Here is a 57671-nt window from a genome sequence, read left to right on the forward strand (position 1 = left end):
GGGGCAGTGTGCCCCTTTTATTATACAAAAAATTGGTGTTGATAGATTTCTCTATCAACACCAAATATCATAGAACCGCCTTTTGTCGCACGTTTCAAAGCGCAAAAAGGGTCTGAGACTTCTGTCCCAGACCCTTCCTACGTTTACTCGGTAAGTTTAACTGATACCCATAATGCCGACGCCACCGACGCCCATGCCAACGATAGCAAAGCAGATCCCGATAATAATGACCCACTTGTGAGTGGTTTCGGTTTTAGCTTTGTGGGCCTGGCTCATCAGAAAGATGCCAACGGCAAGTAGAAAAATACCATTAATGATGTATTGATAGTAGCTCATGACTAATTCCTCCTAAGTCGTTCGTTGTTGTGGTTAGTTGGATGTTCGCGAGGGTTAGGGTGATGTAGCAATTATTCTCGCTCGGCGTCTTCGGCTAATTCCAGCCAAATGGTGAGCGGTGAAGGGATGTAGTCTGGCCAAGCCTCCATCTTTTTGGCGCAGCGGGAGAGTAATGTGCTCTGCCCATCTACAGCTAAGTCTTCGAAAACACTTAACGCCTGCGCGTTGTCCTCAAGGTCGGCCATCAACGTGGGAACGTTGTGCCGCCATTCTTCGACCAAGTCCTGGTAGATGACGATGCGCCGGGCCTGGCTGATTGTGTATTCGACACCCTCATCGTGAAGGTGCTTAACAAATCGATCGTACTCATTGAAGACGGCCAGCTGGGCCCGTTGCCAATCTGTTTTTTCAAATTCTTTTTCTTTCATCTTCGTCGACCTCTTTGTTTCGTTAGAATAACAGCTTAGTGCTTGGATAAATCTTGAACGTTATCGATTAAGAAATCGTATCATTTATTAGTATATCATTTTCATCGTCAATAGTAAGCGGATTCTTGACAGAAAAACGGGTGGTTAGGGCCCGGCAACTTAAAACGAGGCTAGGAATTTTCTCCTAACCTCGTTTTAAAATTCATGACATTATTTTTCCCAACCACACAATTTGTAATGATGTTGCTTGGCCCACTTAAGCGAGACGCGTTTTAATTTTTTGGCATGATTCAGGCCCCGACAGTGCTTGTCGTAGTGGTACTTCTTTCCGTGATTCGGTGCAATCCAGATTTTCTGCGTTTTGGCTTCTGCAGTGGTGGTTGGTGCGGCCAGTGGTTGGGCGGCGCCACCCAATGTAAAGGTGATGGCCAGTAACATGGCGGCTTTGCGTAGTGTTTTCATAAGGCTCCTCCTAGGAATAAGTCAGCTTTTTACGTCATCGGGTTTTGGACGACTGGCGCTTAGCTAGCTTGACTATAGCCAGTGCTGTAGTCAATTTTGTAGCCAGATTCAACGTTAAAAATGTAGACGTTGAAATGGATGGCATTGGAGCCAACAGACTGGGCCCGCATCTGAACGCCTCGGGCGACTAGTTCTTGCCCCTTGAAAATGGGAGTCACGGCGTAGCGGACGTAATTGTGACGACTCTGCTTGAGGTAGGTGGCGACATCCATTTCATTGTGCAACATGGCGGGATTGTTGAGCGACCGGGTCCCAGTCATTAGGTTCTTCAGATTATTGTTTTGACCCGTAAACTGATAGCCGATTAGATGACTTCGATTGTAAAGCCAGCCATGACTCGTACGTTTGTTATGCCAACCAGTTGGATCGACCGTCAGGGGCTCGCGCTTAGCAGTGGGCATGAGGGATTGGTTCAAGAGGGCTTCGGCTCCGGTAACGCGGTTCAGATTATCCAATTGGTGGTACGTTTGCCAAGCGCCCGACTTGGTGGCTAGTTGTTTTTTACTGAAACCAGGATCATTTTGATTGATTGTAATTTCTTGTTCTCCCTGGTAGGTGCGGTCAGCCAATTTTTGCTTAGTGGTTGTTTTCTTTTTGGTTGGCGTCTTTGATGGCTTTTGGGTAGTTTTCCTGGTGGCTTGCCGGTGATCTAACTTTACTTGGACAGCGTCTAAACGCTTCTTTTCTGCCGAGTTGGCTTTTTCCAGTTTGACGGCCTGCTTTTCGGGCGTGTGGTTATAAACGGTCTTGGTCTTGGCGGCATCACTCGAACTTGAGCAGCCACCCAACCCGAGCAGCAAAAGACTAAGAGCAATCCATAGAAACTGTTTTTTCTTCATTAGCGTAGCGCCTTTCTATAACCGCCTGCCTGAGCCGCCGCTTCCGACTTGAAGTAGACGGCGTTGGCACTGTTCATATGGTAACCAGCTTGATCAGGAGTATGGTAGATTTTCGAATTTTTGTTGCCAACGATGGTCCCAGCCTTGTCAGTTTCCAAGTCACCCTTAGGTTTGGATCGACTAGTCTGTGTGGCATGACTGGTGGCGGTGTTGCTGGCCGCAGCCTTGGATGCTGCTCGGCGACTAGCCTGAGCAACACTGCTAGCTTTGTCAGCTTTGGCAGTAGAGGCGGCGGATGCCGCTTCTTTAGAAGAACTATCGGCTTCATTCAGGGCTAAAATGGCAGTGGCCTGTTTACTAGAAGAGGCTGCCAACTTGCGTGATTCTGCTTTGGCCTTGGCTAAACGGTGTGTGCCGATGGCAATGGTCTTCGTTTTGGGCGCAGGTTTAGCCGTGGCCAAACTCCCCAGTGCTCCAAAGACTAGCAGACAAGCAAAAATGCTTCCCAGAATTTTACGTTTACGAGGCCCCTTGAAGGCCCAATAGGTTGCGGCACCCCATAGAAGCAGCCAAAATACGGTAAAGATAACAATCACTCCCCTTATTGTGTACGCCCCGACAATCCCCGGTTTAGTGTGACTTAGTTAAAAGTAGTGAAGGGGCTTCTCTAAGCTTATGGGTTTTAGCCGTAGATTTCAACGAAAAAAAGAATAATTTCTTAAAGATTGGGAGACTGAACAAAAAAAGCCGATACTTTTGCGTACCGGTCTTCAATACCAATAAAATTGGGGCAACTACCGGTTCATGGGGAGCCATTTTTGCCGCTGGCTCGGACCATCTTAGTTTTAGAGCAGCAAAGAAGGGTTGAGAAAAATTCTCAACCCTTCTTCTACTAATTTTATTTCGTTGAAACGTGAGCCACTAATTATTTTTGCTGATCATCATGTTTGAGTAGCGTCACGATTTCTTTTAAGTATTTTTCTTCATTGGTTGGTTCTGGTTCCGTCGGTTCGTCATCCGCCTTGGCAGGGGCAACCTTGTTTAAAACCTTGACTAGGATGAAGACGACGAAAGCGATGATCAGAAAGTTAATGATGGCATTGATAAATGCGCCATATTTAAAATGGGCATCCCCAACGGTGAAGACCAGGTTGGAGAAGTCAATACTACCAACGAATAGGCCAATGAGGGGATTAATCAGGTTATTGACCAAGGAATTAACGATAGCTGTGAATGCAGCCCCAACGATAACCCCAACAGCTAGATCCATGACATTGCCGCGAGCAATGAACTCTTTGAACTCCTTTAACAAAATAAACGTCCTCCCATATGAAATTTTCTTTAACTTCCATTCTTAACGATTCCGGGTGAAATTGCAACAGAAATGCTGGGGCTAGTTTTTCAAGTTATCCAGCGAATTGGGCGGAAATTGCGTAGCAGCTATGTTATAATGTAAGTGGTTTCACAAACGATAACGGATAGCTGAAAGTTGGTTTCAGAGGTCGCATAAAAGTCTTGGCAGCGTGGACTTTTTGCTTGCAATCCTCGCCGAAATCAACTATTATCAATTATTGATACATTTTAATGGGTTTGGGCAACCGAAGAGGCCTTAAAATGTTTTGAGAACCGAGTAGATTGTCATTTAGGAGGTGATTACCATGCTGAGTCGAACCAAGGAGTTTTTACGGCAACATAACTATCGTTACGAAAAGTCGTATATTCGGCCACTGATGGCGCCAGAGAGCGTCTACGTCTTTAAATTCGGTCAAGATTCGCTCAATAACCGGGTAATCATTCGTTATGGTCACACCTGGACCGGGCGTCAGCGAATCAACGAGATTGATTTGCGACTGCACAAGCAAAAGCATCCACGGGTGTTTCAAAATGAAGCGGATATGTTAGACTATTTAGAAGTCAACTTGGCGAAGCGTGAACAACACAATGCCAAACATCCCAACGATGCCGAGAAAGTCTAAGGCTGTTCCATCAATTATTTAATGTTTAGCGGTGAGCTGGTGACAATGTTTGGTTGTTACCAGCTCTTTTTTTAATATTTTTTAAAATTATAGGAGGAAATCTATCCATGCAATGGACCGAAGTCAGCGTTTTGACGACTAACGAGGCCGTTGAAGCGGTCAGCAATATCTTACAGGAAGCCGGGGCTAGTGGCGTTAAAATCGACGACGCTCTAGACTTTGCTAACCTCAAGCCAGGCAAATACGGCGAAATTGTCGACTTAACGACGATTCCGCACAGAACGACCGGTGCTGAGATTACGGCGTACTATCCAGAGACAGTGTTCGTTCCAGAAATTTTGCCAACTATTCGGCAACGCGTTCAGGAACTCGCTAAGTTTGGATTGGACGCAACACCAGGAAAAGTCACGAGTCAGGCTGTTGATGATGAAAGCTGGGCGACAGCTTGGCAAAAATACTACCATCCAGTCCGGGTGACCCGGTACCTGACGGTCAGTTCCAGCTGGGAAAACTATCAACCAGTTCAGGACGGCGAACACGTTATTCGTTTGGACCCAGGGATGGCGTTTGGGACGGGGGCCCATCCAACGACGCGGCTATCCATGACAGCGTTAGAGATGGTCGTCCGTGGTGGTGAATCCATGTACGACGTTGGAACCGGTTCTGGTGTCCTGAGTATTGCCGCCAAATACATGGGTGTCGACAAGATTACGGCCTTTGATTTAGATGATGTTGCCGTGCGTTCAGCTAAGACTAATTTAGACTTGAATCCGGTGGCTAAGGACATTATTGCGAAGCCCAACGACCTTTTAAAGGGGATTCATCAGCCAGTTGATTTGGTGGTGGCCAATATTTTGGCGGAAATCATTTTGCCATTGATTCCACAAGCCTGGGAAAACCTCAATGAAGGGGGCTACTTCCTGACATCTGGTATCATTGCTGACAAACTGGATGAAGTGGTAGCTGCCCAGGTCAAGCAAGGGTTTATTATTGATAATGTATTACAAATGAAGGATTGGCGTGGCGTCATTGCCCACAAACCGACGGAGGATGAATAGGCATGCAACGGTATTTTCTTGAAGATGCCCATCAAGATCAGGATGTTTTAACATTACCAACGGATATTGCGCATCACTGGGTCACCGTGCTGCGAGCACAGACGGGCGCCGTCGCGGAGTTTGTTGACCAGACGGCTCACTTGTTCCATGGTGAGTTGCAGACGCTGACAGAAGACAAAGCGACAGTCAAATTGACGGCTGTGGCGACACCACCAGTGGAGTTGCCCGTGACGGTCACGATTGCCTGTGGCTTACCCAAGCAGGAGAAAGCTGAGTGGATCACGCAGAAAGCCACTGAACTAGGCGTTGATCACATTATTTTCTTCGGTGGTGACTGGTCGGTGGCTAAGTGGCAACCCAACAAAGTGGCCAAAAAGTTAGCTCGCTTAACCAAAATCGCGCATGGTGCGGCTGAACAGTCACACCGGTTGCGGCGACCGATGCTGAGCTACGCGTCTGACCTGCGGGCGGTATTTCAAGCAGCACCGACAGACGTCCGGTTATTGGCCTACGAAGAATCGGCCAAACAGGGTGAACAAAGTGCGCTGAATCAGCAGTTACAGGCGTTAAAACCGAAGCAAAGTCTCCTAGCTATCTTTGGCCCCGAGGGCGGTATCAGTCCGGCTGAGGTCCAACTAGCACAGGAAAATCAGGCAATATTGGCGGGGTTAGGTCCCCGGATATTACGAACCGAGACGGCACCGTTATATTTGTTGTCAGCGGTTTCGGTGGTTATGGAACTACAGTAACCAAGACAACCAGGTGAAATCTCCCCTGAAACATGCTAAAATAGTTGCAATTATTAAGAGAGATGGGTGAGTTGGATGGCGTTTTTGGAACGCATTGGGTGGCGGTATTGGGTCGTTGCCTTAATTATGGGATTGGGGTTACCAGCATTAGCGATGGGAATTGGTTTGAGTCCCGTCTGGCGATTTGGGGGTCTGCTGGTCATCATCAATGGCTGTTTAGCCATCGTGCTGGGGCGCGGTATCTATCGGCGCACACAACCGGGCTGGTGGTTATTGATTTGGCCCGTAATCTATTTGTTGGGAGCCGTTTGGTTTCTACCAAAGTACACACGGTATTTTGCGATTGTTTATCTTTGTCTGTCCTATCTCGCATACGGACTGACGCAAAACAAGATTGAAAAGGAATCATAATTTAAAAAACTAAGGGTGGTGGCGTCCAATGACCAAAGAACGCGTCTGGACGGCTGATGAAGTAATTGCCAGAGTCAATGAATATATGAATGCAGAACACGTTGAAATGGTGGTGCAAGCCTGTCATTTTGCGACGATTGCCCACAAGGATCAACACCGCCAGTCTGGCGAGCCTTATATTATGCATCCAATTCAGGTTGCGGGTATTCTGGCAGACTTGAATATGGACCCAGAAACGGTTTCCGCAGGTTTTCTCCACGATATTGTTGAGGATACGGGGGCCACTCTGAGTGATGTTCGAGAACTTTTTGGCGACGACGTGGCTTTGATCGTTGATGGTGTCACAAAGCTTGGTAAGATCAAGTATAAGTCGAACAGGGAACAACTGGCTGAAAACCACCGGAAATTGTTGCTCGCAATGTCCAAGGACATTCGGGTCATGATCGTGAAGCTGGCTGACCGGCTGCACAACATGCGGACCCTGGAGCATTTACGTCCTGACAAGCAACGGCGAATTGCCAATGAAACTTTGGAAATTTACGCACCATTGGCTGATCGGTTAGGGATTAGCACCATCAAGTGGGAACTGGAAGATATTTCGCTGCGGTACCTAAATCCACAGCAATACTACCGCATTGTCCACCTGATGAATTCTCGGCGTGATCAACGAGAAGAATACATTGCGGCGGCCATCAAGGTCATTCAGGAGTCGATCAGTGACTTGAAGATCACGCCTGATATTTACGGTCGACCTAAGCATATTTACTCCGTTTATCGGAAAATGAAGGATCAACACAAACAATTCAGTCAAATTTACGATCTCCTGGCTATCCGGGTAATCGTCGATACCATTAAGGATTGTTATGCTGTGTTGGGCGCCATTCACTCACAGTGGAAGCCAATGCCCGGTCGGTTCAAGGACTACATCGCGATGCCTAAGGCCAACATGTACCAATCCTTGCATACCACGGTTATTGGTCCAGAAGGTAAGCCACTTGAAGTTCAGATTCGGACCAAGGAAATGCACGCGGTCGCTGAATACGGGGTCGCTGCGCACTGGGCTTACAAGGAAGGTGTCAAGGACAAGGTTCAAGAGACCAATTCTGGTGACAAGCTGAACCTGTTCAAACACATTATTGAGTTGCAGGAAGATACCGATGACGCGTCTGATTTCATGGACAGTGTTAAAGGTGAACTCTTTGGTGACCACGTTTACGCGTTCACGCCAAAGGGCGATGTCTTGGAACTGCCCAAGGGTGCTGGGCCACTTGATATGGCTTATGCAATTCACACCGAGGTTGGTCACCATACTACTGGGGCGACTATCAACGGAAAAATTGTGCCGTTGAACTACGAAATTAAGAACGGGGACATCGTGGATATTCGGACGTCCTCCAGTTCAGCGGGACCAAGTCGTGACTGGATGAAACTGGTTTCCACGCGGCGCGCACGCAATAAAATTAAGCAATTCTTCCGGCAGACTGACCGGGAGCAGAACATTGTGGCTGGTCAAGAAACCATTGAGCGTACGATTCGTGAGCTGGGTTATGATCCGAAGCAGTTAATGACCAAAGAAAACATGGATAAGGTCACAGCTAAGCTTCATTATCAACACGGGGATGATCTGCTGGCCGCCGTAGGTTTTGGTGATATTCAACCACGGGGGGTCGCTAACCGGTTGACTGATGGTATCCGCCAAGCCGAAGAGGTTAAGCGGCGGCGTCAGGAAGAAAAGGAATTACTGGAAGAACACCAGACGATCAAAAATGATGCTGATACGGATAAAAAAGTTCGTAAGGACAAGGATAAAGACTCCGATGGTGTGGTTATTGAGGGTGTTGATAACTTGCTCATTCGGCTGAGTCATTGTTGTTCACCGGTCCCTGGGGATGATATTGTTGGTTATATTACCAAAGGCCGGGGAGTTTCCGTTCACCGGACGGATTGCCCGAACGTGAAGAACGCCGAGGACAATGGTGAACGAATCGTGGCAGTTCGCTGGGGGAATATGGCTGGCGATAAGACCAATTACAATGCCGATATCGAAGTTCAGGGCTATAACCGTAATGGGTTGTTGAATGATGTCTTACGAACGATCAACAACAATACCAAGTATCTCACCTCCATCAATGGGAAGGTTGACCACAATAAGATGGCCACGATTTCTGTGAGTCTGGGTACGCGGAGCACCTTGGAATTGCAACGGATTTTGGATAACATTAAGAACATTGCGGACGTTTACGTCGTTAAGCGGGCGTTCCACTAGAAGGGCGGTTGACGATGCGAATTCTATTACAACGGGTCAGTGAGGCTCAGGTTGCCATTGACGGTGACGTTCATGGTGCCATTCAACAAGGCTTTTTATTGTTAGTCGGGGCCGAAGACAGTGATACAAGTGAACAAGTAGATTATTTGGTGCATAAGATCAGTAAACTGCGAGTCTTTGAAGATGAAGCAGGGAAGATGAATCTAAGCATTTCAGATGTGGGTGGGAGTGTGCTCTCCGTCTCCCAGTTCACCTTGTATGCGAATACTAAGAAGGGCAACCGACCGAGCTTCGTTGCGGCGGGTGACCCTAAGCACGCCAACCAAATGTATGAAGAATTCAATCAAAAATTGTCAGCAACCGGTTTGACCGTTGAGACGGGAGTCTTTGGTGCGGATATGCAGGTGTCTCTAATCAACGATGGCCCGGTCACGATTTGGTTCGATACTGATCAGCCTTAGGTTTTAGTTGTCAATTTAACGGATAAACCCAAAGGGGCGAGACGTTGGTCTCACCCCTTTTTGTAGGCTACAACTCGCCAGTGACGGCCCGAGACGGTGTCTGCTGTGGGGACGTTTCAGCCAAAGGGCGGGCTTCTCGCTCGGTTTGAAGCCACGAACATGTGTCTTCAAAGCCGCCCATGACCTAAGCTAGCTAAAAAACGCTAGCTAACGTCATTTTCACAGCTAGCACCATTTCTGGCCGCCACTGGCTTAGATTGTCCCCACCTGCGAGAAGCGTAACGGGCAACAGAATTGATTTTTGTATTTATAAGTATAATGTCGTGCATAACACGTCAACGGCGTCAGTGGTATTTAATAATTTTCATAATCCAAGGAGGAACTTAGCTTGCGGTATCAACAAATATTTTGGGACTTTGATGGCACGTTGGTCGATACGTATCCGGGGATGGTGGCGGCCTTTCATCAGGCCTTGGTTGCCTGTCGGGTCAATGATTTTGAAATTGACGACGATGATGTCTATCGAACTATGCGGCAACATAGTTTGGGGACAGCTCTGCAACGCTTCTCTGCGGAGTACCAGTTGGATCAGGATCGATTGGCCAAAATTTATCAGCGTAAAGTAGCGCCAATGCTTTCGTCTGCACAACCGTTTAAGGGGGCAGCCACTATTTTAGCGAGTATCGTTGCGGCTGGTGGGCGTAATTTTTTGCTAACTCACCGGGATGCCCAGGCTTTAAACCGATTGGATGAGTTAAACCTAAAACAATATTTTACGGGTTTTGTAACGGCTTCTGATAATTATCCTCGTAAGCCAGATCCAACGAGTCTACAAGCGCTGTGTCGGCAATTTGATGCCGATCCACAGTTAGCATTAATGGTGGGTGACCGCACGTTAGATGTCACAGCGGGCCACCGGGCTGGCATGGCCGGCGCGTTATTTGATCTAGACCATTTAATTGTGGCAGATAGCCAACCGGAGTTTCGGACAGCGGAATTGGCCGAACTACAGGCTTGGTTATTGGCATAGAAAAAATCCTCACAAACAGCTATTAAAAGCGGTTTGTGAGGATTTTTTGATAGTTTATAAAGAGTATCCACAAGTTTTGATACTGGTAAGTTAGCGTGAATTGGTTGAATTTCAAAAATCAGGGAACGTAGCCATCTACGATTGTGTTTTAGCACGTTCAATATTTAAGTTATTATACGCATCCATTTACGGGACTAATTGATACCACGGATTAGTTGAGTTGGTTGCATACTGTGTAAGCCGAGAGGTCGCCAGATATGGGCTCAGGCGCGTCGTTCTGCTTAGTTAGTAGGCGGGTTTCCTGCTGGCTTAGCAGAACGACCAAGCTTGGAGACTCGGGTCTTTCGAGGCTTCAAGTTGTGTCCGCACCGTTCCAGCCCATATCTGGCGGCCGGCAAGGCGAACGACCACACTATGCAGGTCAGGAGCAGAATAATCAACCGCGAGCTAAGATTTCGTTGACGGCGCCGCCATAAGTCTCACCGAACAGGTTGAGGTGAGCCAAGAGATAATACAGTTGGTAGTGTGGCAGCCGTTCGGCGTAGCCCTCGGCCAATGGGTAGAGTTCCTGGTAGCCCCGGTAAAAGTCCGCCGAGAAGCCACCGAAAATCGTCGTCATTGCAAGGTCAAATTCACGGTCCCCGTACAAGACGTCGGGATCAATTAGGGTTGGTGTCCCGTCAGCCGTGAATAGGTAATTACCGGACCATAGATCACCGTGCAGGAGCGAAGGCACAATCTCTCGGTCCTGATTCTCCACGATGATATTTTGACGAACCCGGTCGTACGCTGTCTGCCGCTGTGGATTCCAGAGCTGATGTTGCTTCGCTCGGTCAACTAATGGGTCGAGGCGTTGGTTGAGATAAAATGTCGACCAGTCCGCTTGCCAATGATTACTTTTTGGTAACTTGGCTACCAGATTATCCTGATCAAAGCCAAACTGCTTAGCGGTCACGTGATGCACGCGAGCCACCATTTGTCCTAGGGCGTACTGACTGCCGTGACCAGTTGCTAAAAATTCTAAAATTAAATAGGCATCGCCGTTGATGACGCCATTAGCAATGACGTCGGGAACGTTGGCGGCTTGGCTTAACGCCCGTAATCCCGCAATCTCGTGGGCGTAAAACGAAGCAGGAGTTTGGGGCTGAACCAATAAAAAGTAAGGGCCCTCCGGTGAATCAAGCTGAAAGGCCTCGTTGATGTCACCACCACTGACGGGGGTGGCCGTCAATGGTTGGGGCAACGGTAATTGCTTGAGCCAATTCTGTGCAAGTGTCACGAGAATTCCTTCTTTCTAAATAAGTTGGTGAAAATTGAGTTAACCGGCTGCTGAAAAATACTTGCTGAGTCCAGCGACAACGCGATTGGCTACCTGTTCTTGGTATTGGGCACTACTGATATTGCTGAAATCCTTCTTGGTATTGATATAACCCATTTCCAACAGGAGAGCAGGGCGACTGTTATCACGAATAACTTCAAAGTTGCCGTACTTCACGCCGCGATTGGTGAGTGGTAAGTCGTTCATTTGGTTGTTTACGTCGGTTGCCAACTCATAGGATGAATTCCGATGGTAATAGTAGGTGGTGGTGCCAGACCCAAGATTGTCCGAAGGGGCGGAGTCGAAGTGAAAACTGATAAAGGCACTGGCATCGTCGGTATTGGCCAGTGCTGGTCGATCAGCCAGACTGACGGTCTTATCGGTTGACCGTGTCATGATGACGTGCGTTCCCCGGGCCCGGAGCTTCTTAGCAACACGATTGGCTAACTCGAGTGTATAGGTCTTCTCCTCATGCTTCTGACCAATGGAGAGGGCCCCCGAGTCGCTACCGCCGTGACCAGGGTCGAGGACGATGGTTGCTTCAGACAAGTTAGTGACCCGTTTAAGACTTCCGGGATGATCGACCAACCAGCTGGCCACCCAACCGAAATGATTTTGACTATCTCGAACGTGGTACCAATTATCTTTTTCGCCTAAAATTGTTAAGCGGGTATTTTTTTTGACCTTGTGAGTGACCTTATAGGTCAGTCCCGGACCGTCCCGTAGGTTAAGATTGGTGAGGGTCGCGGTGACGGAATTATGGTGGGTGAAAGCTAGCAACAAACCGCTAGCCACCAAGAGAATGGCGAGACTGGTAATCAGTCCCGTCCAGTTTTTAGGTTTAAAGTGCATACTGTGTCTCCTTATTCAAATTAGGTTTCATTATACCACGATTACTTTCAGTACCTGAAGATTCTGTGAGAAAGGGGGTTGACTTTTCAGGAGATTTTAATTATGCTTAACGAGAATTAAATATTTGCCAGTGAGAGAGACCAGTAGGAGAAATCACGTTTGTAGAGAGACCGTGTTGATGGGAACGGTTAACGGTGTGACTCCGAAGACACTTTTGAGGCTAATGACGCTAGTCGTCATTCGTTTGCAACGTTATCCTGCAGAGAATATAAAAGGTGGTACCGTGCATACTTTGCGCCCTTGTCAAAAGACAGGGGCGCTTTTTATTTTCTACAGGCGCAGAAAGGGAGAATGCTCATGCGTTACCAACGACCAAAGGGCACGGCGGACATTTTACCAGGAGATTCAGAAACTTGGCAGTTCGTCGAAGCTACTGCGCGCCAGTTGTTTGCTAACTACCGCTTCGCTGAGATTCGAACACCAATGTTCGAAAACTTCGAAGTCTTCTCACGGACGTCTGGAGATACTTCAGACATCGTGACCAAGGAAATGTACGACTTTAAAGATAAAGGCGATCGGCATTTGTCTTTACGGCCAGAAGGAACTGCCGGCGTGGTTCGGGCATTTGTTGAAAACAAATTGTACGGGCCTGAAACCACGAAACCCTACAAGGTCTACTACATGGGACCAATGTTTCGGTATGAGCGTCCGCAATCAGGACGGCAACGTCAATTCCATCAAATCGGGGTCGAAGCTTTTGGTAGCGATGCTCCGGAATTAGACGTTGAAGTAATTGCCTTAGGCATGAACTTGTTGTCGAAGTTAGGGTTGACGCATTTACGTTTAGCCCTGAACACACTCGGTGACAAAGCGTCCCGTGATGCTTACCGGCAAGCCTTGATTGACTTTCTCGAACCGCATTTTGACGAATTAAGTGAAGACTCGAAGGTCCGGTTACACAAGAACCCACTACGGGTACTTGATAGTAAGGATCAACACGATCAAGAGATCGTGGCTGATGCCCCTTCAATCCTCGATTTCTTAACGCCAGAAGCAACGGCTCACTTTGAACGGGTCAAGGCTAGCTTGGACACTCTGGGAATCGACTACGATGTTGATGCCACGATGGTTCGGGGATTGGATTACTACAATCACACCATTTTCGAAATCATGGCAGACTCACCTGCATTGGGTGAGGGTTACACGACCGTCTTAGCAGGTGGCCGGTACAACGGACTGGTTGAGGAATTGGGTGGACCTGAGATGCCCGGTGTTGGGTTTGGATTAGGAGTTGAACGATTGGTTCTGCTGATGCAAGCAGAAAAGGTTGCCATTCCTGATGTGAATTCGTTAGACGTTTACGTGGTTGGAATTGGTGACGAAACGTCGCTTGAAACACTCAAGTTAGTTCAAGCGATTCGTCGTGCAGGATTGTCTGCCGACCGTGACTACCTGGCTCGTAAGCCTAAAGCACAGTTCAAAACTGCTAACCGCCTGTCGGCAGCCTATACACTGACCATTGGGAATCAAGAATTAGCCAATCAAACGGCTAACTTGAAATCAATGGCCACGGGTGAAGAGGTTAGCGTACCATTAGCCGACATTTATACAAGTTTTCAGGATGTCGTAAATACCCATTTTGCGACAAAATAAAAAAAGGTAAGAGGGGATTACAATGGAACAGAACTTGAAACGAACCACTTATGCTGGATTGGTTGATGAAAAATATCTCGACCAAACAGTTGTATTGAAGGGTTGGGTACAAAAGCGCCGTGACCTCGGGAACTTGATCTTTATTGATTTACGTGACCGTGAAGGAATTGTCCAATTAGTATTCAGTGATGAATATGGCAAGGATGCTTTGGCTGTAGCTGATCAACTACGGAGTGAGTACGTCATTGAAATCCAAGGGACTGTCGTTGCCCGTTCTGCCAAGGAAATCAATCCTGACATGAAGACTGGGAAAGTTGAAGTTCGGGTTACCGGCATCAACCTGTTGAACAAGGCCAAGACGCCGCCATTCTACATTCAAGATGGTATCAACGTTTCCGACGAAGTCCGGTTGAAGTACCGTTACTTAGACTTACGTCGTCCAGAAATGCAAAAGGCTATCAGACTACGTAGTCGGATTCTTCATTCCGTACATAGTTACTTCGATAACAATGGCTTCATTGATATCGAAACGCCTAACCTGACCAAGTCAACGCCTGAAGGTGCTCGGGACTACTTAGTTCCTTCACGGATTTACCCTGGTCACTTCTATGCATTACCTCAATCACCACAATTATTTAAGCAATTATTGATGGGTTCCGGCTTTGACCGTTACTACCAAATCGCGCGTTGCTTCCGTGACGAAGACTTGCGTGGTGACCGTCAACCAGAATTTACCCAAATTGACGTTGAAACGTCATTCTTAACTTCTGCAGAAATCCAAGACATGACCGAAGGCTTGATCAAGAAGGTTATGAAGGATGCTCTGGGCGTTGACGTGAAGTTACCATTCGAACGTCTCGACTGGGACGACTCCATGGCTCGCTTCGGTACCGACCAGCCCGATGTTCGGTTTGGGATGGAACTGAAGGACTTGACCGACATCATGGGCAAGTCAGAATTCAAGGTCTTTGCTGATGCCGCTGCCGATGGCCAAGTTAAAGCAATTGCCGTACCTGGTGGTGCTGACAAGTACAGCCGTAAAGAAATCGACAAGTATGAACAATACATCGAACGTTTCGGTGCTAAGGGCTTAGCTTGGATGAAGGTTACGGATGATGGTTACAGCGGTCCAATCGCTAAGTTCTTCAACGAAGGCGACTGGTTCAAGCGAATCAACGAAAAGACTGGTGCCAAGAGCGGTGACTTGTTACTCTTCGTTGCTGACTCCAAGCGGGTCGTTGCTGCTTCCCTTGGATACTTGCGTAAGGCAATTGCCAAGGAACAAGGTATGATTGATGAAAACAAGTGGGCCTTCTTATGGGTTGTTAACTGGCCATTGTTTGAATACGATGTTGACGCTAAGCGTTGGGTTCCAGCCCATCACCCATTCACGGCACCTGCTATTGGTGACGAACACTTCTTGGATGAAGGCGAAGACCCAACTCAAGCCTACGCACAAAGCTATGACATTATCTTAAACGGTTTGGAATTAGGTGGGGGTTCAATCCGGATCCACTCACATGAACTGCAAATGAAGATGTTGAGAGCCTTAGGCTTTACGCCAGAACGTGCCGACAAGCAATTTGGGTTCTTACTAAATGCCTTGGATTACGGTTTCCCACCTCATGGTGGTATCGCCATTGGGTTGGACCGTTTCGTTCGGCTCTTAGCAAAGCGTGAAAACATTCGTGATGTTATCGCGTTCCCTAAGAACTCTAAGGCAACGGAACCAATGACCAAGGCACCAAGTGAAGTTAGCGAAGAACAATTAGGCGAACTTTACTTAAGAGTTGCTGACCCTGAGAAAACGAAGGAATAAGTTAGCTCTTTAAAATAGCCATGGTCGAAACGTCTTAGCACGGTTCGACGTTGGTAAAAGAAGATTCGTAACAGACCTTAATTCTGTGAAATTAAGGGTGTTATGAATCTTTTTTTATGGCATTTGTCAGAATTGACAGCGTCATTCGGGTCTTGACGGCACTTGAAAAAAGCCGTTTAATAGAATCATTAGAAAATGGAGTGATTATGATGAGTGAAATTGAAACGGCAACGTTTGCGGGCGGTTGTTTTTGGTGCATGGTCCGACCCTTTGACACGTTCCCCGGAATCAAAAAAGTTTTGTCGGGATACAGTGGTGGTACGGTAACTGATCCGACCTATGAGCAGGTTAAGGCCCAACATACGGGACACACTGAAGCGGTTAAGATCTGGTTTGACCCCGCGGTGGTTAGCTACCGGCAGTTGGTTGATTTATATTGGCAACAAACGGACCCGACCGATGATGGTGGCCAGTTTCAAGACCGGGGCTCGAACTACCGACCAGTGATCTTCGTGAACAGTGCGGCCCAGTTGGCAGTGGCTCAGGAATCCCGGGCGGCCTTGCAGGCGCGTGAACAGTTTAGCAAGCCCATCGTGACAAAAATTCAAGTGGTTCAACCGTTCTTTGTGGCTGAGGAACGACACCAGCAGTTTTACCGGAAGCAGCCGGAGCGCTTCGCCCAGGAAGAGGCTGGCGGTCGAGCAGCGTTTGTTGCTGCCAATTGGTCACAGGACTAGCAATCGGGAATGAGATTAATTGCGGGGGTTTTCGATCTTCGGTAATCATTTGGTCTAAAGATTAAAAGTCGCTAAGAGCCCGCGGGTTGGCGTGGCCGTCAGGCTAATAAAATGCTATACTAGGCCGAGCAAAGCGTCTACTAAGGAAAATGTTTCGTGTGTGTGATGGCTGTAATTGGTCTAAGCGATACGGGACATCAAAAAATAAGTGAGGTCTGTTTTTAAATCATGGATGATGTTCAGCAGTTGTTAAAACGACACACATATATGGCAAAGTTTTCGGTTGCCTTCTTCTATGGGGTGTTGGTCTCCATTGCGGTGAACTTTTTTTGGACACCGGGTCATATCTATTCTTCCGGGGTTACCGGGCTGGCACAGTTGGTCAACACGTTAACTGCCGGGCTAGGGGCCTTTCACATCAATACTGGGTTAGGGCTGTTTCTGATTAACATCCCCATGTTTTTCCTGGCATGGAAACAAATTGGTAAGTCCTTCACAGTCTTTACGTTTATCTGTGTGCTCTTCGCGTCGGTCATGATTCGGGTGATTCAGCCCATTCATTTGACTAGTGATCCGATTATTTGTGCGATTTTTGGGGGCGCCGTCAACGGGTTTGGGACCGGTTTTGCCTTGAAGAATGGGATTTCTACCGGTGGTTTGGATATTATTGGCATCGTCTTACGGCGCAAAACTGGCCGGAGCATGGGGACCATCAACATTGCGTTCAATAGTCTGATTGTGTTGAGTGCCGGGTTTGTTTATGGCTGGCCTTACGCACTGTATTCTGCGCTGGGACTGTTCGTCAACGCTAAGGTGATCGACATGACCTTCACCCGTCAACAACGAATGCAGGTCATGATCATTACCGATCGGCCTAAAACAGTGATTGATAGCATTCAAAATCATCTTCGACGAGGTATTACCATTGTCCACGGGGCCGAAGGGGCCTACCATCATGATGAAAAGACGATTCTATTTACGGTCATCACCCGTTACGAGATGGATGAACTGGAAGCAGCCATGACAGAGGCTGATCCGAAGGCGTTTGTCAGCATTTCGGACACGGTGAAGATCTTAGGACATTTCTACGAGCCAAAATGGTGATTTTTTCACCGATCGACTGGTCTTCCACGCGGAGGCTGGTCGATTTTTTTTAAAAGTAGCTAAAGGTTGAAAGTTCGGAAACCATTGTCAAACCAAGACTAGTAAAGTGCTATAGACTTAAAATTAGTCTTACCCAGCCACCTGCGGCAGTCAGAGATTACGCCTGCTGTGGGGAACGCCTGCGGCCTAAGCAGCGGTCCTCCGGCTCGGTTTGAAGCCTGGAAAAACCACCAGTCTTCAAACACGTCCCACGGTGTAAGCCGAAAATCGGCTAACACCGTCGACACAGCTGGCGCCACCTCTGACCGCCTCCGGTTAAACAGCTTCTTGGAAACTATGCTAGCTTAAATGTTGGAATGGACATCACTTACTCAGTACTTTTAGCGCGTCACTAGGTAGCCGAGAGTGAGCCAAATTTGGACTCAGACGTGGGATTTTTAAGTGATTTTCTTGAAAATGGCGACTTGAAGATGTGCATTGCGGCTTCAAGCGAGGGGTAAGACCGCCTTTTGGCTTGTCCCGTCCTTCCCGCCGCGTCCCAGTCCAAATTTGGCGAACGGTAAGGCGGTAATTTTTCGCTATGTCTGGCTAAACATCAATGCCCAATCCTAGTTGTATCAGTTATAGTGGATGTTTCAGTACTTTCAACCTTTTGGAAGTAATAGAAGGTTGGAATCTTTTAAAGGCAGATAAGCTGGTGATTTTTCCAGGTTACAGCATGGGCGACTTTGAAGACACGGGTTTTTCGTGGCTTCAAATCGAGCGAGAAGCCCGTTCTTAGGCTGAAGCGTCCCCACAGCAGGCGGAATTCCTGGCCGCTGGAGTAGGACCACTTTAGAAGAGGTTGGCGGTGGCTACAGCTGTTAACTGGAAATATTTCCAAAGAAATTGAGGTCGAATCCTTAAAGGTTCTTAAAAATCCCTAGGTTCACAGGGTAGATGTGGTATAATTCTCGATGTTATGGGCAGCGAAAATAAGTGATATTGGTGATTAACGTGAAAGAGATTTATTTATGGTTGATCCGGCTAATGTCGTTTCTGAGTGCGGGCCGTCGGCAAACCGATGTGGTCTACTTAATGAGTTTTACGGACAATTTGCCGTTCATTAAGGCACTCGCGGCGGCACTTCCCGCCGGACAACGGTTGGTAGTCTATTATCGGCCGGAACACGAGGCCTCGGCAACCAACTTGGCCGCGGTGGGCATCGTCACGCGACCGTTACGGGATAACCTGCAATTTGTTGTGAAGGGTATTCCCCAGATTATGCGAGCGCGAGTCCTGTTTTGCGATAATTACTACGCCTTCTTGGGGGGCTTGAGGCACCCCAAAGGCATGCGTATCGTACAGGTCTGGCACGCCGCTGGTGCCATTAAGCGGTTTGGGTGGGATGATCCCACGACCGCCGAACGGTCAAAGAGTGACCAACGGCGCTTCCAAGCGGTTTATGATCAATTTGATGAGTTCGTGGTGGGCTCTGCCGCCATGGGTGAGGTGTTTGCTCGGAGTTACCGGGTAGCTCCTGACCGCATGCAAGAACTTGGGTATCCGCGGTCCGATCGGCTGCAAGACGCTGGTTGGATCACGCGTACCAGGGCGCGGGTAGCCCGGTTGGCACCGGAGCTAGTTGGCCACCGAGTAATCTTGTATGCGCCAACGTACCGCGAGGGCGTCACGTTCACGCCACCAGCGGGGTTGGGTGTGGCTTTGGCTGCTGATCCGGACTCACGTGTGGTCGTCAAACTACACCCGGCTTTACGCGCTAAGGCGACCGCATTGCAGCATGAACTGGGCGATCAGGTGGTAGTGGCTCAGCACCTGAGTACAACGGATCTATTGACCGTGGCGGACACGCTTGTTACGGATTATTCGTCCGTTGCTTTTGACTACAGCTTATTGCCAAACGCTCACAGCTTGTTATTTTTCCTGTATGACTTGAAAGAATATACGCGTAATCCGGGGGTGCAGGCGGATTTGCAAGACTGGTTACCGGGCCCCGAGTTACGGACCTGTGAGCAGCTAGCTACGGCGATTCGTGCGGATCGACAGACAGATTTAACTGAATTTAATCTTCATTGGAATAGTGCTAACGACGGTGCGGCCACGCAACGTGTGATTGACCGCTACGTGGCACTATTATCCGATTAAACTAAAGGAGTGCAGTGCCTTGAAAGAGGTCATGACCTTATTTAAAGAACAGATTTCAAGTATCGGGATTATTTTTCGGATTTCTCGTTACGAGGATCAAGCAAGTTACCAAAGCCATTACTTAGGTTTAGCTTGGGAATACTTATACCCCCTGATTCAAATCGGGATTTACTGGTTAGTCTTCGGTGTTGGGTTGAAACATGGTCAACCATTGAACGGGGTGGGATATCTGCCTTGGATGGTGATTGGGATTACCCCCTGGTTCTTCATGAACCGGGCGACGTTGGATGCGTCTAAGAGTATCTATCAACGGGTCAACATGGTTGCCAAGATGAAGTTTCCAGTCTCAGCGCTGCCCACGATTAAAGTGGTCAGCAACCTCAGTTCTTTCTGGACGATGATGGTTTTCTCCATCTTTATCGGTTTGCTGAACGGGGTCTATCCACAAGTTTCTTGGTTACAGTGGATCTATTACTTCTTCGCCATGATTTGTTTGTTAGTGGCGTTAGGGGTGTTGAACTCTTGTATCAGTGTCCTGGTTCGTGACTACCACATCCTGTTACAATCCGTGATGCGGATGTTATTCTACGTATCTGGTGTGCTGTTTAACTTTGTGACCACGTCTTTCCCAGCACCATTCGTGCACTTATTAGAATTAAACCCGTACTATTACATTGTTAACGGGTTCCGGGAATCCTTCATTGGGACTGGTTGGTTCTGGCAGCATCCAATGTTGACGCTAGAATTTTGGTCCTTCGTTTTCTTCGTACTGTTGATTGGGTCACACTTGCACTACAAGTTCCGATCACGGTTCGTTGACTTAATTTAATTGAAAGGGGCAACCTCAAATGGCTAAAGGTTTACAAGGTATCATTCGGTCATTGAAGCTTGTTGCTCGCTGTGGGCTCATCGTATTGAACGATGGGCTTATTTGTTTACCAATCAAACGGCAACAAGTCATCTTTGAAAGTTTCAATGGGAAGGACGTCAATGACAATCCGGCCGCAATTTATCGTGAACTGGTGCGAGAAAATCCCGCGTACGCACAGACGGCGTATTTTAGTGTGAAGCCCAGTGAATATGCGAGCCTACACGCTAAGTATCCTGAGATTAAGTTGGTCAAGCGTTTTACACCGGGTTGGGTCGCACTGATGGCCCGGGCGGAATTCTGGGTATTGAATTCACGGTTACCCAACTGGTGGCATAAAAACCGGCGGACCACGACGATTCAGACTTGGCACGGAACGCCCTTGAAAAAGTTGGGCGCCGACATCGAGCACGTCGCAATTCCTGGAACCACTACAGCAGCTTACCATCAAGAATTTGTGACGGCGGCGCAACGGTGGGATTACCTCATTGCGCCTAATCAATACTCACAAGATATTTTTAAATCGGCTTTTGGGTTTCGCAACCACTCTTTGGCAATCGGCTATCCTCGTAACGACGTGCTATACGCGACCAGTGACCAACAAATCACGGCGATAAAGGCAGCACTTCTCGGGCCAGTTACTGGGCCAGTGGTCACCTACGCACCAACCTGGCGTGATGACATGGCGGTTCGGCCGGGCGTCTATCAGTTTGACCTGCCATTTGACCTGGGTGAGTTCTTTCAACACGTGCCCACGGGGACGCACCTGGTCATTCGGCCCCATTACCTGGTAAAGGATGCCATTGATATTCGTGGGTTTGAGGACCGAGTCACGGTACTGGCGGACACGGACATTGCGCAACTGTACTTGATTTCGGATCTGCTGATTACGGATTACTCGTCAGTCATGTTTGACTTCGCTAATTTAAAACGGCCAGAGTTGTTCTTTGCCTATGACTTGGAACATTATCGTGATCAGCTCCGAGGGTTTTACTTTGATTATGAAAAAGAAATTCCGGGACCACTGGTGACGACGGCGACCGCCTTTTATCAGCGACTAGATGATTGGGCAATGGCTGGTGAGTTTACGGGATTTGCGGACCGTCAAGCCGCCTTCTATCACAAGTTCTGTGAGTGGGAGGACGGAACCGCCAGTCGACAGGTGGCGCAGGTTATTCTTCACGGGAGGGATGCAGAGTAATGGCAGAATTTTTAATCGGGTCACACGTTAGTATGAAGGGTAAGGACATGTTGTTGGGCTCAGCTCAAGAGGCGGCCAGTTTCGGTGAAAATGTCTTCATGGTTTATACCGGGGCACCTCAAAACACACGGCGCAAACCCATTGAAGAACTGAACATTGAAGCAGGTAAGGCGTTCATGGTGGATCACCAACAACGGGCGGTCGTGGTCCACGCGCCTTACGTGGTCAACTTAGGCAATACGACCAAGCCGCAAAATTACGGCTTTGCTGTAGAATTTTTAACAGCTGAGGTCGAACGAGCAGCTGCCATTGGTGCCACTCAAATTGTCCTGCATCCAGGGGCCCACGTAGGTGCCGGCGCCGACGTAGCCATTGCACAAATTGCGAAGGGGCTTGATGAAATTCTTGGTGCAGCCAAGGAACCCGTCCAGATCGCCTTGGAAACTATGGCTGGCAAGGGAACTGAGGTTGGCCGCACCTTTGAGGAGTTAGCGGCCATTATGGACGCTACGGCGGCCAATGACCGGTTGTCAGTTTGCTTTGACACCTGTCATACTAGTGATGCTGGGTACGACATTGCTGGTGATTTTGACGGGGTTTTGCGGGAGTTTGACCAGGTCATTGGGTTGGACAAGCTGAAGGTGATTCACCTGAACGATTCCAAGAACCCTCAGGGGAGCCACAAGGACCGCCACACCAACATTGGATTGGGAACACTGGGGTTTGACGTGTTGAATGGCGTGGCCCATCATCCCCAATTGACGGCAGTACCGAAGATCATGGAGACGCCTGTGATTGGACCAGACCGCAAGCATGGGGTCAATCCTCATGGTTATGAGGTTGCCATGCTAAAGGCCCAGCGGTTTAATCCGGATTTAGAAGCGGATGTTTTAGCTGAGAAGCCGGTCGATGCATTTTTAACGCGGTAGTAATGTAGGATAAATGATTCATTTTTTTCGTAGGAGTAGGAAAAGTAGGGAGAGAAATTTAAGATGAAAAAAGGTGTCGATGCGCCATTAGTGCCAATCGTGTTTTTACTAGTTGGTATCGTGGGGACGGTGGTGGCAGTTACTTCTGGGGAGTGGACTAACTACCTTTTTCCACTGGCTCTGTTCTTGTTTGCGGGTATGTATTTGTATACGTCGTTGTGGGGAAAATATAGGCTTATCAAGCGAGTAGTTGCAGAAATGCAGCTTGGTGGTCATGAGCGGGTACTGGATCTGGGGACAGGTCATGGGGCTTTTCTATTGGAGATTGCCCAACGGTTAAGTGTTCCGGGAAGCGTGATTGGTTTAGACATTTGGAAACGGGGCGACCAATCAGGCAACGCAATGGCGGAGACGCAGCAGAATATTGATCAAGCTGGTGTTAGCGACGTCAGTGAGTTGGTGACCGGAGATATGACTCGCCTGCCTTTCGAGGATAATTATTTTGATGAAGTTGTGGCGAGTCTCTCGATTCATAACGTGAAACCCAAGGCTAGTCGCCAACAAGCGATTGCTGAGGCCTACCGAGTTCTGAAGCCAGACGGCCACCTGGTGATTTTGGATATTGAACACGTCAACGAATATCGGAATCAATTGGGTCAACTTGGTGTGAGGGCAGTTAGTGTCCGACATGCTGGCCTCGATGGTATGTACGCGTTGCTGAGTACGCGAGTCTTAGTCGCTAAGAAGTAAGTTAGCGCCGGGATGCATCGGTTCTAATTGAGTAGTGATAGCAAAAAAAGGAAAAACGTTTGTGACTAGTTTCGGTCACAAACGTTTTTCCTTTTTAGAAGGCTAATCGGCTAAAGGATGAGGTATCAAGTCATAATCCACACTTTCCATAATTAGTGTGGCAGTTTCTTCAATCGACTTGTTTGAGACGTCGATTACTAGGCACCCAATCTTCTTGTAGATTTTCTGAGCGTAGTCCAACTCTTCACTGATCTTCTTAGTATCGGAGTAGGCACTGTCCGCAGGTAGGCCGTAAGACAACATCCGTTCCTGACGAATCTTTCTGAGTGATTCCGGCTTGTTGGTCAGACCGAAAATTCGTTTGGGGTCGACCTGCCACAGTTCGTCTGGAAGCTGCGTAGTAGGACCTAACGGCAGGTTGGCGACCCGTAAGTTCCGGTTGGCCAGGAACAGAGACAACGGTGTCTTAGACGTCCGTGAAACCCCGAGAATGACGATGTCAGCCTTAAGAAGACCAGTGGGGTCCTTACCGTCATCGTAGGTCACGGCGAACTCCATGGCGGCTATACGGTCGAAATACGTATCATTCAGGTTGTGGACCAGTCCGGGGACGCCCTCGGGTTCCAAATTGGTGGCCTGACGCATCACGGCCATGGCTGGTTGAATGCAATCAAATTGTTGTAGTTGATTGGCGGCAGCAAATTCACGGACGTGCTTGCTGAGTTTGGCATTGACCAGAGTGTGGAAAATCATGGCCCGCTGCTTCTTAGCGAGGTTGAGGATACCATCGAGAATCGAGTCCGTCTGAATGAACGGGAAGCGTTGATAGCTAGCTTTAATCGTGGGAAACTGGGAGATAGCAGTTTGCGCAACGGTCAGGGCCGTTTCACCTGAAGAATCGGAAACGATGAAGATATTTATCTGTGGCATGGCGAGCAACTCCTCTAAACGTTTTCTTCTAGTTTAACCCGTCTACGAAATCGGTTCAAATTTTATTGCCAGCGTTATTGACGCGGTTTGGCTGTTTATGTATAATAGTTAAGAACCGTTACGCCGGTGGAGAGATTCCAACCGACGTTATTACTTGTGCTCGGAGGGAGGGAATTTTATATGGCAAAGACAGTCGTTCGCAAAAACGAGTCTTTTGACGACGCTCTTCGGCGCTTCAAACGTACGGTTTCCCGTAGCGGTACTTTACAAGAATACCGTAAACGTGAATTTTACGAAAAACCAAGTGTGAAGAAAAAGTTAAAATCAGAAGCTGCGCGTAAGCGTAAAGCCAAGAAGAAGCGTTTCTAATAGCTCTTTTTGCAAGTTAACGAAAAAGCCTCAAGGTCTTCGGACCCTGAGGCTTTTTCGTTGCCATTTTAGTGATTCTTGGGCAGTTAGTTAATCGTTACCAGAAATAATTTTATAAACAAGTTGCGAATATATATGCAGAACTAATCCGCGTTAGTTAACACAACTTTACCGATCATTCGGTTAGTTTCCACCAGGGCGTGAGCGGTTCGCATGTTGGCCGCATTGATGGGCGTCAATGTTTTGTTGAGAGTGGAGACTAAGGTACCGGCGTCTAGCAGTTGGGCGACGCGCTCCAAAATTTGGTGCTGACTGATCATGTCCGGGGTCTCAAAGTAGGACTTGGTGTACATCCATTCCCAGGCGAAGGTCGCACGTTTGGTTTTCAACGCCTGCAGGTCGAGTGGGCTTTTGGTCTTTCCCGTGATGGAGACAATGGTGCCACTGGGCCGAATCAGCGACACGATTTCTGACCAGTGTTGGTTCAAGTTACTCAGTTCCAGAATGTAATCCACGGTTGGGTAGCCTAAGGCTTGGACTTGAGCAACCAAGTCTTGGCGATGATTGACGACCGCATTCGCACCGTGAGCCTTGGTCCAGGCAATGGTTTCGGGACGTGAGGCGGTTGCAATGACCGTCAGTCCGGCTAAATGAGCCAACTGGGTGGCCATGGAGCCTACGCCACCCGCACCGTTGATCACCAACAAAGTCTTACCGGCGTTGGCCTGGGGGGCGTCGAAATTCAGGTGCATTTGTTCAAATAGGGCTTCCCACGCCGTCAATGAAGTCAGTGGGACGGCTGCAATTTCCGCGGGGGTCAAATGTGTGGGGGCATGGCCGACGATTCGTTCGTCCACGAGGTGGTACTCACTGTCCGTCCCTGGCCGTTTAAACGAACCAGCGTAAAAGACCCGATCACCTGGTTCAAAGAGGCTGACCGCCGAGCCAACCGCCTCTACGGTGCCATACGCATCCCAACCAATGACCTTTGGTTGGTCGAGCGGGTCCGTGGTGCCCCGCCGAACACTGGTGTCCACGGGATTGACGGACGTCGCAATGATTTTGACCAAGATATCGTGGCCAATGGGCATTGGCTTGGGTTCAAAAAATTCGATGAAACTTTTTTCATCTGTAAGTGGCAGGTTCTGGGTGAACCCGATGGCCCGCATGTCTGACATAACAAAACTTCCTTTCGGTTTGACTGAGGGGTGAAAGTGACGCCATTTTGTTGATTTAAGCTAATCTTGGGCAATAAGAAATGACTATATCTAAATTGATTCACCTGACAGAGATTTAATATAAATTAGGTAGAATTCCCTTGCTTTCAAGCAAGGGATGAATGCCACTATGCCTTTCGTTGATCAGTGAAGCTCATATGTTATCTCCATAAATATTATTGTAAGACACTTTACTATGGATACAGCATGCTCATATGGTACGCTTGCTATCAAGCAAAGGAGGGTGGCAGTTTATGGCGAAAACAATGGCCCAATTACCGTATCATTGTGGGGTTAAGGTCCGAATCTTTCCTTCAACCGAACAAAAACGGCTGATCAAACGTAACAGTTATGCTAGTCGCTTCATTTATAACGAAATGAACGGGATGAACAATGATCTATTTTGGCTGAAGAAAGTTAAAACACCAATATTTTGATAGCTTGATGAAAGCCAACGCTATCAAGAATTATAGGACTGCTTGGAAGCTATTCCGGCAGGTTCATCAGGCGGGGACCCCTAAGTTTCACAAGCGTGGTTACACAAAGACTTATCAAACATCGTGTCTTTACAGTGCTAAAGTGACAGTTCCAACTATGAAGAATGGTAGCGTTAGACTAACTGACAACTACCACCTACAACTACCCAAGCTGGGACGTTTCCGATTCAAGGGACTTCCACTAAAGATTTTAGAACGAGCTAATGACATTAGGATCGGAACAACAACGGTCTCAATGGACACTGCGGGTCATTACTTTGTGTCCTACAGATTGGGTCAGAACACCCCTTCGTTGCCAAACAAACCGCGGTTGAATCTAAAGTCGGTATCGATTTGAATCTTGACAATTTTCTGACGGACTCCAATGGACAGGTGATTGATAATCCACGTTACTACCGAACTATTAGAGGGAAACTAGCTAAAGCCCAACGAAAACTGTCACGGCGGGCCAGACGAGTTAAAAGGAGCCAACGACGGTTATCAGAAGCAAAGAATTATCAAAGACAACGGTTATTAGAGGCCAGATTACAGCCTAAAGTTGCCAATCAACGTAAGAATTTCCTGCACCACGTCTCTACGGCCTTGATCAAAAACCACGATTTAGTCGTAGCTGAAGAACTGCGGAGTAAAAATATGTTGCGGAACCACGCTTTGGCAATGAGCATCTCGGACGTCGGCTGGCGAACTTTACTGAGCATGTTGGCTTACAAAGCCGATTTGTATGGTCGGAAATTTTTGACGATTAATCCCCGGAATACAACGCAAACCTGTAGTCATTGTGGGCACATCATGACCGGTAAGAACAAGTTAACATTGGCTGACCGCGAGTGGACGTGCCCTAGTTGCGGGACGTTTCATGTTCGTGATCAAAATGCAGCTAGAAATATCCTAGCTAAGGGTTTAGCAACTTTGTAAGGAGCGAGTCCGTCTGGCAACCTGCGGACCTAAAAGGCTTTGGTAATTAGCGGATAAGTCCTATTCGTAGGCTAACGCTGTATCTAAGCAAATTGTGGTCACTATGCCAAAGGGTGTGGTTCTCGCAAGCGTCCGTTTTTAAACGGGCGTGGTTGACAACTTTCTATTTGCTATTGTAACAGTCTGCGTTTCATAATATTGAACTAAAGGTCGAAGGCTCGAAAATCAATATCAAACCAGGAATAATAAGGCGTTATAGGCTTAAAATTAGTCTCATCCAGCCACCTGCGTCTGTCAGAGATTCCGCCTGTAACCACCTCTGGTTGAACGGGTTCTTGGCAATTAAGCTAGCTTAAACGTCTGAATGACAGCGCTTACACAATGTTATCGGCGATCCAGTAGGTAGCCGAGAGTGAGTCAAATTTGGACTCAGCCGTGAGATTTTCAAGTGACCTTCTTGAAAATGGCGACTTGAAGACGTATTTTGCGGCTTCAAGCGAGGGGCAAGACCGCTCTTTGGCTTGTCCCGTCCTTCCCACCGCGTTCCAGTCCAAATTTGGCGAACGGTCAGGCGGTACCACTATTGTGAGTTCTCACGGCAAGGATAGCATGAAAACTGGGACGATCCAATTGGGAAGGATAACTTTACCTGACGCTAGCGCGGATAAGGTGTAAACTTATCTTAACGATGAAATTTTAGGAGGAACTACAATGAGTTTAGAGACCCAACTCAACACTGATTTAAAGACGGCCATGAAGGCCCACGACAAGCTTTCCTTAAATGTTATCCGCATGATGAAGGCGGCTTTGACAAATGAAAAGGTCAAGGCTGGTCATGATTTAACGTCTGAAGAAGAGTTAACGGTGGTTTCCCGCGAGTTGAAGCAGCGGAAAGAATCAATGGCAGAATTTGCTAAAGGTAACCGGGATGACTTGGTTGAAGGCGTGAAGGCCGAAATTGCGATCGTTGAAAAGTATGCGCCTAAGCAGTTAAGCGCCGATGAAATCACGAAGATCGTTGCCGACAGCATTGCTAAGGTCTCCGCTAGTGGTATGAGTGACTTTGGTAAGGTTATGGGTGCTGTGATGCCTCAAGTTAAGGGGAAAGCAGATGGCGCCCTGGTTAACCAGACCGTCAAAGCCCAATTGAACAAGTAAAGTTTTTCGATCGCTGCGAACCTGTTTCGTAGCGATTTTTTTGCTAAGTGAGGGGGAATCCATTCATGGCATTAACTTATCAGCGGGTTCAGACACTCACCGAGGATCAGAATTCCTTACTGTTACTGGCCGATCCCAGTCAACGATTGCTTGCATCGTATGTTCCCAAGAGCCACGTGTATGTGGCCACCGATCGGTCAGGGCTAGCCGGGATGTTAGTGTTACAGCCACGGTCTAATCAGGTTGTAGAAATTATGAACGTGGTTGTGACACCGGCCAAACAGCGTCAAGGTTATGGGCGAGCATTACTTACGTTCGCTCGGCAGTGGGCGATTGAACGGGGCTACCGGACAGTTCGGATTGCTACCGGAACGACTAGTCTGTGGCAACTCTATCTTTATCAGCAATGTGGCTTTCGGGTGGTGGCCGTTGAGCGGGATTATTTCACCACGAACTATAGTCAAACAATCGTGGAAAACGGCTTGGTATTGCGGGACCGGCTGGTTCTGGAATTAGCAATTACATTGCCGCAGTTACCCATTAATGAGTAGTCGGGCGTGCCATCAAGACGTCATAGAATGGATACCGAACGAGTTTTCACGCGCAATCCTTTTACAATCCCCGGTGTTATGCTAAAATTTGAGTATCAGTAACGTCAAAAATAAAGACAAAGGAGCCACCGTATTTGACTGAGAACGCGACGATTGAAAAAGAATATATTTTGGAGCGACCAGAGGACGAAGCTGCCCTGTTGGGGGCTCAGGATCAATTTGTGACCTTGCTTGAAGAGGGACTGAACGTCACCATCAAGCCCTTTGGAAATTCAATCAAAGTTGCTGGGGCCGCTGAAGCGGTCGATCACACGTTGGCTATCTTACGCAACATGAGTGACCTCCTGGCTAAGGGCATTAAATTAAATAGTGCTGACGTCATTAGTGCCATGAAGATGGCGGACAAGGGGACGCTGACTTACTTTAAAGACTTTTACACCGAGACCTTGATCAAGGATGCCAAGGGTCGGGCCGTGCGGGTCAAGAACTTTGGCCAACGCCAGTACATTGATTCCATCAAGCACAACGACATTACCTTCGGGATTGGACCCGCTGGGACCGGGAAAACGTATCTGGCCGTGGTTATGGCGGTGTCCGCGTTAAAGCACGGGGATGTGGAAAAATTGATCATTACCCGCCCAGCCGTTGAAGCCGGCGAAAGCCTGGGCTTCTTACCCGGTGACTTGAAGGAAAAAGTTGATCCATACCTGCGGCCAATCTACGATGCGCTGTACGCTATCCTGGGGGCCGAGCATACGACGCGGTTGATGGATCGTGGGGTCATCGAGATTGCGCCACTGGCCTACATGCGTGGGCGGACGCTGGAATCTGCGTTCGTTATCTTGGATGAAGCCCAAAACACGACGAACATGCAAATGAAGATGTTCCTGACGCGGCTGGGTTTTGGATCTAAGATGATTGTCAACGGGGATATTTCACAAATTGACTTGCCACACAATGCTAAGTCGGGGTTGATTCAGGCCCAAAACATTTTACAAAACGTGTCGCACATTAACTTTGTGACCTTTAACGCGGATGATGTTGTTCGGCACCCAGTGGTTGCCCGCATCATTAACGCTTATGAGGCCAACGATACTAAACCAAATGGAGCTAAAAAATAATGGATTTAGAGATTTTTGATAAAACTGCTAACGGTGTTCCAGACAAGCACGTCACGATGATTCGTGAGGTGTTGGAATTTGCCGGCAAGTACATTAAATTGGCAGAAAACACGGAAATGTCCGTGACGTTGATGAATAACGAAGACATTCATCGAATCAATAAGGAATACCGGGGCGTTGACCGCGCAACCGACGTCATCAGTTTTGCGATTGAAGACGACGATGACGAGGATGAAGAGTTCCCGCTGGTCATGGACGAAGAAATGGCTGCTGAAATTCCTGAAAACATTGGTGATATCTTTGTTTCGATGGATAAAGTTGAAGAACAAGCGGAGTACCTGGGCCATTCCTACGAACGGGAATTAGGTTTTCTCGTGGTCCATGGTTTCTTGCACCTGAACGGCTACGACCACATGAAGCCCGAAGATGAAAAGATCATGTTCAAGTTGCAGGCCGACATTTTAGATGCCTATGGCCTCAAGCGATAAGCAAACCGGGAAGAATCGGGCCTTTAAGCAATCGTTAGGCCACGCGTGGGATGGTCTGCGGGCTCTGTTTCACTATGAACGAAACTTTCGTAAACACTTGGCGGTCGGTAGTTTGGCCATTATTGCTGGGTTGATTTTACGACTGACGCTGAACGAGTGGTTGTGGTTGGTATTGGCCATCTTCTTGGTCTTGATCGCCGAGACGCTGAACACGATTGTGGAAGCAGTAGTCGATTTGGTGGTGGGCCAGACTTATCACGATTTGGCGAAACGCGCGAAGGACGTTGCCGCGGGTGGTGTCTTAATGGCGGCCATCTTTGCCGTCATTGTTGGGGCGTTAGTCATGTTGCCAGCGCTAGGCCGCTGGTTCTAATTGGAGGAAAATATGGATAATCCAGATTACAAATCAGGTTTCGTCGCCATTGTTGGGCGGCCAAACGTGGGGAAATCAACGTTTTTAAACCGGGTGATTGGGCAAAAAATTGCCATCATGTCGAACACGGCACAGACGACTCGGAACAAGATTCAAGGAATTTATACAACTGACGAGTCTCAAATCGTTTTCATCGATACGCCGGGGGTTCATAAGCCTAAGAGTAAGTTGGGTGACTACATGGTGCAGTCAGCCATGTCAGCGTTAAACGAAGTCGATGCCGTTTTATTCATGGTCAACGCTGCTGAAAAGCGGGGAGCCGGGGACAACTTTATTATTGACCGGTTGAAGAACGTGAAGGCCCCGATTTACCTGCTGATCAACAAAATCGACCAAGTAAATCCAGACGATTTATTGCCAGTCATGGAACAGTACCAAAAGGCGTTGCCATGGAAAGCAGTTTACCCAATTTCTGCGTTGGAAGGGAATAACGTTGACGAACTGTTGACGGGATTAGTCGACCAGATGCCAAACGGGCCGCAGTACTACCCAGCCGACCAAGTGACTGACCATCCAGAACGTTTCGTGGTCAGCGAATTGATTCGGGAAAAAATCTTTATGTTAACGCGTGAAGAGGTGCCCCATTCAGTGGCCGTTGAAATCGAGAGTATGAAGCAAAAGGACGAAGATCACGTCCGCATTGAAGCCACCATCATCGTCGAACGTCCTACCCAAAAGGGAATTATGATCGGCAAGGGCGGTAGCATGCTGAAGAAGATTGGGACCATGGCGCGCCAGGATATTGAACACTTGCTGGGTAGCAAGGTTTACCTGGAACTCTGGGTCAAAGTGCAACCAAACTGGCGGGACAAGGCGAGCCTCTTGAAGTCTTACGGTTACCGTAAGGATGATTTATAAAAAATTGCCTACCGTGCATTTAAATTTAAGTTAGAAAGTAGGGAGGATTCGTGGCGCGGAATGTAACTGATTTTCACGGCATCCTCCTTTTTCGTCGGGACTATGCTGAGCGCGATTTTTTAATCAAGTTTCTTACGCAGGAGTTTGGTAAAAAGATGTTTCTGGTGCGGGGTGCTAAGAAGCGGGGATTTAAAATGGTAGCGGATATTTTGCCATTTACCACGGGGAGTTACGTGGGGGACATCGCTGACGATGGCCTGTCTTACATCCGGACGGCCCGCGAGACCAACCAATTTCAAAATATTAGCACGGACATTTTTAAAAATGCCTACGCCACGTATATCATGAGTCTGGTTGATCAGGCTTTTCCGGACGGGCAACCGTTGCCTACCTGGTATCATCGGGTACAACGCGCGCTCACACTGATTGATGATGGAGTCAACGCATCGATCATCACCAATATCATGGAGATTCAACTGATGCCGGCGTTTGGGGTGGCCCCACAATTGCAGGGCTGTGCCATCTGCGGTCGCAATGACCTGCCGTTCGATTACTCTGAGAGCTACGGGGGTCTGCTCTGTCAGCAGCATTGGCAGATAGATCCACGGCGGTTGCATCTGGCCCAGCGCACAATCTATTATCTGCGCCAATTTTCGGTGTTGGATTTGGATAAGCTACACACCATTGATGTGAAACCGCAGACGGAGCACGCCATGCGACAGTTAATGAATGAAATTTATGACAGTCAGATTGGGGTGCATCCCAAGAGCAAACGGTTCTTGGATCAGATGCAATCCTGGTCGGCACGCTTGACGATGCCACCGCAGGCGTCACCGGACGATTCAACAGACTAGCTGTCGTCTGGCAGACGGTTTAGCAAGATAAAATTAGAGTTAGCTCTGTAAAACCACTTTGGTTTTACAGAGCTTTTTTAGCGATGATATTTTGCCGATAAAACTTTCACAAATTGTGAGTTTTGTCCAATGAACATTAGACCTTTCTAATAGTTATATGCTTAGCGACTGGCTGTCAAGCGGCCCCTGATTTCATTGTCGAGGACGGTTACGACATAGGGCGGATGGTTTCCCCCGTTGGATAATCCCTTGTCTGGAATTTCAAACTAATCGTGCTACTATGAGAAATATGGGGCCATAACTTGTTAAAAAAATTAACCTTTAAATCGGTGACTTTTGAAGTAGAGGAAAAGGTAAAGGGAAGAGTTAAGTATGCAGACCAATAATCGGCAAGAACAACGACATGAACATGGGATGCGCCAACAGTTGCTGTACGCTGGCGTGACTTTGGCAGCCCTGAGTACTGGACTGATGGTCAGTGCACATTCAGCTCAAGCGGCCACGGTTGCTGAAGATTCGAGCTTAGTGGCGCAGAAAAATGAAAATGATCAGAGTAAACAGGAAAGCCAAGAACAACCGAGCGCCGAGCAACCAGGTTCTGGGGATGAGCAGACTGGTAGTCAAGCTGTTCAAAAGCAGAGTGCCAGTGGCAGTCTAGCTCCCAAACGGAGTGCCGCGGCCTCGCTGAGTCAAGCAGCCGAGCCGGTAAGTAACGTGGAACAACCAGCGGGTTCCGGTACGACGGGGACCCCCGCAAAGCCAAAGCCATCGTCCGTATCGCCACAACCAGCGAAGGTTGCTGGTGCAGGTGAACGAGAAATTTCAGTTGCAAATTTGACTAAATTTAGTCGTTCACGAGTAATGCCGCGAATGATGGCAGTGCCGGCAACGGCCGATGTGACGACACCTGGTGATACCACTGATGAGGCCACGACGGATGATGGGTTTACCTATGCGTTAAACGCAGCTGGTAATGGGTATACCATTACTGGTTATACGGGTAGTGCGACGGCTATTGTCATTCCGGATACCCACCTCAATGACGAAGGCAAAGCAATCAATGTATCGGCAATTGCTGACAACGTTTTTAAAGGGCGCAAATTAACGAGTTTAGTCATGGGCGCGCACGTCGCCACGATTGGCCAGGCGGCGTTTGAAAATAATTTACTGACGACCATTGATTTTTCTAAAAATAAAAGTGATCTTTGGGGAATTAGTGCGAATGCTTTTGCAGATAACAAGTTAACCGGAACGTTGACGTTACCTGCTTCCATTACACAGATTGGTGAGAATGCCTTTGCTGGTAGTGATGCTAACGATGGGTCTGGGAATCAACTGACTGGTGTTGATTTCGGTGACAATTTAAAGACCGTTCAAATTGGAAATGGTGCCTTTGCAAATAACATTTTGGCAAGTCTAGTACTTCCTGTTGGTACGTCGCTTATTGGTAGCACGGCTTTTGCCAACAATCGGTTAACAAGTGTAGATTTAGGTCATAGTTTGACTACGATTGGTGATTATGCATTTGATGGAAATACCATTGGTGGCAGTTTATTTATCCCTGATACAGTAACGACGATTGGGGTTAAAGCGTTTAATGGCAATCAATTGACTGGCCTCACGTTGGGAGATGGCCAGTCCGTTCTCGACACAATTGGAGAATCGGCATTTGATGGGAATGCTATCACTGGTAGTTTGGTTATTCCTGATACAGTGAAGACAATTGGGGTTAAAGCGTTTAACGGCAATCAATTGACTGGGCTCACGTTGGGAGATGGCCAGTCTATTCTCGATACAATTGGAGAATCGGCATTTGATGGGAATGCTATCACTGGCAATTTGTTTATTCCCGATGCAGTCAAGACAATTGGGGTCAGAGCGTTTAACGGCAATCAATTGACTGGGCTTACGTTGGGAGATGGCTAGTCCATTCTAAACACGATTGGAGAATCTGCGTTTCAGCAGAATAATCGTTCGTTGACAGGAACGCTGAAGGTCCCCGATAGTGTGTCTTTTATCGGGAAAAACGCATTTTCTGGTGATTCTTTGACTAATATTGATTTTGGTAAGAGTACCGGAACTATTGGAGAAAGTGCCTTTGCTGGTAATCAGATGACTGGGGATCCGGAGACGGGAATTTTGACGCTGTCTGATGGTATTCAACAGATTAATGATGCAGCTTTTGCTGGTAATCTCCTAAAGGGCGTTAAACTTGGGACCGGATTGATTACCATTGGAAATTCAGCGTTTGCAGCGAATCCGCTGACGGGAACGTTGACCATTCCTGATCTAGTGACGAGTATTGGCGAGTATGCCTTTACTAACGGTAAGCTCACGGGGCTTATCTTGGGTCAGAAGGTGGATTCCATTGGGTCGTCTGCCTTCGCTGAGAATCAGTTGGCGGGAGCGCTGGAGATACCTGATAGTGTCAAGAGTATTGGGGACTCAGCCTTTGCCAGTAACAAGTTACGAGCTCTTCAACTGGATGGCACTGTAAATAGTGTTGGAATTGGTACCTTTGCCGGCAACGATTTACAGAAAATTCAGGCGGCTCAGCCGGTGACTAATCTCGGTGACTATGCTTTAGCTGGCCAAAAGACGTTAGCCGTTACTGTGAACAAGTCCGGTAATCAATTAACTGGGGTTCGTGCCGCAATTGCCAAGCAACTACAATTGCAGAACTTTAGTTTAACGGATCCCATGATTTTTAAACTGGGCGATACGCCAGTTACGTATGATTTCAAAACTGATTCATTAACGTTGCCGGCAGGCGTTACGGGAAATAGCTTAACGCTGTCACTATCGAGTGGAACAACTGGTGAAGCGACAGACCATTCCGGAAACTATGGGGTGGATGCCCTAACGTTGAGTTGGTCTGTACCGGCTAGTGGAACGGATCCGACGACACCAACGACACCGACGGAGCCAACTGATCCGGTCACACCGACGATACCAACTACGCCTAAGAAGCCGACTAAGCCGACTAAACCAGGTAAGAAGCCTCAGACACCGACGAGCCCTAAGGCGCATCAACACCGAACAGGGGATACGAAGCGAGCGGGTCAGCGCCAAGTCTTTACCTACACGGGTTCCGTTGTAGGTAACGGCACACAACGAGGACTGAAGCCCACCGCATGGTCTTATGGCCAACAAGCGTCTAGCTTAAATGTTAGTTCTAAGGTCAGTGGGCTAGAGCACCTAGATAACCAGAACCAGTCGCAACCGGAATTACCGCAAACCAGTGAGCAGACGAGCTACTGGTCAGTAATTGGTACGACAATATTAGCCGCATTAAGTTGGCTAGGATTAGGTGAACGTCGGCGGCGCCATTAAGATGTTCAAAAGCACTTCTAAAATGTCTTGAATAAAGTCGTAAATTCAAATGGTCGTCAGATTATTCTGACGACTATTTTTGTGTCATATGGCAGTTGTATTGGTAGATACTTCAACACTACTCGGAGTTACTTGCAAAAATAAATGAGTTTCAGTGAACCTTACTATTTTGAAAGCTAATCCGGACTTTCAAAAATATACAGCTAGCTGTATAATAAACGTAAGAGGTGATCAACATGGAAAGTGAAGGACTGGTAACCTGGAAGCTAGTCTTACTGGGAAGAAAGATTAGACATAAGCGAAATCTATTTGTCCGCCAATTAGATCTAACTAGTGAACAGGCGGACGCCCTCCGATTCTTTGAGGATCACCCGCAGCACACGATTACGGATTTTAAAGACCAACAACAGATTACCCACCAAACGGCCAGGCTCATTGTAAAACGGTTAGTCGACCGGGGCATACTAGTTCTTAACCCTAATCCAAACGATGGGCGCACCAAACTAGTGGGGTTTACCGCCGCTGGTCTGGCCAAGTGTCAACAGCTTGATGACCATATTAAGGCCACGAGTCAGGAATCATTTGTTGGGTTTTCACAGGTTGAGCAGCAGGCGTTACTCAAGATGCTTGCCCGAATTGATCAAAACTTGGAAAGGAGCTGAAGTTGTTTGAAAACGCGTTTATATACCAAAGATGTCGTCTTAGTGTTAGCGGCCAGCTTCTTCTTTCTTATGAGTCCCATGCTGGTCAATCCCATCATTGCGGGATTTTCCAGTAATGTGGGCGCGAATAGCGTTTTGGCGGGGGTCGTCGCTGGGATGATGAACCTGACGTCGCTAGTGTTGCGACCGGTTGCAGGTAACCTGACTGACCGCTTCTCTAAGTATCGGCTCACGTTGATTGGGGGCAGTCTGATTCTCGTGGCGTGTGTCGGTTACGGGTTAACCACTGCCGTCCCATTGATCATGTTCTGGCGAGTTGTCAACGGGGTGGGGTACACGTTGTGCTCAGTTTGCATGGCCACCTGGATGGCTAGCCTATTGCCGCCGGATCGAATTGGTTCGGGGATGGGAATCTATGGAATTGCTAATGCCCTGGGCATGGCAGTGGGTCCGGCCGTCAGTGTCTACCTGTACCACCACTATGGGTATCGGAGTATTTTCTGGGTCGCGGCTGGCTTCATCACGTTACTGCTCATCACGATTCAGTTCGTGGGCGACCGCAGCGTGCCCCATCCAGACTATCGGAATACCAAGGAAAAACAGCCGAAGCTACGGTTGGTTCAGCCGAAAGTGGTTCCAGTTGCGACGATTTTATTGCTGTTTTCTTTGCCATACTTTGCGACGATGACCTACCTCGTGAGTTACGTCGACCACCGGGGATTTGCGATTCCCGCCGGCGCGTTCTTTCCAGTCTATGCGTTGGTATTGCTGGCCATGCGGCTGGGCCTGCGGGATGCGTTTGACCACGTGCCCTTCAGAAAATTTTTTTGGGCTTGTCTTGGCTGTAATTTAGTTGGCCTGATTGGTTTGACTGAGATGCGTAATTGGCTGATGTTGGTGGTCGGGGCCGTGGGACTTGCGGCTGGTTATGGCTTGATGTTTTCCATCTGTCAGGCAAAATCGTTAACGTTGGTGCCGCAGGCGGACCGTGGGCTGGCTAATAGCACGTTCTACATAGGCATTGATCTGGGGATGACCTTGGGACCAATGCTGGCGGGGGTCATCACGACCTTCCTCCCGTGGGTCTGGCTCTATCCCGTCATGATGATCACGTTCCCACTGATTGTGTTGGTGTACTGGCGAAATCGGCGAGGGCTGGCGTAGCGCTCAGACCCCAGCAGAGCAGTCAGCATTTCCGCTAAATTTATTGACAACCTTTAGCCAGACGACTATCATAAAAACTAGTTAAATAAGTCGATTATGATGAATGAAAAACACAGCGTGCGTTTTCAGCGAGTCCGGGTCAGTGTTAGCCGGGTAACGTGTCCTGTGGGTTGGCACATTCGGAGTCGTTTCCAAGAAAGCTGCTAGTCATTGACTAGAAGTAGGGTGGAACCGCGAAAATAAAAATTCGTCCCTACGTGAATTTGCCTCGGTGAATTCTCGTAGGGATTTTTTTGCGCTTATTTGTTCAACCAAGTTTCCTTGTGCATCTCACGGAACTTAAATTTAAGGAGGAACTGCACCCATGACAGAAAAACTGTCCATGCAAGCAATTATTTTAAAGTTACAACAGTATTGGTCCGCACAGGGCTGCATGCTGATGCAAGCTTATGATACGGAAAAAGGGGCCGGTACGATGAGCCCTTACACGTTCCTGCGGGCCATTGGGCCAGAACCCTGGAACGCCGCTTACGTGGAACCTTCCCGTCGACCAGCCGATGGTCGTTACGGTGAAAACCCTAACCGGTTGTACCAACACCACCAATTCCAAGTTGTGATGAAGCCATCACCAGACAACATTCAAGAACTCTACTTGAATAGTTTGCAGGAATTAGGAATCGATCCACTCGAACATGACATTCGGTTCGTAGAAGACAACTGGGAAAACCCATCCATGGGTTGTGCCGGTGTTGGTTGGGAAGTTTGGTTGGACGGTATGGAAATCAGTCAGTTCACTTACTTCCAAGTTGTTGGGGGAATGGAAGTTGATACCGTGACCTCTGAAATCACTTATGGTTTGGAACGACTGGCTTCTTACGTCCAAGATGTCAACTCCGTCTTTGACCTGGAATGGGCCGATGGCGTGAAGTACGGGGATATCTTCAAGGAACCCGAATACGAACACTCCAAGTACAGCTTTGAAGAAAGCAACCAAGACATGTTGCTGCGGCACTTCGATGAATACGAAGCTGAAGCCAAGAAGCAAATTGCAAACGGCCTGGTTCACCCAGCCTACGACTACGTGTTGAAGTGTAGCCATACCTTTAACCTGCTGGACGCGCGTGGTGCCGTCTCCGTTACTGAACGGGCCGGCTACCTCTCCCGTATCCGGAACATGGCCCGTGCCATTGCTCGGGCGTTTGTGGCTGAACGGAAGAAGCGTGGTTTCCCATTAGTTAAGGATGAAAAACTACGTGAACAATTATTAGCGGATCCAGAGGAGGCAAAATAATGGCACACACATTTTTACTTGAAATTGGTTTGGAAGAAATGCCAGCCCACGTGGTGACGCCAGCCATTAAGCAATTGGTCAAGCGGACTGCGGACTATTTAAAGAAACAACGCGTTGACTATACGGACATCAAGCCGTTCTCAACGCCCCGCCGCTTAGCCCTGTTGATTACGGGCTTGGCCGACAAGCAAGAAGACGTTAGTGAATCCGTCAAGGGGCCCGCTAAGAAGATTGCGCAAGACGCCGACGGTAACTGGACCAAGGCAGCCATTGGCTTTACCCGTGGCCAAGGCCTGACCCCCGACGATATTACCTTTAAGGAAATCAAAGGGACTGAATACGTTTACGTCGACAAGTTCATTGCCGGTGAAGACGTGGCCACCATTTTAGCTGGCTTGAAGGATGTTATCACAGCGATGACGTTCCCAACCATGATGAAGTGGAGCACCCACCATTTCCAATACATCCGGCCAATTCGTCGGCTCGTGGCATTGTTGGATAGCGACGTGATCCCATTCAGTATCTTAAACGTGACGACCGGTCGGACTACTCGTGGTCACCGTTTCTTGGGCAAGGAAATTGAAATTGCCACGGCAGCGGACTACGAGGAAGACTTGACCCACGAATTTGTGATTGCCGATGCTGACAAACGTAAAGCCTTGATCAAACAGCAGATTGACAAGTTGGCTAGCGATAATGCTTGGACGATCAACGTCGACGCTGGTTTGCTGGAAGAAGTCAACAACTTGGTTGAATGGCCAACTGCCTTTGCCGGGAAGTTTGACGAGAAGTACCTGACCATCCCCGAAGAAGTGTTGATCACGTCCATGCGGGACCACCAACGGTTCTTCTACGTGCGGGATGCGGAAGGCAAGTTGTTGCCTAACTTCGTTTCCGTTCGGAATGGTAACGACCACGACATCCAAAACGTGGCTGCTGGGAACGAAAAGGTTCTGACGGCTCGCTTGGAAGATGCGATGTTCTTCTACACGGAAGACCAAAAGAAGACGATTGCCGATTACGTTGACCGGTTGAAGTCCGTTAGCTTCCATGACAAGATCAGTACTATGGCTGAAAAGATGAACCGAGTAACTGCTATTGTTGGCGTCTTAGCCAAGCATCTAGGTTTAAACGATGCGCAGACTAAGGCTGCCTTACGGGCAAGCGAAATTTACAAGTTTGACCTGGTTACTGGCATGGTCGGTGAATTCGCTGAGTTACAAGGGGTCATGGGTGAAAAGTACGCCTTACTGCAGGGTGAAGACCCAGCCGTTGCGCAAGCCGTTCGCGAACATTACGAACCAATCTCAGCCGACGGTGCTTTGCCAACTTCCGTCCCAGGTGCTGTCTTGGCCCTGGCCGACAAGTTTGACAGTATCCTGACTTTCTTCGCTGCCGGGATGATTCCTAGCGGTTCCAATGACCCTTATGCTTTGCGGCGTCAAGCGACTGGAATCGTCCGGATTGCCACAGATCAAAAATGGTCCCTGCCAATTGATCAATTAGCCCAAGACTTTATCGCAGCTGAAACGCAAGCTAACGTCGCACCTGATTTGGATCAAGCTAGTCAAATCGAAGCCGTTATTGGGTTCGTTAAGGACCGGATTCGGAAAATCTTACATTCTGCTAAGCAACGCCATGACATCATTGATGCCGTGACAACTGGTTCCAGCAGCGACGTCTTACAGATCTTTACGGCCGCTGACATCTTGGCCAGCCACGCTGACGACGCAAACTTTAAGGACGTGATTGAATCCTTGACGCGGGTTATTCGCCTAGCTCAAAAGGCCCCGGCTGAATTAGCTAATGCTACGGTCAATGCCGATCTATTTGAAAATGACAGTGAAGGCGCCCTGGATAAAGGCGTGGCAGAAGTTGCGACGGCCGCTGGCAAATCACTGGCTGACCTGTACGCTGCCTTAGCTGACATTCAACCTGCAATTGCGGCTTACTTTGAAGCAACGATGGTGATGGACAAGAACGACGATGTCCGGAACAACCGGTTAACTGAGTTGAGCCGCTTGGCTACCTTGGCCCTGCAACTGGGTGACTTGGACCAACTGATCGTTAAATAATTACGGAAATTGATGAGTCATTGGCGCCTTGCCGGTCGACCGAGATGGTGGTTTCACATCAGCTTTTAGACTAGGCAGTCACTGTGAATCAAATTACTCACCAAAGTGTAAAATCAACGTTAAAAACGCAGTTCTTTTCTCTCTGAGGAAAGGGCTGCGTTTTTACTTACCTGGGTATTCTGATAGCTGGATTGCTACGGTCGCTCTAGTATGGAAGACATAAATCGACCATTGGTGATTATTGGTATTGCGGTCACCCTGATCAGTGGTGTGATTATCGGTTAAGAGGGGAGATGGTAGCAATGCTGCTACCAAAGATGACAATGAAAAAAATCATCGGCCTATTCGCAGGTGATTGGATTGTGGTCGGGATTCTCTGGCTGGGGATGTTGGGTCCCTTACAATGGAGGCTGGGTCACTCTAGTCAGACTTACCCATTACTGCTACTTCTGACTGATACACTGGTCGGCCTCAGTTTAGGTGAGTTTTTTTGGTTGAATAAAACGAAAGTTCTGTCGAAGAGTCAAAAAATTGTGGCTGATTTGAGTTTGGTTGTGGGCTTGATTGGCCTGTTATTACTGCTATTTCCGCACGCCCTAACTAGGCTAACGGTCATTAGTAATCCCAGCGTTTTGGGCCTGATATGGCTCATTTTGGCGGTAGCTCTAGCATACGTTCCCCGCAATCATTTGATTGGCATTCGGTTACCTTGGACTTACGACTCAGATCGGGTGTGGCAGCAAACGAATCTCCTGGGCGCTCGGCTCGTTCTCGCGACTGGTTGCCTAACCATCTTAGCCAATGGTCTAGGTGGGCTTAAGTGGGGGATTGGGATGCTCTTGGTTGGCTCGATTGGGATGCTGATTGCGGTGATTCCGTACTCCTTGTGGGTGGTCCGTCACCCTTAGCCACTGGGTAAGGGGCTGAGCTATTAAGCTTTTTTAGCGACAGGTTGACCAGAGTAGGGTATACTATATTCAGCTTGACCAGAAAAGAGCCTATAAGTTGACATAGGCTATAATAGGAGTAATATGTATAGTGTATTTTTGCGCACGAATTCTAATTAAAGAGTCGCACTTTTCGGGTTCCCGGGGTGCGACTTTTCAAGGCTACGGGTGCGATGGACTCACGGTAAGGGAGTGATGGTTTGGCGAAGATACCCGAGGACGTGATTGAAACTGTCCGTTCGGCCACCAACATCGCGGATGTGGTTGGCCAGTACGTTCAGCTCAAAAAGTCTGGTAAGAACCTGTTTGGTCTCTGTCCGTTCCATGAAGAACGGACGCCCTCGTTTTCCGTGACCGAGGATAAACAAATTTTTCACTGCTTTAGCTGTGGTCGTGGGGGAAACGTCTTCAAGTTTCTGATGGAATTGGAACACGTGACCTTCCCTGAGGCCGTGGTCAAAGTCGCTGACTTTAGTCACGTTGATCTGGCTAGTGAATACCGGCAGGATGCGGCAGGACCAGCAGTTGATTCTAAAACGAGTCAACTGATTGACCTCCAAGAACAAGCAGCCAAGTTGTATCACCATATCTTGGTGAATACCGAGGGTGGGCAACCAGCCTTGGACTACCTGCACGACCGGGGATTGACTGATGACACGATTGAGGCCTATCAGTTGGGGTTTGCCCCCAGCCAGCGCCTACTCAAACCGTTTTTCGATCAACGCCAAAGTGATTACCAGCTATTGCGGCAATCTGGCCTGTTTATCGAAAATGCTGAGGGTGAACTACGCGACCGTTTTTCGGAACGGGTGATGTTTCCCCTGCGGAATGCCAGTGGTCACGTGGCAGCCTTTTCCGGGCGACTCCTGAAGAAGGCGGATGATCAGCCCAAATATTTAAACAGTCCGGAAACGCAACTGTTTAATAAGAGTCGGCTGCTATTCAACTTCGACCGGGCCCGGTCCGCTATTCGGGCGGCCGGGGAAGTCACCCTATTTGAAGGGTACATGGATGTGATTTCAGCTGCCCAATCGGGGGTAGAAAATGGGATTGCTTCCATGGGGACCAGCTTAACGACCGAGCAAATCTACGCCATTGAACGGACGACGGATAAGTTGAACGTTTGTTATGACGGGGATGAACCCGGTCAGCGAGCAATTGCCCGGGCACTGGATCTACTTAACCAGCACAGCCATCTGCAACTGAGTGTGATTCAGTTGCCAGAGGGGCAAGATCCTGATGAGTACCGGCAAGCGCACGGTGAGCCAGCGTTGAAACAAATGTTGACCACTGCCCGCGAGACACCCATTCAGTTTCACCTGCGGTACCTGCGACGTAACCGGTCCTTGGACACTGACAGCGAACGGCTAGACTACTTAAACCAGATTATGCCGATGCTTGCTCAGGTTCAGGAACCCGTGGAGTTAGATTTGTATCTCAACCAGTTAGCGACGGAATTTAAAATCGACAAATCCGCGTTAACGGCACAGTTGAAGCAGGTCCAACGCGACACAGCCGCTAAACAAGAACGTTCCCGTCCGGCGACGAACGCAGCTCCCACACCAGCTGAGCCACCGGTGACGGTGTATCAGCAACAACGACCGCTGACCCGGTTGGAACGTGCCGAGCGGGGATTGCTGTACCGGTTGTTGCATGACCGGAATGTCTGGGCGAAGATCAGCAGTATTGCTGACTTTAGCTTCGTTCACGACGATTACCAAATGATCTACACCTTGGCCCAAGGTTATTTTCAAACACATCAGACTTATCAGACCGCGCAGTTTACGGACTTCATTCAAGAAGACCGGCTGCAGCAATTGGTCATCGACTTGGAAACGGCAACTTACGCGGCGGTCACCCCACGTGAGATCGATGATTATTTAGCGGTCATTATGGATGAGGCTCCGGTCGATGAGCAACTCCGGTTGAAAAAGAATCAACTGGCAGAGGCTTCACGACTCGGAGATGCCGCACAACAACGACAATTAGTCATTGAAATTGTTCAACTGGAGCAACGACGCCAGGCGAACAAGCAACTTTAGTCTAGGGGGTATTTTAATGGCAAAAAAAACCACGGATCAACCAATGTTTGACCAGAAAGCATACAACAAAACGGTGCGCGCTTTGATCAAAGACAACAAGAAGGCCGGTCACATCTCGTATGATGACCTGTCTGACAAGGTTGCAACGCCTTACACGCTGGATGCTAAGCAGATGGATAAGTTACTCGAAACGATTTCCGATGCTGGGATCAGCGTGGTTGATGCTAAGGGTGAGCCAGACCCACGGGCCGTCAAAGCCCAAAAGGCCGTTTCAAAGAAGGAATTAAAAGACGCCTCTACTACCACTGGGGTCAAGATCAACGATCCCGTTCGGATGTACCTGAAGGAAATCGGTCGGGTCAACCTGTTAACGGCGGACGAAGAAGTCGCCTTAGCCTTACGGATCGAAAAGGGCGAGGAAGCAGCCAAGCAAGAGTTAGCTGAAGCCAACTTGCGGCTGGTCGTTTCCATTGCTAAGCGGTACGTGGGTCGGGGGATGCAATTCCTGGACCTGATTCAAGAAGGGAACATGGGTCTGATGAAGGCCGTCGAAAAGTTCGACTACCGGAAAGGATTCAAATTTTCAACGTACGCTACTTGGTGGATTCGTCAGGCGATTACACGGGCGATTGCTGACCAAGCACGGACGATTCGGATTCCTGTGCATATGGTTGAAACCATTAACAAATTGATTCGGATTCAGCGGCAACTTCTCCAAGACTTAGGGCGGGAACCAACGCCTGAAGAAATTGGGGCCGAAATGGATATGCCAACGGAAAAGGTTCGCGAAATCTTGAAGATTGCGCAAGAACCAGTTTCCTTGGAAACGCCAATCGGTGAAGAGGACGACTCTCACTTGGGTGACTTCATTGAAGACCAAGATGCGACGAGTCCTGCCGACCACGCTGCTTATGAATTACTGAAGGAACAGTTGGAAAGTGTCTTGGACACGCTGACTGATCGTGAAGAAAACGTTCTGCGGTTGCGGTTTGGTCTAGACGATGGTCGGACCCGGACTTTGGAAGAAGTTGGGAAAGTCTTCGGGGTTACGCGTGAACGGATTCGTCAAATCGAAGCCAAGGCGTTGCGCAAGTTACGTCACCCATCACGTAGTAAGCAACTCAAAGATTTCTTGGAATAAACTTAGATATTGGGGACCAAATCTTAACGGATTTGGTCCTTTTTTTGTGCTCTTTTGGATTAGAAGGTGGTGATCCGGCGACCAGGGACGGGACCCAGCTGTGGGGACGCTTCAGCCAAAGAACGGGCTTCTCGCTCGTTTTGAAGCCACAAAAATCGCGTATCTTCAAAGACGCCCATATCGTAGGCTAGCCCAAGACGCTAGCCTACGATGTTTTCACTGCTGGGTCCCATCCCTGGTCACCTCCAGATAATCCAACCAAATAACTCTTCTGAAATGACGCAACCATGCAAGTGGTATAGGGGCAGAAACATAGGTAAACTCATCAGCAATAGCAAGTCTGAAGGCTTTCGTCGGCAACTCTTAACACCCCAGTTTGCGCCGCTTTAGCGTAAATGATATATTTAATGAGGTGAATGGTTGTGAATTAATAGTAATTTTAATTTGACCGAATGTCTCGTTTTGTACATAGGATTTAAAATGAATTTTCAGGAGGAAAACAAGATGAAAAAGTTTTATTTAGCTTTAACCGTTTTGGCCATTGTGTCGGTCGGTTTAAGTGTCACGACAATGCCAGCTGCGGCCAAGATTGGTGCCAAGGTACTCAGCACCAAGAAGGTCAAGAGGACCGCCTATCATGCCACAAAGGGGACCATTTACAAGACCAATAAGCTGACCAAGGTTGTTCACCACGCTAAGAACCACAAATACACGACGCTGTACGTGACCAAGCAAAGCACCGTTCGTAAGGCTAACCACAAGAAGACCGTCTACAGTTACATCAGTACGAAGAAGGCCCGCGGCTGGATTCTGCGGAGCTATTTGAAGAAGGGGGTTGCGCCTAAGAAGTCGACTAAGACCGGCGTACGGACCACGGCGTCCACGTTTAACGCCCAAGCGGCCAGCTCTGATTTTTTAGCCATGGTGAACAAGGAACGGGCTAAGCAAGGCGCCACACCACTGACAATTGTAACCGACCTGACGAACTTGGCTAACCAACGGGCCGCCGACTGTGCTGAATTAGGCGATATTACCCACTACGATAGTGCGGGTAATGTCTTCTACCTACAAGAAGGACCTACTTTTGGCATCAACTTCGACGAGGGCCTGAGCTCTGAATGCCTGTACATGGCCGATGAGGGTTTTGTGGATGACTACCAGAAGGCTGGCACCAACGCCGCCGACCAGTACCTCTACCACGACGCTGAGTCCAACTGGGGTCACCGGGACAACCTGATTGATCCTGAAGCTAAGACGATTGGGATTGGCTGGAAGATTTCTAACGGCACAATTTACAACGCTATCGACCAACAAGGATAGAGAATATAAGGTTCTAAAATATCTGTTGTTCGGAATCAATCTATTTGATTACTGGCAGCAGATATTTTTGTATACTGGTAAAGTTAAAAAAGTGTACAAAAAAGGGATAAAGTCGCAGATCTATGTCCTTCCACTACCGCATTTCAAGAGAAATAAAGTGACTATATCCTATTGTTCAATGAACTAAAATTATTTTTGGACTACCGTACAAAAGAGCCTGTGCCTTGCAACTTGGTTCATGGTCGGAGTGCATTGCGAATAGACTAGGATTACGCGTTACTTAAATAAACATCACTGTTAAACGGTTTTTTTCGAAATAGGGTGACAAAATCTCTATTTATTTCGTTAGTAAGGGTAGAGGGAATAAATAAAAACGGTAGGTCTTGTTTTGGTGGTTTAGCAGACAGTGTGGGTTACAAGTGTGTTGATTGTCCTGAAATTATTGGCGATTAGCCGGTAATTAGCAGCCATTTCAGGGCTTAGCAAGCCGCCCAACAATCATTAACCCCATTCTTAGGTTGGAATCGTTTACATAAAGGACTAATCAACATTGAGGTAATTTATTGAGTCAAAAGTCTTGAAAAATCGAGATAAGGGGATATAATGTATCTCGTTTAGAAAAGCCCATCATTTGTTTAGTGGCTTAGGTGAAAGGAGGTGCACTGTGAAAGCCAAGCCAAGTTTGGAGCAGGCGCTCTGTATCGTTGCGTTACTCGGGATTCAAGATCGCCAAATTCCCTTACATAGCCGTTTAGTTGCGGAGCGTCTGGGAATCTCCACCAGTTATTTGAAAAAAATCGTTCAGAAATTAGCCGGTGCCGATATTGTTAAAACGGTCTCCGGCCGGGACGGTGGCATTGTGTTAACTCGCGACCCCCACAAGATTACCTTACTGGACGTCTTTGACGCCATCGAAGGGGCCAGCACGTTCATCAAGAACACGGGATTAGTTAAACGCGTTTTTGGTTTCGACCAAAAAAAAGCCTTTATGAAGACTTACGCGTTGAAAGACTTAAATAATCAACAACCGGTTGCCAACGTCCTCGCCGTTTTCGGTGAGGCTGAGCAGCGCTACCGCGAGCAGTTAGCCACACTGACTATCAGCGAGATCTTACCGATTACAGAGAACCAACCTCTGCAGCTCGATTGGACCAAGTGGCTTTTGCACCAATCAACAGAATAGAAGTAAGTTTAATTAACTAAGGATTGAAACGAGCAAGCTCATAGGTATTGAAGTTTAGTCAGACATAGTGGAAATTGCCGCCTTACCGTTCGCCACATTTGGACTGGAACGCGGTGGGAAGGACGGGACAAGCCAAAAGGCGGTCTTGTCCCTCGCTTGAAGCCGTAAATCACGTCTTCAAATCGAGCCGAAGGACCGCTTTTCAGGCCGGAGGCGTTCCCCACAGCAGGCGGAATCTCTGACAGCCGCAGGTGGTTGGGTGAGACTAATTTTATATCTATATCGCCTGACTATTCTTGACTTGATAACGTTTTCGAACTTTCAACCTTTAGTCAACAATCAGTGGAGCTCGGTTCAATCATTAGGTCATAAAATTTAGAGAATTGTTTTAGGAGGTTTTCCCGTGCGCTGGATGAATAAGCACTACATCTGGAACGTTATCGGCTGGCTAGTCATTGTCCTCTTGGCCGTCGTGACGATTCCAAACATGAGTAAGTTGGTGGCTGACAAGGGACAAATTACCGTTCCCAGCAGCTATCAAAGTACTCGTGCAACCAATATGCAAAAGCAGTGGGGTCGTTCCCAACGCGGTACCACTGCCGTTGTGGTTGTTTTCAGTAATGGTGATTCCGCGTTGACCAATGCGCAGAATACCCAGATTGATAACACCATTCAACGAATCAAGAACCACGAAGATCAATATGAAATTCGGTCGGTGACCGCTGCGAGTGATAGTTCCACCGCCGCCTCACAGCTGATTTCAAAGGATAAGAGTACCCAACTGCTCCAACTGAACGTGCATAAATCGTCCAGCCATTCAATTACGAAGGTGCGCTCTGAAATTACCAGTTTGGCCAAGACCAGTGGTGTGAAAACCTACGTCACTGGGGCCGATGTTTTAAACCAAGACTTCTCCGATGCTACGCAGGCTGGGGTCCAGAAGACCGAAATCATTGCTGCCATCTTCATTTTCTTGGTGTTGTGGTTGGTCTTCCGTTCGCCGGTTACGCCGTTGTTCTCACTATTGACCGTCGGGGTCTCCGTGATCACGTCCATCTCCGTGGTAGCTAACCTGGTTGACCGGTTCAACTTTCCGTTCTCTAACTTCACGGAAGTCTTCATCGTTATCGTGCTGTTTGGGATTGGGACCGACTATAATATTCTGCTCTATAACGAGTTCCGAGAGCGGTTAGCTAAAGGAAAAGATCGGTATACGGCCACGAAAGAAGCCATTAAAATTGGTGGTCGGACCGTTCTGTATTCCGGCTTGTCCGTCTTAATCGGGATGAGTGTGCTGGGATTCGCCAACTTTTCACTCTACAAGTCAGCGGTCGGTATTGCCGTTGGGGTCGTGGTCCTCTTGGCCGTACTCCTGACGCTGAACCCATTCTTCATGGCCATCTGTGGTCGGAAGATGTTCTGGCCGATCAAGAAGTTCTCCGGTGAAGGAGACAGTCGTTTGTGGCACGGTATGGCCAAACACGCCATGATTCGGCCCATTATTACGCTGATTGTTACCGGTATCGTGTTTATTCCGTTAGCTCTGTCGTCTCACGGGACGTTGGACTTCGACAACTTGGTGGAAATTGGCGATAATGTCCCCGCCAAGCAAGGGTTTAAGGTGGTGCAACAGCATTTTTCCAAGGGGACTGCTGAGCCAACCACTATTTATATTCAAAGTGATCATAAATTAGACAACGAAAAGTCCCTGCTCCTGATCGACCGGTTAACGAAGCAGTTACAGGCTTCTGACGGGGTCAAGACCGTGGCTTCCGTCACGCAGCCTGGTGGGAAAGCCATCAAGGAACTGTACGTCAGAAATCAAATGAGTTCAGTGACGAGCGGCTTAGTCAAAGCCCAAAAGGGTGTTGACCAGGTCAACAAGGGACTGAAGTCCGCTGATAGCCAATTGAGTAAGCAAAATGTTTCGGGGGAGGTTCAGGACGCTAACAAGTTAGCCAGTGGGGCTAAGCAAGTCAGCACCGGGACTAACCAGCTACAGTCCGCCATTTCACAGGTCTCAACTGGGGTTAATTCCTTGAATAGCCAAGTGTCTTCCGCCTCTGGTGGGAAGCAGGCGGCCCAACTTGCTCAGTTGGAAGCAGCCTTGCCACAATTGAACAATGCCATTCAACAATTAAACCAGCAAGTCTCGGGTAATTCGGCCAGCACCAGCGGGGTTACGAGCTCACTGACGACCATCAAGACCAGCACCCAAGACATTGGTAAGCAACTGGCCAATTTGCAGAGTGCCACGGCTAATTTGCCAACCATGAGCACGAGTACGGTGGCCAGTGCCTTCAGTTCTAACGGGGTGCCGCTGTCCGCAGAACAGAAGAAAGTCTTGGCTGGGTTGCTTCAACAGCAATCCACGGCGCAAAGTGCTTTGAAATCAGCTTTGAGCACGGCTTTGCCAAAGATCAAGTCGGACGCCACGTCCATCGGTGCTGCTGATCAAAGCGTGGCCACTCAGTTGACCAGCCTGCAAAGTTCAACCAGTCAATTGCAGACTGCGGTGGCCGCGTTGGCGCAAAAGTCAAACGTGGTCCTACCAGGTGCTCAAACGGCTTTGCAAAAGGCAGGTTCACAGAGTAGTCAGCTAGCTAGTGCGACGAGTCAGCTGTCCAGTGCCATGTTTACCATCAACGGTAAGATGCCTTCTCTGGTTTCCGGGGCTAATCAAGTAGCCGCTGGTAATCAAACCATGGCGGAGAAGTTAGCCGCGATGAGTAAGCAATTAACGGCATTGCGCAAGGGATTAGGCTCAGCAACGACCGGACTCACGCAAGTTTCCAGTGGGGTCGGTACCGCTAACGCCTACCTGAAGGGGTTGCAAAAGTCCGCCGCCACCAAGACGTTCTACATCCCAACGAAGCAGTTACACGGGAGTTCGTTTAAGCCAGCACTGACGACTTACATGTCGCCGAACAAGAAGCTGACCAAACTGACAGTAGTGCTAAATGATGATCCCAGTTCCGCTGCCGCGATGGCTCGGTTGCCGAAATTGGAAAAAGTTGTCAACGGGTCACTAGCTGGGACGAGTCTGAGTGGTGCTAAGATTGCCTTTGGGGGTAATACCTCACAGACCAACGATATCAACGACATGGCTTCCAGCGACTTTACGCGGACGGTCATCATCATGTTAGCCGGTCTCTTTGTCGCCCTGATGGTGGTTACCCGCTCACTAGTTCAACCAATTGTGATCGAAGGAATTCTGTTAGTTGCCTACTCTGGGGCTTTGACCATCGTTCATTGGTTGGTCAAACCAGTTCTAGGGGCCGACATGTTGACGTGGAACACACCATTCTTCACGTTCGTCATGTTGATCTCACTCGGGGTCGATTACTCGATCTTCTTGATGCGGAAGTATCGTGAGTTCCTGCATGAGCCGGGTGCTACCAGTGACAAGATGTTGCGGGCAGCCACGGTTATCGGGACAGTTGTCATCTCGGCTGGGATTATCCTGAGTGGGACGTTTGCTGCCTTGATTCCATCTGGGGTCATGACGCTGATTCAAATTGCGTTAGCCGTCATCATTGGGATCATCTTGCTGGTCATCCTGTTGCCAATCGTGATGCCGGCTGTCATGAAGATTACGTACCCGTATCCTTATTCCAATATGCGGGATGCGCCGGTCAATGGCACTGATTCTGATCAAGCGACACCCTCACGACGGCAGAAATAGTCGTTGATTGCCGCCTCTGGTTGCCGGGCAAGCCACCAGCTGTGGGGACCGGGACAAGCCTGTGAAGCGGTCTTGTCCCGCGACTTGAAGCTTCGGCAACCTCCGGCTATGATGGATTTGTGTGATTTCTGCTGGTGTGTTAGTAGGCAGTGAGCACAACATCATTAGTTTTCAGTTTAGTAAATGTGTACTAACTTAAGATATCAGCGTACGCCACGCACAAGTGTGGGTATGCTGGTATCTTTTTTTCGAAATGATATGAACCAATCAATGTCACAACCTAAATTCAGCACCTTTAGAACGGTCGATGGCATCGCTGAAGAACCGTCTATAAGGGTATCAATATACTTGGTTAAGGTTATACTTAAGAAGATAACAATCGTCCGTCGAAACGATCTTTAACGGGGGATGCCATGAACCGCAAGCTCTCGTGGCAGACTAGCTGATTTGACGACTAGTCAAACAAGTTAGTTGGAGGCGTGTTACGAATGAAAAAGACTGTTAGAATCATCTCGTGGATATTGGGGGTAATAGGGTTACTGGTCACTGCTGATTTGGCGGATAATTGTTTCTTTAACGCATCAGCCGTTTTTTACCATGACTTGGCGTTGTATGTAAACGTTGTTTGGGGAATCTGGACGCTAGCGACGTTTGTCTTCACGGTGACGTTGTTCTTTAAGCGACAACAGGTGATCGGTTGGGTTGCCGCAGTGGTGGCGGTGATTTGTTTAGGATTTATTGGTACCTGGATCGGTCCCCTGGATGCGCATGATTACGCCTACGTTGGCTTTTTAGCGCTGGGGATTCTCAACGGTCTCTATGTCAGAAAAATGAATCCGGTCGAAGTTTCACTTGAATAGAAATGGCGTCTTCGCAGACAAGTCCAAGATAATTCGGTTGTCTGTGGGACGCTTTTTTTAGTTATCGGCAGAGTGAAAAAATTGAAGGCTAGCTAGAGAGGTGTCTTTCCACCATACCCGCTACCAGGTATGGGGATTAAACTGTGCCACCTTAAGCCCATATCGGGGACCTTCTTGGCTGACGTAAAGTTTCACTGTTACTTAGCTACAGAATCTTTTAACAGTTAGCTCACAAAGGCAGAAATCATGATAAACCACAATCAGAGCCGGAGGTGGTCAGGGGTGGAGCCGGCCGTGAAGGTGGTGTTTGCTGGTGAATTTCCAGCTTACACCACGGGCGACTTTGAAGACACGGGGCCTTCGTGGCTTCAAATCGAGCGAGAAGACTGGTGTTCTTCCAGTCTGAAGCGTCCCCACAGCAGGCGGAATCCCTGACCACCGGAGCGCAATCAATCCAGTATAGTGATCGCCCATGTGGCACACTGCCAGAATTTCCCGCTATTCAATTGTCGATGAGTGCCTTATACTTGAGAGATGAGACGTGTGTTGGCGGGTAGCATTGCCGGCCAGCACCAACAGTAGAAAGGAAGAGTCATTCATATGGACGCAGATCATCTTTCGGTCCGGTTAGCTACCGTGGCCAAATACGTATTACCGGGGAGCCGCATCGCTGATATCGGCACGGATCACGCCTATTTACCCGTTAATTTAGCTAAGCGCGGCGTCATCGCCGGCGGAGTCGCTGGTGAAGTTGTGCCCGGTCCCTTTAAGAATGCCCAACGCGAAATTGAACAGACTCAGCTGACCGACAAGATTACTGCCCGGTTGGCTAACGGTTTAAAAGCCATGGAACCCAGCGATAACATCGACACGGTCGTTATTGCGGGGATGGGTGGTGCGTTGATCACCCAGATTTTGACGCAGGACTTTGATCGCTTAGCTGGTGTTAACCGGTTGATCTTACAGCCCAACGTGGGGGAAATGACGCTGCGCACGTTCCTGATGACCCATGGTTTTCAGCTACAAGCGGAAGAAATTGTGAGCGAAGATGGTCACGACTACGAAATTTTGGTGGCTGACCGTGCCGACCAACCTGAGCAATACACTGAGGAACAGTTGCGGTTTGGACCGTTCTTGTTGGCAGCCCACAACGCAACCTTCATCGCCAAGTGGCAACGGGAGTTGAAGCGCACGAAAGAGGTTCTCCAACAAGTCCAATCGGCCAAGGAGGTTCCCGCAGCGAAGGTCGCAGAACTACACACGAAAATCAGTGAAATTGAGGAGGTCTTGCAACGTGTTGGTGCGTGAGTTAGTTGACCGTTTTGAACAATTTGCTCCTAAGACGTGGGCGGAGCCCGGTGATCCCGTTGGCCTGCAACTAGGCAGTCTCGATGCCGAGGTTCACAAGGTACTGGTTACCTTGGATGTCCGGCCTGAGGTAGTTGAAGAGGCGATTCAGGTGGGGGCGGACTTTATCTTTGCCCACCATCCAATGGTCTTCCATCCAGCGAAGAATTTGGACTTGGCCGTACCGCAGAATCAGATGTATGCGACGTTATTAAAACACGACATCACGGTCTACGGCGCCCATACCAACTTAGATAGTGCGCCGGGCGGTATGAACGATTGGCTGGCCGCAGCGCTCGACCTGCAAAACGTTCGTGGGTTGGTGCCCAGTGGTGGCAGTACCGCCACGCCGGCCATTACCATGGGTCGGGTGGGCGACCTCGCGGAGCCGACGTCGGTCATGACATTTGCTGAACACTGCAAGACGGTCTTCAACGTTCCCGGGTTGCGGCTGATCAGTCACACGCCCGATGCCGTGGTGAAACGCGTTGCTGTGCTTGGTGGCAGTGGTGGGCCGTTCTATCAAGCGGCCATTGACCACGGGGCCGACGTTTACGTGACCGGGGACATCTCGTATCATCCCGCCCACGATATGATTGCGGCGGCATTGAACGTTATCGATCCTGGTCATCACATTGAAAGCATTTGTAAGCCACACCTGACCCAGCTTTTTCAGGACTGGGCGGCTGAAAACCACTGGCCAATCACCGTGGTGGCCTCACAATTAAATACTGACCCGTTTACTTTTATTTAATTTTGAAAACGGGTAAACTAAAACTAGTATCGAATTTGATTGAGGAGTGATTTATTTTGGCAAAGTATGAAAACTTAATCCCCCGTTTCTTGAAGTACGTCAAGATCAATACGCGGTCTGACCCTAGTTCGACCACGATTCCCTCAACGCCCCGTTTGACGGCGTTTGCTGAGGGCTTGGTTAAGGACTTAGAAGCCATTGGGTTAGAGAATGTGCACATCAACGCGCAATCCGCTTACGTCTACGCGACCTTGCCGGCCAACACCGACAAGCAAGTCAAGAAGTTGGGGTTCATTTCCCACTTTGACACGGCTGATTTCAACAGTGAAAACATTGATCCACAAATCGTTGAAAACTACGACGGCAAGTCTGTCATTAAATTGGACGCTGCCGGGAAATACACCCTAGATCCAGCTGTCTTTCCCAATCTGAAAAACTACCAGGGCCACACCCTGATCACTTCCGACGGGAGTACCTTGCTGGGGGCCGACGACAAGTCCGGGGTTGCTGAAATTATGGCAGCCATGGAATACCTGTTGGCGCACCCAGAAATCAAGCACGGTGAAATTGAAATTGGCCTGGGGCCCGATGAAGAAATCGGTACTGGTGCTGATAACTTTGACGTTGCCGATTTTGGGGCTGACATTGCGTACACCGTCGATGGTGGTCCGTTAGGTCAGTTGGAATACGAAACCTTTAACGCAGCTGACGCGCAGGTAGAGGTTACCGGGACGAACGTGCACCCGGCCGAAGCCAAGGGCGTCATGGTCAACGCGTCACAGGTTGCCATGGACTTCCATGCAGCTTTGCCAGAACATGATCGGCCAGAAAATACCGAGGGCCGCGAAGGGTTCTTCCACCTTTACAGCATGAACGGAACTGTTGATACGGCTCACCTGAGCTACATCATTCGGGACCATGACCGGGCCATCTTTGAAGACCGGAAGAAGCTGTTCCAAGGGGTCGCCGACCAGTTGAACCAACAATACGGGTCCGACCGAGTTCACGTTACCATTAAGGACCAGTACTACAATATGCGTGAAGTGATCGAGAAGGATATGACGGTGGTCGATTTGGCTAAGGAAGCCATGGAAGACTTGAACATCAAGCCCCTGATCTTCCCTGTTCGTGGGGGGACTGACGGGTCCAAGATTTCCTTCATGGGCTTGCCAACGCCTAACCTGTTTGCCGGTGGCGAGAACATGCACGGCCGCTTCGAGTACGTTTCCGAACAAACCATGGAACAAGCAACTGACGTGGTGATCAAGATTGCGCAACTCTCAGAACAACAGGCTTAATTTAATTAGTCAAAATTGGTCAAATTATTTTGATTTTTGGTCAATATCAGTTAGAATATGAGTGAAAAATGGAGGTTATCCTAAGGGTGGCCTCTTTTTTAGACCCACTTAAATTTGCAACTTTAATTGAGGAGGAGTTTTGATGAATCCAGATAAAATGACTGAAGCCTTAACTGCGGCCTTGGGTGAGGCCCAACGCATTGCGATGACGCGTAAGCACCAAGCGGTCACGGTCGCGCACCTATTCAAATACTTGATTCAACCCGGAGAACTTGGCCGCGAGATCTTGTCCAATGCTGGGGTAGATATCAACGCCTTAGACGGTGAGTTAGACCGGGAGCTGGATGGTATCAGTACCGTCTCCGGTAGCGGCGTCCAGTACGGCCAAGAATTTTCCCGTAACCTGACCGACCTCTTACAGAAGGCCGACAGCATTCGTGAACGCTACCACGATGAGTTCATGGCAATTGACGTGGTCGTCATTGCGTTGATGCAGCTGAGCGGTGAGAACCTGACGGATTACCTGAAGAGCCAGGGCATCACCGAGCAAATGGTCCGTAACGCCGTAGATAAATTACGGGGCGGCGAACGCGTTACCTCAAAGAATCAGGAGGACCAGTACCAGGCCTTGGAGAAATACGGGACCGACCTGGTCAAGGCGATGCGCAGTGGGAAAATCGACCCCATCATTGGGCGGGATGACGAAATTCTCTCGGTGATCCGCATTCTTTCTCGGAAGACCAAGAACAATCCCGTGTTGATTGGGGAAGCCGGGGTTGGTAAGACGGCCATCGTTGAAGGCCTGGCCCAACGAATCGTGCGGGGGGATGTTCCCGACAACCTGAAGGACAAGACGATTTTCTCCCTGGACATGGGTTCTCTGATTGCGGGGGCCAAGTACCGGGGGGAGTTTGAGGAACGGTTGAAGGCCGTTTTGAAGGAAGTCACCAAGAGTGACGGTCAAATCATCATGTTTATTGATGAGATTCACAACATTGTGGGGGCCGGTAAGGCTGAAGGTAGTATGGACGCTGGGAACCTCTTGAAGCCAATGCTGGCTCGGGGCGAACTGCATTTGATTGGGGCGACGACTTTAGACGAATACCGCGAGTATTTGGAAAAGGACAAGGCCCTCGCCCGGCGGTTCCAACGGGTTCTGGTCAACGAACCGAGCGTTGACGACACTGTCACCATCTTACGAGGCCTGCGCGAACGCTTTGAAATTCACCACGGGGTCAAGATTCACGACAACGCGTTGATTGCGGCGGCCAAACTGTCCGACCGCTACTTGACGGACCGCTTCCTGCCCGATAAGGCGATTGACTTGGTCGACGAGGCCTCCGCTTCCATCCGGGTGGAAATGAATTCGGCTCCCACGGAACTGGATCAAGCTCGGCGGCAATTGATGCGGATGCAGGTCGAACAGACCGCGCTGAAGCAAGAAACGGACGACGCCTCTAAGGAACGTCTGACCGAGTTGCAAAAGGACCTTGCGAACACTAAGGAAAAAGTCGATAAGTTGAGCGCCCGGTGGAATCAAGAGAAGACGGCCATCAAGAGTGTTGGTGACAAGAAGACTGAGCTGGACACAGCCAAGCGGGATTTGGAGAATGCGGAAGCCCAGTATGATCTGAACAAGGCGGCTGAATTGCAACACGGCACGATTCCTAAACTGGAAAAGGAATTGGCTACCATGGAACAACAGGAGGAGCAACAACAGGGTTGG

The 57671-nt window shown here is 48.7% G+C and carries 50 protein-coding genes and 2 pseudogenes (1 of these 52 running past the window's edge); 42 read left to right on the top strand and 10 right to left on the bottom strand.

The genetic code is table 11. The features are described 5' to 3' along the window. Nucleotides 1-156: 156 nt before the first annotated feature. The 6 genes and pseudogenes from EKM75_RS08995 to mscL form a co-directional block, all read right to left on the bottom strand. Nucleotides 157-336: a hypothetical protein gene (locus EKM75_RS08995; protein ID WP_125681149.1), complete on the bottom strand. Its 180-nt coding sequence runs from the start codon at nucleotides 334-336 to the stop codon at nucleotides 157-159. Between the two features lie 71 nt (nucleotides 337-407). Beyond that, entirely contained in the window at nucleotides 408-764 is a 357-nt protein-coding gene (locus EKM75_RS09000) for a hypothetical protein (protein ID WP_125681151.1), read from the bottom strand. A gap of 210 nt (nucleotides 765-974) precedes the next feature. Beyond that, nucleotides 975-1226: a hypothetical protein gene (locus tag EKM75_RS09005; protein ID WP_125693914.1), complete on the bottom strand. Its 252-nt coding sequence runs from the start codon at nucleotides 1224-1226 to the stop codon at nucleotides 975-977. Between the two features lie 59 nt (nucleotides 1227-1285). Beyond that, nucleotides 1286-2125 (bottom strand): DNA/RNA non-specific endonuclease, encoded by an 840-nt coding sequence (locus EKM75_RS09010; RefSeq protein ID WP_125693916.1) that lies wholly within the window; start codon nucleotides 2123-2125, stop codon nucleotides 1286-1288. Then, nucleotides 2125-2289, bottom strand: a pseudogene (locus EKM75_RS13135) (sunset domain-containing protein); the annotation flags it as partial. The gene EKM75_RS09010 and the pseudogene EKM75_RS13135, both read right to left, overlap by 1 nt. A gap of 761 nt (nucleotides 2290-3050) precedes the next feature. Next, a complete protein-coding gene (gene mscL, locus EKM75_RS09020; RefSeq protein ID WP_125693920.1) occupies nucleotides 3051-3437 on the bottom strand; it encodes a large-conductance mechanosensitive channel protein MscL in 387 nt (128 codons plus the stop codon). 346 nt (nucleotides 3438-3783) lie between these two features. Between mscL and EKM75_RS09025 the strand changes: the two genes are divergently transcribed. The 7 genes from EKM75_RS09025 to EKM75_RS09055 all read left to right on the top strand — a co-directional run bounded on the left by EKM75_RS09025 (nucleotide 3784) and on the right by EKM75_RS09055 (nucleotide 10076). After that, entirely contained in the window at nucleotides 3784-4101 is a 318-nt protein-coding gene (locus EKM75_RS09025) for a hypothetical protein (protein ID WP_125693922.1), read from the top strand. A gap of 107 nt (nucleotides 4102-4208) precedes the next feature. Beyond that, nucleotides 4209-5159 carry a 50S ribosomal protein L11 methyltransferase gene (gene prmA, locus EKM75_RS09030; protein ID WP_125693924.1) on the top strand — a complete coding sequence of 317 codons (951 nt, stop codon included), beginning with the start codon at nucleotides 4209-4211 and terminating at the stop codon, nucleotides 5157-5159. Nucleotides 5160-5161: 2 nt separating this feature from the next. Further along, nucleotides 5162-5908, top strand: a complete 747-nt coding sequence (locus EKM75_RS09035; RefSeq protein WP_125693926.1) for a 16S rRNA (uracil(1498)-N(3))-methyltransferase — start codon at nucleotides 5162-5164, stop codon at nucleotides 5906-5908. A 75-nt stretch (nucleotides 5909-5983) separates the two neighbouring features. After that, nucleotides 5984-6319 carry a hypothetical protein gene (locus EKM75_RS09040; RefSeq protein WP_125693928.1) on the top strand — a complete coding sequence of 112 codons (336 nt, stop codon included), beginning with the start codon at nucleotides 5984-5986 and terminating at the stop codon, nucleotides 6317-6319. A gap of 28 nt (nucleotides 6320-6347) precedes the next feature. Then, complete coding sequence (locus EKM75_RS09045) at nucleotides 6348-8585, top strand: RelA/SpoT family protein (protein WP_125693930.1); 2238 nt, start codon at nucleotides 6348-6350, stop codon at nucleotides 8583-8585. Nucleotides 8586-8599: 14 nt separating this feature from the next. Next, complete coding sequence (gene dtd, locus EKM75_RS09050) at nucleotides 8600-9046, top strand: D-aminoacyl-tRNA deacylase (RefSeq protein WP_125693932.1); 447 nt, start codon at nucleotides 8600-8602, stop codon at nucleotides 9044-9046. 388 nt (nucleotides 9047-9434) lie between these two features. After that, complete coding sequence (locus EKM75_RS09055) at nucleotides 9435-10076, top strand: HAD-IA family hydrolase (RefSeq protein ID WP_125693934.1); 642 nt, start codon at nucleotides 9435-9437, stop codon at nucleotides 10074-10076. Between the two features lie 436 nt (nucleotides 10077-10512). On the opposite strand, the gene EKM75_RS09060 is transcribed toward EKM75_RS09055, so the two are convergent. Then, a complete protein-coding gene (locus EKM75_RS09060) occupies nucleotides 10513-11355 on the bottom strand; it encodes a fructosamine kinase family protein (protein WP_125693936.1) in 843 nt (280 codons plus the stop codon). A 39-nt stretch (nucleotides 11356-11394) separates the two neighbouring features. Next, nucleotides 11395-12246, bottom strand: a complete 852-nt coding sequence (locus EKM75_RS09065; protein WP_125693938.1) for an N-acetylmuramoyl-L-alanine amidase — start codon at nucleotides 12244-12246, stop codon at nucleotides 11395-11397. A gap of 357 nt (nucleotides 12247-12603) precedes the next feature. On the opposite strand from EKM75_RS09065, the gene hisS reads away from it, so the two are divergent. The 9 genes from hisS to EKM75_RS09110 all read left to right on the top strand — a co-directional run bounded on the left by hisS (nucleotide 12604) and on the right by EKM75_RS09110 (nucleotide 23452). Beyond that, nucleotides 12604-13899, top strand: coding sequence for a histidine--tRNA ligase (hisS, locus tag EKM75_RS09070; protein ID WP_125693940.1), 1296 nt, complete (start codon nucleotides 12604-12606; stop codon nucleotides 13897-13899). 34 nt (nucleotides 13900-13933) lie between these two features. Beyond that, nucleotides 13934-15718, top strand: a complete 1785-nt coding sequence (aspS, locus tag EKM75_RS09075) for an aspartate--tRNA ligase (protein WP_125694028.1) — start codon at nucleotides 13934-13936, stop codon at nucleotides 15716-15718. Nucleotides 15719-15927: 209 nt separating this feature from the next. Next, the gene (gene msrA, locus EKM75_RS09080; protein WP_125693942.1) at nucleotides 15928-16455 is read left to right on the top strand and encodes a peptide-methionine (S)-S-oxide reductase MsrA; all 528 of its coding nucleotides are present in this window, start codon (nucleotides 15928-15930) and stop codon (nucleotides 16453-16455) included. Nucleotides 16456-16683: 228 nt separating this feature from the next. Beyond that, a complete protein-coding gene (locus EKM75_RS09085) occupies nucleotides 16684-17559 on the top strand; it encodes a YitT family protein (protein WP_125693944.1) in 876 nt (291 codons plus the stop codon). 996 nt (nucleotides 17560-18555) lie between these two features. Further along, nucleotides 18556-19704: a CDP-glycerol glycerophosphotransferase family protein gene (locus tag EKM75_RS09090; protein WP_225426693.1), complete on the top strand. Its 1149-nt coding sequence runs from the start codon at nucleotides 18556-18558 to the stop codon at nucleotides 19702-19704. Between the two features lie 19 nt (nucleotides 19705-19723). Further along, nucleotides 19724-20533 (top strand): ABC transporter permease, encoded by an 810-nt coding sequence (locus EKM75_RS09095; RefSeq protein WP_125681186.1) that lies wholly within the window; start codon nucleotides 19724-19726, stop codon nucleotides 20531-20533. A gap of 19 nt (nucleotides 20534-20552) precedes the next feature. Further along, the gene (locus EKM75_RS09100; RefSeq protein WP_125693946.1) at nucleotides 20553-21773 is read left to right on the top strand and encodes a CDP-glycerol glycerophosphotransferase family protein; all 1221 of its coding nucleotides are present in this window, start codon (nucleotides 20553-20555) and stop codon (nucleotides 21771-21773) included. Beyond that, nucleotides 21773-22702 carry a deoxyribonuclease IV gene (locus EKM75_RS09105; protein WP_125693948.1) on the top strand — a complete coding sequence of 310 codons (930 nt, stop codon included), beginning with the start codon at nucleotides 21773-21775 and terminating at the stop codon, nucleotides 22700-22702. Before EKM75_RS09100 ends, EKM75_RS09105 begins: the two co-directional genes overlap by 1 nt. A gap of 63 nt (nucleotides 22703-22765) precedes the next feature. Further along, nucleotides 22766-23452, top strand: a complete 687-nt coding sequence (locus EKM75_RS09110) for a class I SAM-dependent methyltransferase (RefSeq protein ID WP_125693950.1) — start codon at nucleotides 22766-22768, stop codon at nucleotides 23450-23452. Between the two features lie 102 nt (nucleotides 23453-23554). Here EKM75_RS09110 and EKM75_RS09115 read toward each other — a convergent pair whose 3' ends face one another. Further along, nucleotides 23555-24382 (bottom strand): pyruvate, water dikinase regulatory protein, encoded by an 828-nt coding sequence (locus EKM75_RS09115; protein ID WP_125693952.1) that lies wholly within the window; start codon nucleotides 24380-24382, stop codon nucleotides 23555-23557. A 180-nt stretch (nucleotides 24383-24562) separates the two neighbouring features. Here EKM75_RS09115 and rpsU point away from each other — a divergent pair, with 180 nt between their 5' ends. Continuing rightward, the gene (rpsU, locus tag EKM75_RS09120) at nucleotides 24563-24751 is read left to right on the top strand and encodes a 30S ribosomal protein S21 (RefSeq protein ID WP_011667518.1); all 189 of its coding nucleotides are present in this window, start codon (nucleotides 24563-24565) and stop codon (nucleotides 24749-24751) included. A gap of 143 nt (nucleotides 24752-24894) precedes the next feature. On the opposite strand, the gene EKM75_RS09125 is transcribed toward rpsU, so the two are convergent. After that, the gene (locus tag EKM75_RS09125; RefSeq protein ID WP_125693954.1) at nucleotides 24895-25929 is read right to left on the bottom strand and encodes a zinc-binding alcohol dehydrogenase family protein; all 1035 of its coding nucleotides are present in this window, start codon (nucleotides 25927-25929) and stop codon (nucleotides 24895-24897) included. A gap of 293 nt (nucleotides 25930-26222) precedes the next feature. Between EKM75_RS09125 and EKM75_RS09130 the strand changes: the two are divergent. From EKM75_RS09130 to clpB, 25 genes and pseudogenes are all read left to right on the top strand, one after another. Then, nucleotides 26223-27380, top strand: a pseudogene (locus tag EKM75_RS09130) (RNA-guided endonuclease InsQ/TnpB family protein). 711 nt (nucleotides 27381-28091) lie between these two features. Beyond that, nucleotides 28092-28538, top strand: a complete 447-nt coding sequence (locus tag EKM75_RS09135; protein ID WP_125693955.1) for a GatB/YqeY domain-containing protein — start codon at nucleotides 28092-28094, stop codon at nucleotides 28536-28538. Between the two features lie 65 nt (nucleotides 28539-28603). Then, nucleotides 28604-29089 (top strand): GNAT family N-acetyltransferase, encoded by a 486-nt coding sequence (locus EKM75_RS09140; RefSeq protein ID WP_125693957.1) that lies wholly within the window; start codon nucleotides 28604-28606, stop codon nucleotides 29087-29089. A gap of 134 nt (nucleotides 29090-29223) precedes the next feature. After that, complete coding sequence (locus tag EKM75_RS09145) at nucleotides 29224-30210, top strand: PhoH family protein (protein ID WP_125681202.1); 987 nt, start codon at nucleotides 29224-29226, stop codon at nucleotides 30208-30210. Then, a complete protein-coding gene (gene ybeY / locus EKM75_RS09150; protein ID WP_125693959.1) occupies nucleotides 30210-30698 on the top strand; it encodes an rRNA maturation RNase YbeY in 489 nt (162 codons plus the stop codon). Before EKM75_RS09145 ends, ybeY begins: the two co-directional genes overlap by 1 nt. Beyond that, a complete protein-coding gene (locus EKM75_RS09155; protein WP_125693961.1) occupies nucleotides 30676-31071 on the top strand; it encodes a diacylglycerol kinase family protein in 396 nt (131 codons plus the stop codon). Before ybeY ends, EKM75_RS09155 begins: the two co-directional genes overlap by 23 nt. Nucleotides 31072-31083: 12 nt before the next feature. After that, nucleotides 31084-31989 carry a GTPase Era gene (gene era / locus EKM75_RS09160; protein ID WP_125693962.1) on the top strand — a complete coding sequence of 302 codons (906 nt, stop codon included), beginning with the start codon at nucleotides 31084-31086 and terminating at the stop codon, nucleotides 31987-31989. 50 nt (nucleotides 31990-32039) lie between these two features. Continuing rightward, a complete protein-coding gene (recO, locus tag EKM75_RS09165) occupies nucleotides 32040-32843 on the top strand; it encodes a DNA repair protein RecO (protein ID WP_125693964.1) in 804 nt (267 codons plus the stop codon). Nucleotides 32844-33215: 372 nt separating this feature from the next. Then, a complete protein-coding gene (locus tag EKM75_RS09170) occupies nucleotides 33216-34769 on the top strand; it encodes a leucine-rich repeat domain-containing protein (RefSeq protein WP_125693966.1) in 1554 nt (517 codons plus the stop codon). Nucleotides 34770-34784: 15 nt separating this feature from the next. Next, nucleotides 34785-36176 carry a leucine-rich repeat domain-containing protein gene (locus EKM75_RS09175; protein WP_225426695.1) on the top strand — a complete coding sequence of 464 codons (1392 nt, stop codon included), beginning with the start codon at nucleotides 34785-34787 and terminating at the stop codon, nucleotides 36174-36176. Nucleotides 36177-36412: 236 nt separating this feature from the next. Further along, nucleotides 36413-36838 carry a MarR family winged helix-turn-helix transcriptional regulator gene (locus tag EKM75_RS09180; protein WP_125693970.1) on the top strand — a complete coding sequence of 142 codons (426 nt, stop codon included), beginning with the start codon at nucleotides 36413-36415 and terminating at the stop codon, nucleotides 36836-36838. Nucleotides 36839-36844: 6 nt separating this feature from the next. After that, on the top strand, nucleotides 36845-38002 hold the full coding sequence (locus EKM75_RS09185; RefSeq protein ID WP_125693972.1) for an MFS transporter: 1158 nt from the start codon (nucleotides 36845-36847) through the stop codon (nucleotides 38000-38002). 364 nt (nucleotides 38003-38366) lie between these two features. Beyond that, nucleotides 38367-39293, top strand: coding sequence for a glycine--tRNA ligase subunit alpha (gene glyQ, locus EKM75_RS09190; protein WP_125693974.1), 927 nt, complete (start codon nucleotides 38367-38369; stop codon nucleotides 39291-39293). After that, nucleotides 39293-41368 (top strand): glycine--tRNA ligase subunit beta, encoded by a 2076-nt coding sequence (gene glyS, locus EKM75_RS09195; RefSeq protein WP_125693977.1) that lies wholly within the window; start codon nucleotides 39293-39295, stop codon nucleotides 41366-41368. The genes glyQ and glyS overlap by 1 nt, the downstream gene beginning before the upstream one ends. Before the next feature lie 302 nt (nucleotides 41369-41670). Then, a complete protein-coding gene (locus EKM75_RS09200) occupies nucleotides 41671-42276 on the top strand; it encodes an SdpI family protein (RefSeq protein WP_164508778.1) in 606 nt (201 codons plus the stop codon). A 239-nt stretch (nucleotides 42277-42515) separates the two neighbouring features. Continuing rightward, on the top strand, nucleotides 42516-44357 hold the full coding sequence (gene dnaG, locus EKM75_RS09205; protein WP_125693982.1) for a DNA primase: 1842 nt from the start codon (nucleotides 42516-42518) through the stop codon (nucleotides 44355-44357). Nucleotides 44358-44367: 10 nt separating this feature from the next. Further along, nucleotides 44368-45498, top strand: coding sequence for an RNA polymerase sigma factor RpoD (gene rpoD / locus EKM75_RS09210; RefSeq protein ID WP_382339151.1), 1131 nt, complete (start codon nucleotides 44368-44370; stop codon nucleotides 45496-45498). Between the two features lie 504 nt (nucleotides 45499-46002). Then, nucleotides 46003-46818, top strand: coding sequence for a CAP domain-containing protein (locus EKM75_RS09215; protein ID WP_164508779.1), 816 nt, complete (start codon nucleotides 46003-46005; stop codon nucleotides 46816-46818). A 664-nt stretch (nucleotides 46819-47482) separates the two neighbouring features. Beyond that, on the top strand, nucleotides 47483-48001 hold the full coding sequence (locus EKM75_RS09220) for an RrF2 family transcriptional regulator (RefSeq protein WP_125693986.1): 519 nt from the start codon (nucleotides 47483-47485) through the stop codon (nucleotides 47999-48001). A 403-nt stretch (nucleotides 48002-48404) separates the two neighbouring features. Next, entirely contained in the window at nucleotides 48405-51686 is a 3282-nt protein-coding gene (locus EKM75_RS09225) for an MMPL family transporter (protein WP_125693988.1), read from the top strand. 488 nt (nucleotides 51687-52174) lie between these two features. After that, a complete protein-coding gene (locus EKM75_RS09230) occupies nucleotides 52175-52546 on the top strand; it encodes a hypothetical protein (protein ID WP_125693990.1) in 372 nt (123 codons plus the stop codon). A gap of 600 nt (nucleotides 52547-53146) precedes the next feature. Beyond that, nucleotides 53147-53854, top strand: a complete 708-nt coding sequence (locus EKM75_RS09235) for a tRNA (adenine(22)-N(1))-methyltransferase (protein ID WP_125693992.1) — start codon at nucleotides 53147-53149, stop codon at nucleotides 53852-53854. After that, on the top strand, nucleotides 53841-54647 hold the full coding sequence (locus EKM75_RS09240; protein ID WP_125693994.1) for a Nif3-like dinuclear metal center hexameric protein: 807 nt from the start codon (nucleotides 53841-53843) through the stop codon (nucleotides 54645-54647). The genes EKM75_RS09235 and EKM75_RS09240 overlap by 14 nt, the downstream gene beginning before the upstream one ends. Nucleotides 54648-54703: 56 nt before the next feature. After that, nucleotides 54704-55945 (top strand): peptidase T, encoded by a 1242-nt coding sequence (pepT, locus tag EKM75_RS09245; protein ID WP_125693996.1) that lies wholly within the window; start codon nucleotides 54704-54706, stop codon nucleotides 55943-55945. A 142-nt stretch (nucleotides 55946-56087) separates the two neighbouring features. Then, nucleotides 56088-57671, top strand: the 5' portion of a protein-coding gene (clpB, locus tag EKM75_RS09250; protein ID WP_125693998.1) for an ATP-dependent chaperone ClpB. Its footprint extends 1032 nt past the window's final position; only the first 1584 of its 2616 coding nucleotides appear in the window; its start codon is at nucleotides 56088-56090; its stop codon lies off the right edge, out of view.

The sequence above is a fragment of the Levilactobacillus tongjiangensis genome (assembly GCF_003946345.1).
Lineage (GTDB): Bacteria > Bacillota > Bacilli > Lactobacillales > Lactobacillaceae > Levilactobacillus > Levilactobacillus tongjiangensis.

What these genes read in the sequence shown, in the direction of transcription:
- EKM75_RS08995 (WP_125681149.1), bottom strand. Translation starts at nt 336, where the DNA reads ATGAGCTACTATCAATACATCATTAATGGTATTTTTCTACTTGCCGTT.
- EKM75_RS09000 (WP_125681151.1), bottom strand. Translation starts at nt 764, where the DNA reads ATGAAAGAAAAAGAATTTGAAAAAACAGATTGGCAACGGGCCCAGCTG.
- EKM75_RS09005 (WP_125693914.1), bottom strand. Translation starts at nt 1,226, where the DNA reads ATGAAAACACTACGCAAAGCCGCCATGTTACTGGCCATCACCTTTACA.
- EKM75_RS09010 (WP_125693916.1), bottom strand. Translation starts at nt 2,125, where the DNA reads ATGAAGAAAAAACAGTTTCTATGGATTGCTCTTAGTCTTTTGCTGCTC.
- EKM75_RS09025 (WP_125693922.1), top strand. Translation starts at nt 3,784, where the DNA reads ATGCTGAGTCGAACCAAGGAGTTTTTACGGCAACATAACTATCGTTAC.
- prmA (WP_125693924.1), top strand. Translation starts at nt 4,209, where the DNA reads ATGCAATGGACCGAAGTCAGCGTTTTGACGACTAACGAGGCCGTTGAA.
- EKM75_RS09035 (WP_125693926.1), top strand. Translation starts at nt 5,162, where the DNA reads ATGCAACGGTATTTTCTTGAAGATGCCCATCAAGATCAGGATGTTTTA.
- EKM75_RS09040 (WP_125693928.1), top strand. Translation starts at nt 5,984, where the DNA reads ATGGCGTTTTTGGAACGCATTGGGTGGCGGTATTGGGTCGTTGCCTTA.
- EKM75_RS09045 (WP_125693930.1), top strand. Translation starts at nt 6,348, where the DNA reads ATGACCAAAGAACGCGTCTGGACGGCTGATGAAGTAATTGCCAGAGTC.
- dtd (WP_125693932.1), top strand. Translation starts at nt 8,600, where the DNA reads ATGCGAATTCTATTACAACGGGTCAGTGAGGCTCAGGTTGCCATTGAC.
- EKM75_RS09065 (WP_125693938.1), bottom strand. Translation starts at nt 12,246, where the DNA reads ATGCACTTTAAACCTAAAAACTGGACGGGACTGATTACCAGTCTCGCC.
- hisS (WP_125693940.1), top strand. Translation starts at nt 12,604, where the DNA reads ATGCGTTACCAACGACCAAAGGGCACGGCGGACATTTTACCAGGAGAT.
- msrA (WP_125693942.1), top strand. Translation starts at nt 15,928, where the DNA reads ATGAGTGAAATTGAAACGGCAACGTTTGCGGGCGGTTGTTTTTGGTGC.
- EKM75_RS09085 (WP_125693944.1), top strand. Translation starts at nt 16,684, where the DNA reads ATGGATGATGTTCAGCAGTTGTTAAAACGACACACATATATGGCAAAG.
- EKM75_RS09100 (WP_125693946.1), top strand. Translation starts at nt 20,553, where the DNA reads ATGGCTAAAGGTTTACAAGGTATCATTCGGTCATTGAAGCTTGTTGCT.
- EKM75_RS09105 (WP_125693948.1), top strand. Translation starts at nt 21,773, where the DNA reads ATGGCAGAATTTTTAATCGGGTCACACGTTAGTATGAAGGGTAAGGAC.
- EKM75_RS09110 (WP_125693950.1), top strand. Translation starts at nt 22,766, where the DNA reads ATGAAAAAAGGTGTCGATGCGCCATTAGTGCCAATCGTGTTTTTACTA.
- EKM75_RS09115 (WP_125693952.1), bottom strand. Translation starts at nt 24,382, where the DNA reads ATGCCACAGATAAATATCTTCATCGTTTCCGATTCTTCAGGTGAAACG.
- rpsU (WP_011667518.1), top strand. Translation starts at nt 24,563, where the DNA reads ATGGCAAAGACAGTCGTTCGCAAAAACGAGTCTTTTGACGACGCTCTT.
- EKM75_RS09125 (WP_125693954.1), bottom strand. Translation starts at nt 25,929, where the DNA reads ATGTCAGACATGCGGGCCATCGGGTTCACCCAGAACCTGCCACTTACA.
- EKM75_RS09135 (WP_125693955.1), top strand. Translation starts at nt 28,092, where the DNA reads ATGAGTTTAGAGACCCAACTCAACACTGATTTAAAGACGGCCATGAAG.
- EKM75_RS09140 (WP_125693957.1), top strand. Translation starts at nt 28,604, where the DNA reads ATGGCATTAACTTATCAGCGGGTTCAGACACTCACCGAGGATCAGAAT.
- ybeY (WP_125693959.1), top strand. Translation starts at nt 30,210, where the DNA reads ATGGATTTAGAGATTTTTGATAAAACTGCTAACGGTGTTCCAGACAAG.
- EKM75_RS09155 (WP_125693961.1), top strand. Translation starts at nt 30,676, where the DNA reads ATGCCTATGGCCTCAAGCGATAAGCAAACCGGGAAGAATCGGGCCTTT.
- era (WP_125693962.1), top strand. Translation starts at nt 31,084, where the DNA reads ATGGATAATCCAGATTACAAATCAGGTTTCGTCGCCATTGTTGGGCGG.
- EKM75_RS09170 (WP_125693966.1), top strand. Translation starts at nt 33,216, where the DNA reads ATGCAGACCAATAATCGGCAAGAACAACGACATGAACATGGGATGCGC.
- EKM75_RS09180 (WP_125693970.1), top strand. Translation starts at nt 36,413, where the DNA reads ATGGAAAGTGAAGGACTGGTAACCTGGAAGCTAGTCTTACTGGGAAGA.
- glyQ (WP_125693974.1), top strand. Translation starts at nt 38,367, where the DNA reads ATGACAGAAAAACTGTCCATGCAAGCAATTATTTTAAAGTTACAACAG.
- glyS (WP_125693977.1), top strand. Translation starts at nt 39,293, where the DNA reads ATGGCACACACATTTTTACTTGAAATTGGTTTGGAAGAAATGCCAGCC.
- EKM75_RS09200 (WP_164508778.1), top strand. Translation starts at nt 41,671, where the DNA reads ATGCTGCTACCAAAGATGACAATGAAAAAAATCATCGGCCTATTCGCA.
- EKM75_RS09215 (WP_164508779.1), top strand. Translation starts at nt 46,003, where the DNA reads ATGAAAAAGTTTTATTTAGCTTTAACCGTTTTGGCCATTGTGTCGGTC.
- EKM75_RS09230 (WP_125693990.1), top strand. Translation starts at nt 52,175, where the DNA reads ATGAAAAAGACTGTTAGAATCATCTCGTGGATATTGGGGGTAATAGGG.
- EKM75_RS09235 (WP_125693992.1), top strand. Translation starts at nt 53,147, where the DNA reads ATGGACGCAGATCATCTTTCGGTCCGGTTAGCTACCGTGGCCAAATAC.